Source organism: Streptomyces bullii, from assembly GCF_042657145.1.
GTDB lineage: Bacteria > Actinomycetota > Actinomycetes > Streptomycetales > Streptomycetaceae > Streptomyces > Streptomyces bullii.
This window is the reverse complement of record NZ_JBHSNY010000003.1, coordinates 446,735-503,163: the sequence shown is the minus strand read 5'-3', so window position 1 is coordinate 503,163 and position 56,429 is coordinate 446,735. Positions and strand designations below refer to the sequence as shown.

Genomic DNA, 56,429 nt, shown 5'->3' with positions numbered 1-56,429 from the left:
CCGACCGGGCCGTGCTCAGCTAGCCGGGCCGCGACGGCCATCAGCAGAAAGCTGAGACCGGCTGTGATCAGCGCTCCCGCGAACTTGACAGGTACGTCGACGCGCGGCCCGGCACGCAGCCAGAGCCGGGCGAAGAGCGGGGCGACCAGCAGGACGAAGAGCGGGTGCACGGACTGGAACCAGCTGGCGGGGACCTCGAAGCCGAGCAGGTCCCGGTCGGTGTGACGCTCAGCGAAGAGGGTGAGCGCCGAGCCGCTCTGCGCGAAGATCATCCAGAATGCGGCCGAGGCGGCCATCAGCGCGGTGAATCCGCCGAGCCGACGCTTGTGGCCCACTGCCAGTGCGTGGGTCCGGCGGAGTGAACGCAGGTACCAGAACGGGAGGGTGACCGTGGTCAGGCCGAGAACGGCGAGCACCGCGGGGAGAGGCAGCAGCCCACAGGACGCCGGCACCACCACAAGCGCGCCCACCACCCCCGTGACCCAGGCGGCACGCCGGAGCATCGCAGCGGCCTCGGGGCGCGGCACCGGGCGGGGCGGACGCGCGCCCACGTCCCCGTATCGGCGCAGGCCGAGGGCGAACTGGATCAGCCCCGCCGTCATGCCGAAGGCGGCCGCCGCGAAGCCCAGGTGCCAGGCGACGCGCTCCGCCAGCAGCCCCGTGACGACGGGGGCGACGAGCGCACTGACCTGGATGCACATGTAGAAGAGCCGAAAGGCCGCCTCGCGGCGGCCCTCGCCGTCCCCGCTGACCCCCGCGACCATGGCCGCCATGGCCGGCTTGACCAGGCCTGTTCCCACGACGACCAGCAGCAGCCCGGCACAGAGCGAGCCCGTCACCGGGACCGCGAGCACTGCGTGGCCACAGGTGATGAGCACACCGCCGAGCAGCACAGCCCGGCGCGCACCCAGCACCCGGTCGGCGAGCCAGCCGCCAGGCAGACCGGCCATGAAGGTGAGCGACATGTACGCCGCGAAGATCGCGGTGGCCGACTGCGGTGCCATGCCCAGGCCGCCGCGAGCCTCGGAAGCGGTCAGGTAGAGGACCAGGATCGCCGCCATGCCGAAGAAGCTGAACCGCTCCCACAGGTCGACCGCGAGCAGAGTGCCGAAGCCGGGCCTGCGGCCGTTCCCCGGCCGTACCGCTGCGGCGGGGGCGGTGGCCGGCGACGAGTCCGGTGGGGTGAGAGAAGTGTCCACCGGAGGTCACCGGGCCGGTTTGAGCGCCACTCCGGCCAGCATGGCGAGCTTCGGGTCGGGGGTCTCGGCCGGTTCGGGGCGCCACAGCGGGGCACGGACCACACCGGGTTCCACCAGCTCGAAGCCCTCGAACAGCGCGGCGAGATCCTGGTTGCTGCGCCAGATCACCTGGCTCACCGCGCCCCGGTACTGCTCGGCCGCCGCCGGCGCCGCCCTCGGGACCTCCTCCGCTCCGGCGTGCGAGATCACCAGGGCGCTGCCGGGTGCCAGCCGCTCGGTGTACTGGCGCACCAGGGCGAGCGGATCGTCGCCGTCCGGGACGAAGTGCAGGACGGCGGCGAGGATCAGCGCGACCGGCCGGTCGAAGTCGATCAGGCGGAGGGTGTCCTCGGCGTCCAGGATCTCCCGGGACTTGTACAGGTCGCCCTGGAAGACGGCCGCCCTGGGTTCGTCGGCGAGCAGCGCCCGGCCGTGCGCGACGGCCACCGGGTCGATGTCGACGTAGACGACCTTGCTGTCCGGGTGGGCGGCGAGGGCCACGTCGTGCACGTTGCCCTCGGCCGGGATGCCGGAGCCGATGTCGAGGAACTGCCGTATGCCGAGCGCGGACAGCTCGCGTACGGCGCGGCGCAGGAAGGCGCGGTTGGCCTTGAGGGTGGCGGGCAGGTCCGGGTTGCCTGCCGCGACCTTCCGGGCGAGTTCCCGGTCCACCGGGAAGTTGTGGATGCCGCCGATCCAGTGGTCGTAGACCCGGGCGATGCTCGGGGTGTCGATGTCGACCTCCGGCGGGGCCCAGGCGGGGCGTTCGGTGTCCTGACGTTCCACGGGTGTCTCCTCCAGTAGGGGTGGGGCGGGGTCGGCGGTCACGCCGTGAACACCGGGAGTTCTTCGAGGCCGCGCATCATCAGGCTGCTGCGCCAGCGCAGTTCGTCCGGGTCCACGGCGAGCCGCAGCCCGGGGAAGCGCGCGAGGAGGCGGCTGAGGACGATCTGCCCCTCCAGCCGGGCGAGCGGGGCGCCCAGGCAGTGGTGGATGCCGTGGCCGAAGGCGACCGAGGCGGTGTGGGCGCGGGTGATGTCCAGGCGGTCCGGGTCGGGGTAGCGGGCCGGGTCCCGGCCGGCGGCGCCGAGCGAGATGGTCACGAACTCGCCCTCGGGGATGACCACGGAGCCGACCTCGACGGGCTCGGTGGTGAACCGCCAGGTGGCGTTGGTGACCGGACCGTCGTAGCGCAGGAACTCCTCGACAGCCGCGGGCCACAGCGACTCGTCCGCCGCGAGCTGCTGACGCACCTCGGGGTGGGTGAGCAAGGCCAGGGTGCCGTTGCCGATGAGGTTGACCGTGGTCTCGTGGCCGGCCACCAGCAGCAGGAACGCCATGGAGATCAGCTCGTCGGACGACAACTGGTCGCCGGCGTCCTGGGCGTGCACGAGGTCGGTGAGCATGTCGTCGGCCGGTTCGGCCCGCTTCGCCTCGATCAGCGCTTTCAGGTACGCGATCATCGACGCGCTGGCCTCGCGCACCTCGTCGGTGCCCGCGCCGGAGACGAGCAGGTTGGACCAGCGGCGGAAAGCGGCCCGGTCGTCCGGGGGCACGCCGAGCAGCCAGCAGATGACCGTGAAGGGCACCGGGAAGGCCAGCGCCTCCATGAGGTCCAGCCGCTCGTGCCGGGCCATGGCGTCCAGTAGTTCGTCGGTGAGCTCGGTGATGCGCGGCCGCAGGGACTCCACCCGGCGCGCGGTGAAGGCCCGGCCGACGAGCCGGCGCAGCCGGGTGTGGTCCGGCGGGTCGCTGTCCAGCATGTGCACGCTGAGGACGTGCGGGAACTGGCTGCGCTCCCCCGACTCCGCGAGGAACGCGCGCTGTTTGTCGGGGTCGGCGAAGTTGCGCGGGATGAGGTCCCGGCCGACCCGCATGTCCTTGCTCAACCGGGGGTCGGCGAGCAGCGCCCTGGCGTGCTCGTAGCCGGTGACCAGCCAGGTGCGCAGGCCGTTCGGTGTCGCCACCGGCACGGCGGGCGCGGTTCGCCGCAGGCCGGCCAGCGCCTCGTGCGGGTTCTGGTGGAAGGCGGGGGTGAACAGGTCGGTCGGCGGGGCGGTCTGCGGGGCAGCCTGCCGGGCGTCCGTGCGGGCCATTGTCAGACTCCTTCGGTGACGTCGGCGGAGGGGGCGGCGGCCCGGTCCCCCGCGTAGCTGGCCAGCTCCCGGTAGATCTCGAAGGGCCGGTCCCGGCCGGTGTCGCGCAGCGGCCGCAGCGGGGCGGTCTGGTCCTTGTGGGCGGGGCCGCTTTCCCAGGCGGTGAACGCCTCCCAGTCCGACCAGCGGCTGACCACGACATAGGAGCGCGGGTCGCCGAGGGCGTGCAGCAGCTTGTTGCCGAGCAGGCCGGCGGTGCCCGCCATCCGGCGGCTGGCCTCGTGGTAGGCGGGCAGCACCCGGTCCGGGTCGTCGCTCAGGTGGTAGAGCACCACCTCGATCGCGCTGTGGGCCGCTGCGGAGGTCACGACGTGCCGCCGGCTGCGCCGGGCAGGGCGGCGACGACGTGCATGGTCGTCATGGAGCCACCGCTGCGGTACGGGTGCAGTTTCTGGCGGTGCTGCAGATGCCGGTCGCTGGTCTCGAACTCGCGGAACAGCGGCTCGTTCACCCAGTCGCTGACGATGTAGTAGACGCCGTCCTCCTCGGCGCCGCGGGACAGCCACTGGCCGAGGTTGGCGGGGTGGGTGGTGACCGAGTCGCCGACCTCCAGCCACACCTTCTCGAACTCGGTCTCCATGCCGGGCTTGATCTGCATCCGCAGCATGACCCGGAAGACCTTCTCGGAGCGCTCGGGCATGTCAGATCCCCCCGTCGACGTTGAGGGTCTCGCCGGTGATGTAGGCGGAGGCGTCGGAGAGCAGGAACAGCACCGGGCCCGCGAGTTCCTCGACGGTGCCGAGGCGGGCGAGCGCGGTCTTGCGGGAGTAGGTGGCCCGCAGTCCGTCGGCACGGTCGGCGGGCATGGTGGCGAAGGCCTCGGTCTCGATGACGCCGGGGGCGACCACGTTGACCCGGATCCCCTGCGGGCCGAGTTCCTTGGCGAGGGAGCGGGTCAGCCCGATCATGGCGGCCTTGGCGGCGGTGTAGTGGGCGCGCAGCGGTATGCCCGCGGCGGCGCCGCGCGAGCCGATGTTGACCACCGAGGAGCCGGCGCCGAGCAGCGGCAGCGCCTGCTGGATGACCCGGTAGGCGGCCGTGAGGTTGGTGTCGAGGATGCGCCCCCACTCGTCGGCGGGCAGGTCCGCGAACGGGATGTGGCTGATGACACCCGCGTTGTTGACGACGCCGTCGAGCCGCCCGAAGCGGTCCTTGGCCTCGCCGACGAGGCGGTCGACCTCGGCTGTGTCGCCGACGTCCGCGCGGATCAGGTGGTCGCCGGCGGTCTCCTTCAGCGCGGCGGTCAGGCTGTCGACGGCCTCGCTCTCCTGCCGGTAGCAGGTGAGGACGTCGGCGCCGGCCCGGGCCGCGGCGAGGACGATGCCCCGGCCGATGCCCCGGGTGCCGCCGGTGACGAGCAGTTTCCTGCCGTGCAGTGCGAGTTCCACTGGGTTTCCCTCCATGGCTGGGCCGCGGCTCACACGCAGCCGTCGACGTGGATGTTCTGGCCGGTGACGTAGCCGGCGTGGTCGCTGATGAGGAACAGCACGGCCTGGGCGATGTCCTCGACGGTGCCGAGCCGGCCGAGCGCTGTGAAGGAGGCGAAGGTGGCGCGCTGCCGCTCGGCCTCCTCGGCGGGCAGTTCGTCGAGCGCCTCGGTGGCGATACGGCCCGGGGAGACGGTGTTGACGCGGATGCCGCTCGGCCCGAGTTCCCGGGCCAGCGAGCGGGTCATGCCGACCAGCGCGGACTTGACGGCGGTGTAGTGGACGCCGCCGGCCATGCCGATGAAGGCGACCGTGGAGCCGATGTTGATCACCGAGGAGCCGGCGGAGAGCAGCGGCAGGGTGCGCCGGGTGACCAGGTGGGTGGCGGTGAGGTTGCCCTGGAGGGTGGCGGCCCACTCGGCGGGTCCGAGGTCGGCGTACGGCTGGGGGCGGAACGTGCCGGCGTTGTTGACGACGGCGTCCAGTCCGCCGAGGCTCGCCTCGCAGGCGGCGGCCAGCCGGTCCACGTCCGTCTCGTCGGCGGCGTCGGCCCGCAGCACCTGGTGCTTGCCCGGGGTGCCGGCGAGTTCCTCCTCCAGGGTGGCGACGGCTTCGCCGGGAGTGCGGTAGCAGGTGACGACGTCGGCCCCGGCCCGGGCCGCGGCGAGCACGATGCCCCGCCCGATGCCGCGGCTGCCGCCGGTCACCAGGACGCGTTTGCCCTTGAGTTGCCGGCCGGCCCGGGCCGCGGTCTCCACCTTGGCCTTGATCAGCCGCATCTGGACGGCGGTGTTGCGGTTGAGCCGGGCGGTCATCCCGGCGTCGTCGATCGGGGCGTCGGGCTTCATCGCGAAGTCCTGGATCCAGCGCATCCGTACGCCGCCGGGCACCTCCTCGTACTCCCAGCGGATGTTCATGTACGCGAAGGGACCGGTCTCGACCCGGCGGGCCACGACGGTGCGGGTGGCCGGGTCGGGGGTGCGCTCGGAGACCCAGCTCCAGACCGTGCCGTTCTCGTCCGGGTGCAGGGCGAGGCGGAAGGTGACGGTGTCGCCGTCCTGGCCGAGGATCTCTGCGGAGGCGTACTCGTTGAACAGCCGCGGCCAGGCGGCCACGTCGTTGGTCATCGTCCACACCAGGTCCATCGGTGCCTCGACGACGATCGCGTTGTCGGTGTGTCCTGCCATCAGACGCGGGCCTCCGTGAGCCGGGCGTGGACATAGGAGAGGGCCTCGCGCGGGGTGTTGGTGTGCGCCAGGTCGCCGTCGGGGATCTGGATGCCGTACTCGCGCTCGATGCGGTTGACGAGTTCCAGCAGGGCCAGGGAGTCGTAGCCGAGGTCGGCGAACGCCATGTCGGCGAAATGCTCGCCGTCCAGGTCGGTCTGCTCGTCGACTCCGGCGCTCGCGCGCAGGATCCGCCGGAGGTCGTCGAGGGTGAACTCCGCCATGGGGTGCCGCCTTTCGTACGTCGGTGGTGGTGGGCCGGTCACTTCTTGAGGGCGTCGCGGTCGCCGGCGCCGAGGACCAGTGCTGAGGTGAAGCCGCCGTGGCCACGGGCCACGACCAGGGCGGTGCGCGGGTCGGTCTGGCGGGGGCGGTCGAGGACGAGGTCGATCTCGCAGCCGGGGGCCGGCCGGCCGAGCCCCGCGGTGTGCGGGACGACACCGGCGCTCAGGGCGAGCAGCGCGGTCGCCACGTCCAGCGCGGCGCCGCCCGCGTAGAGGCGCCCGGTGAGGGTCTTCGGCGCGGTCACCGGTACCGCGCCGGGACCGAAGACCTCGGTGATGGCGCGGGCCTCGGCGAGGTCCTCGGCGGGTGTGCCGGAGGCGTCGGCGAAGACCACGTCGATGTCGCCCGGGGCGAGCCCGGCGTCGGCGAGGGCCCGCCGGACGACGGACACCAGCACGGAGCAGCGCGCGGTGGCGCCGTCCGCCGTGGGGTCGAAACCCGCCGCGTAGCCCAGGAGTTCGCCGTACGCCGGGACCCCGCGGGCGCGTGCCGCCTCGGCGTCCTCGACGACGAGCATGGCGCCGCCCTCGCCCGGGACGAAGCCGGAGGCGGCCGCGTCGAAGGGCAGGTAGGCGCGGGCGGGATCGTCCTCGGTGGACAGCCGACCGGTGGACAACTGCGCCACCAGGCCGTACGGGCACAGCGAGGCGTCGGTGCCGCCGCTGAGCACGAGCCGGGAGCCGGTGTCCAGCAGCCGCCGGGACTGGCCGAGGACGTCGAGGCCGCCGGCCTGCTCGCCGCAGATGACCCCGCAGGGGCCGCGCATGCCGTGCCGGATGGAGACCTGGCCGGTGGTGGCCGCGTAGAACCAGGCGATGGACTGGTAGGCGCCGACCCAGGAGGAACCCTTCTGGTAGAGGTTCTCCATCTCGTGCTGTCCGAACTCGGTGCCACCCGAGGAACTGGCGGTCACCACCGCCATCTCGTACTCCGGCAGGGTCGCCGGGTCGGCAGCGGCGTCCGCGAGGGCGTCCTCGGCGGCTGCCAGCGCGAAGTGGGTGAAGCGGTCGGTCTGCGGGACGAGCCGACCCGGCACCTGTTCACCGGCGCGGAATCCGGGGACCTCACCCGCCACTTGGACGGGGTAGCCGGTCGGGTCGAAGCGGGTGATCCGGCCGAGGCCGCTCTTGCCCGCGAGCACCGACTCCCAGTGCCGGGCGGCGCCGATCCCGGTGGGGGCGACCACGCCGAGCCCGGTCACGACGGACCGGCCGCGGCGGCCGGGGAGTATGCCGGAGGCGCTCATGCCGCCTCCCCGTGCGCGGCGGCGGGCCGGCCCAGGACCATCGCCGTCTGGAAGCCGCCGAAGCCACTGCCCACGCTGAGCACCCGGTCCATGCGGTGCTCGCGGGCCGTCACCGGCACGTAGTCGAGGTCGCACTCGGGGTCGGGCGTGGACAGGTTGGCCGTCGGCGGGACGACCTGGTGGCGCAGGGCCAGGGCGCAGGCGGCGATCTCCAGGGAGCCGATGGCGCCGAGGGAGTGCCCGATCATCGACTTGATGGAGCTGACCGGCACCTCGTGGGCCCGCTGTCCGAGACTGCGCTTGAACGCGGCGGTCTCGTGCCGGTCGTTCTGCTTGGTGCCCGAGCCGTGCGCGTTGATGTAGTCGATGTCGCCGGGGTCGAGCCTCGCCCGGTCCAGGGCGACCCGGACGGCCTCGGCCATCTCCCGGCCGTCCGGCTTGAGTCCGGTCATGTGGAAGGCGTTGCTGCGGCCGGCGAAGCCGAGGATCTCGGCGTACACGGTGGCACCGCGGCGCCTGGCCGACTCCAGCTCCTCGATCACCATGACGGCGGAGCCCTCGCCGAGGACGAAGCCGTCGCGCCGTCCGTCGAAGGGCCGGGAGGCGTGGGCGGGGTCGTCGTTGTTGGCGGTGGTGGCCTTGATGGCGTCGAAGCAGGCGGAGGTGATCGGCGACAGCGGGGCGTCGGTGGCACCGGCGAGCACGATGTCGGCCGTGCCCTCCTCGATCAGCTGGACGCCGTGTCCGATGGCGTCCAGACCCGAGGTGCAGCCGGTGGAGATCAGCGCGACCGGCCCCTCGGCGCCGGCCTGCCGGGCCACCTCGACGGCGAGGGTGCTGGGCACCATGTAGCCGTACAGGTGGGGAACGCCGTACCTGTGGTCGACCAGCCAGTCGCGGCCGCCGTCGGACAGGACCGCGTACTCCTCCTCCAGGCCCGTGGTGCAGCCGACGGCGCTGCCGATGCTCACGGCGACCCGTTCCGGGTCGGCGCCGGGCAGTTCGACGCCGCTGTCCGCGACGGCCTCGCGAGCGGCGACGACCACGAACTGGCCGGCCCGGTCCATCCGGCGGGCCTCCTGCGGGGTGAGTCCGGCGGCGAGCGGGTCGAAGTCGCACTCGGCGGCGACCTGGGAGCGGAACCCTGCCGGGTCGAACAGGCTGATGCGGCGGGTGGCGGTGCGGCCGGCGGTGAGCAGGTCCCAGTAGGCGTCCCGCCCGATCCCGCCGGGTGCGACGGCGCCCACCCCGGTGATCACCGCGCGTCGGTGCCGGGCCGTCATCGGGCCGCTCCCACATCGGGGTTGCCCGCGGACGCGTCGAGCGGCTGTTCGGTGTCGACGTGTCCCAGTTCGGGGCGCGGCGCGAGCGGCGAGAGGTGGAAGACCGCCTCGGCCGGCACGGACCCGGTGTTCACCAGGCGGTGGCGCACCCCGATGGGCACCAGCAGCGAGTCGCCGGGGCCGAGTGCGACCGGGGTGCCGCCGTCCAGCGTCATCTCCAGCCGGCCCTGGACGACGTGCAGGAACTCCTCGGAGTACGGGTGGAAATGCTCGGTGACGTGGTGGCCGGGGGCCAGCCGCAGCACTCCGCCGAAGCCCGAGGTGCAGCCCACGGTCTTGGGGCTGAGGGTGACGCGGATGTCGCCACCGCGCTTGGTGTTGGCGGCGACCTCGTTCACGGAGACCCTGGTGGTGGCGGGGGCGCTCATCGGGCACCGCCCAGGTTCGCCGAGCGCGGGGCGCTGATCTGCGGGCCCTGCTGGGGCGTCCAGGAGTAGAAGGGGACGGCCATGGCGTCCTTGGGCTCGCGCCAGTCGGGGTCGTAGGGCGAGATGAACTGGCCGAGCCGGGTGTTGATCTCCTCGTAGAGCGGGTGGCTGCGCGCCTTGTACAGGTTCGGCGCGATGTCCTGGTCGGCCTCCACCAGATGGAAGTACAGGTTGTGGAACGCGAACAGCGTCCGCCTCGACACCCCCACCAGATGCGGCAGTTCGGTGCTGTCCGAATCGGCGAAGACCTGCGCGACGCCCTCGGCGTCGGCGAGGTCCATCCTCGCCACGATCAGCGTTCGGTGCACGATGCCCTCCCGGCTTGTCGGTTCTGTGTTCACCCTGGTCGGCAGGGGTCGAGGCGCTCTCGAAGGCGCCTGGAGAACCGCTGGCGGCCCCGGTGCGGCGGGCGAGACGCAGCACGACGGCCCGCCGCACCTGGGGTGCGGCGGGCCGTCGTGGAGGTCGTGCTACCGGCGGATGTCGGCCTTCACCAGGGTGACGCCGGCACCGCCGGCCCCGGCCGTCCGGGCATTCGGTACGTCACCCGCGGACGCGCCCCGCATCAGCAGGATCAGGGCCTGCCGGGTGAGCCGGGGAACGGAGTACAGGAGCTCGGCGTCCGGTGTCAGGTGCTCCTGGACGAGGTGGACATCGACGAGGTATTCGAGCAGGGTCTCGGCGTCGCCGATGCCGGGACGCAGCCGTGCCACCACCTCCTCGAGGCGCCAGCGGGGGCGCTCCCGCTGGAGCAGCAGGTGCAACAACTCCCGGGAGCGGGCGGGCAGATGCCGGTGACTGGCGGCCACGGTGGTGATCAACGACTGCGTCCCGGCCGGGAGTTCGAGCAGCATCCGGTGGTTGCCGCGCAACCGCAGCGCCAGCCGTGCTGCCGACCAGCCGGGCCGTGCGGTGAGCCGGCCGGCCACCGCCCTGATAGCCAGCGGCAGTCCCTCGCACAGCCCCATCAGCTCCTGCACCGCCGCTGGGTCATCCCGACGGGAACGCTCCCCGGCGACCCGGTCGTAGAGCTTGAGTGACTCCTCGGGGGACAGGGCGGGCAGCACGATCTTGCGGCCGGTGGAGAGGCTGTGCGCGCGGTAGCGGTTGGTGGCGATCACCGCGCAGCCGGAACCACCCGGCAGGACGGCGCGGATCTGGGAGGCGGTGAGCGCGTCGTCGATCACGACCAGCACCCTGCGGTCGGCGGTCCAGGTGCGGAAGAGCCTGCTGAGCTCGTCGAGCCCGGCGGGCTGCTTCTCGCGCTGTATGCCGCAGGCGGTGAGACAGGCCGACAGCACGTCGGCGAGCTGCTGGGAGCCCTCGCCGACGGCGGACAGGTCGATGAAGAGCTGCCCGTCGGGGAAGCGCGGGCGCAGCCGGTGCGCGGCACGCACGGCGAAGGCGCTCTTGCCGACACCGGGCGGGCCGTGCACCTCCACCACCCGCATGCCGGTGCTGGGCCGGTCCGCGCCGAGGAAGGTCTCCAGCTGGTCGAGTTCCCGTTCCCGTCCGACGAAGTCACCGACGTCCGCGGGGAGCTGGGCCGGGCCTGGCCCGAGCCGGCGCCCGCCGGGCGCGGTCTCGGTCTTGGCCGGAGCCGCTCCGCGGAGGTGGCCGCGGTCGGCGAGCACCTCCTGGTGGAGCCGCTGGAGTTGCGCGGAGGGTTCCAGTCCGAGCTCTTCGACGAGGTGGCTGCGCAGCGTGCGGAAGGTGTTGAGGGCGTCCGGGCGGCGGCCGCAGCGGTGCAGGGCCCGCATCAGCTGTCCGGCGAACGCCTCGTGGGTCGGGTGGGCGCGGAAAGCCTCGGACAGCTCGTCCAGCACGGCGTGGTGACGGCCGAGTTCGAGCTCCAAGGAGAAACGTTGCTCCTGGACGCTCTTACGGCGTTCCTCCAGTTGGGTCGACCAGGCCGAAAGCCGGCGTCCGGTCGTGACGTCGACCAGTGCTCCGCCGTGCCACAGGGAAAGGGCCGCCTTGAGGGTGTGGGCCGCCTCCTCCTTCCCCGCACCGGTACGGAGGTGCGCCATGCCCTGCTCGGTGAGCTGGTCGAACCGGTAGGCGTCCACCGACTGCTTGTCGTCCAGTCGCAGTTCGTACCCACCCACTCTGGTCAGGATTGCGGGGCAGCCGTGCGGTGGACGGGATCCGAAAGGCGCGCCGTTCTGGCCGGTGGCCAGCAGCAGCCTGCGGCGCAGTTGATAAATGTAGGTTTGCAAGGTGGTCAGCGCGCTGAGCGGTGGGTGGTCCTCCCACAGCTCTTCGCACAGCTGGTCCACGCTGACCAGCGAGTTTGCATTGAGCACCAGCAAAGCAAGCACCTGCCGCAGCTTGGGGGCCGACGGTGTGACGTCCTCCCCGTTCCTGCGTATTCGCATCGAGCCCAGCAGACCGATCTCTATCACTGCATTCCCCCTGGGTGCGCCGCCTTCGTGGGGTGGCGGCCATCGGCTGTTCACCTTCCTACGCCACTCGATCCCGGGCGAAACACCTCCCGCACCGATGGCTCAAGAAATTGCTTTCCCTTTACTCAGGAAAACGGTTTCACCGAAAAAGAAGTTGAATTCAGCAAAAACCCTGCGACCACCCGGCGATGGAATCCTGAATTCCACTCCGGCCGAATGTCGCATTTCCGGTCCCCATCTCACCGCATCCTATTGCTTGGCGCACATGGATGACAAGGTGCACATTTCTTCGGGGGGTGTGGCGTCCGGCACCCTCACAGGCTCAGCTCGACCCGGTACTCCGCCAGCCAGGTGTTCAGCTGGAGGACCATCTCCATGCTGGCCCGCTCCACCCACGCGAAGGCCCCGCTGGGGGCCGCCGCCGCGCCCAGCGCCACCCGGGTCGCCTCGGCGTCGAGCAGCGGGGCGACCGGCGCCGCCCGGTCCGCGGCCACGTCCCCGAAGCGGTGGCGCACGAACTCGCCGTACGCCGCCTCCTGGACGGTCGGGTAGGCGCTCTTGGGCCGGTTGAGCACCCGCTCCGGCAGCAGATCGGCGACGGCGGCCCGCAGCAGGCTCTTCTCCTGGCCGTTCACCCGCTTCAGCTCGGCCGGCACGTTGTACACGTACTCCACCAGTGCACGGTCGCAGAACGGCGGGCGCAACTGCACCCCGTGCGCCATGCTCATCCGGTCGGCACGGTCCAGATGGGTCGGGGCCCACCGGGTCAGCGCCAGATACGTGACTTCGCGCGCCCGGCGCTCGGCGGGGCCCTCCCCGGCCACCTGCGGGACCTCGGTGAGCGCGTCGCGGTAGTGCTGGTCGGCGTACTCCATGAAGTCCAGCTCCTTGCGGAGCGTACGGTCCACCAGCGAGCAGCCGAGGCCGCCCGCGGCGGCGTCGTGCCCGCGCTCGAAGGAGACCCACGGGAAGGTCGTGGAGTTGCTGTGGGCCGGGTCGTACGCCCAGAAGTAGCCGTTGAACACCTCGTCGGCGGTCTCCCCGGAGAGCACGGCCCTGATCCCGGCGCCACGCAGCGCCTCGAAGAACAGCAGCAGCGAGACGTCCATGTCGCCGAGCGGGGAGGGCGCGTCCTGGCTGTGCAGGGCGGCGGCGTGCGTCCGCGGGTCGGCGAGCGCCGCCGTGTCCAGCAGGATCTCGGTGTGCTCGGTCCCGATGTGCTCGGCCGCGAGGGCCGCGTAGGGGGCGTCGGGGGTGGCGCGCATGGTCGGGTGCGGCTCGAAGTTCTCCGCGTAGCCGGAGAAGTTCACCGAGAACGACCGGAGCCCTCCCCCCTCGGCCCGCCGCTGACGGGCCGCGAGCGCGGTCAGCGCGCTGGAGTCGATCCCTCCGGAGAGCATCGCGCCGACCGGCACGTCCGCACGCAGATGCGTGGCCACCGCCTCCGACAGCAGCCGGCGCACGGTGGCGACGGTGGTCCCCAGGCTGTCGGTGTGCGGGCGGGCGGGCAGCGACCAGTAGCGCCGGTGGCCGGTGCCCGGCGCCCGCACGGTCATCGTGTGGCCGGGCAGCACTTCGCGCGTGCCTCGGAACACCCCGGTGCCCGGCTTGCGGCTGTGCGCGAACAGCTCCCGCAGCCCGTCGGCGTCGACCACCGGCCGTACCGCCGGGTGCGCCAGCAGCGCCTTGGGCTCGGAGCCGAAGACCACCCCGGACGGAGTCAGGAAGTAGCACAGCGGCTTCACCCCCAACCGGTCGCGGACCAGGAGCAGTTCCTGCCGCCGTACGTCCCACACGGCCAGGGCGAAGAGGCCCTCCAGCCGATCCGGGAAGGCGGCGCCCCACTCCAGATAGGCGTGCAGCGCCACCTCCGCGTCGCCGCCTCCGGTGAACCGGTGCCCCCTGGCGGCCAGCTCACGGCGCAGCTCCACGTGGTTGGTGACAGCCCCGTCCAGGGTCAGCACGGCCACCGGGCTCCCGGCCTCCGACTCCACGAGGGCCGGCTGCGCCGCGTGCTCGGGGTCGAGCAGGGCGAGCCGCCGGTGTGCCAGCGCGGCATGCCCCTCGATCCACTCACCGAAGCCGTCGGGGCCGCGATGGGCGAGCGCTGCCGCCATCGCCCGGACGGTGGGCGCCTCCGGTGTCAGGTCCCGCTCGAAGTCCACCCAGCCGGCGATTCCGCTCATCGTGGTGTCCTCTCGTTCTCTGCGTCTGATGTGGGTGCGCTGTTCTCGGCCGGGACATCGGTGACGTGGGTGACCTCCACCAGGGAGAGCCCGTGCCGGGCGACGGCCTCCCGGAACTCGGCGAGCCCGGGCGCCCCTTCGCCGCGCACCGCGATCCCCAGCCGGCGCGGGGCCGCCTCCCCGTAGCGGCGGTACAGCTCCAGATAGCCGCGCGCGGTGCGCTCCGCGTCGTCGACCAGCGCGAACCCCACCGGCCGCCGCTGCCCACGCCAGGTCAGCTCGCCCGCCGTGCCGCCCGCGAAGTTGTGCCGCCAGCCGCTGCCGGTCGCCACCACCAGCGCGCCGCCGAGGGTGTGCACTCCGGCGGGAACCGTGTACGCCCGCCCGCTGCGCCGTCCCGTGAAGTGCAGCAGCGCGAGCCGCTCGGCCACCGGACCGGGCTCGGGGCGGGACAGCAGCTCCCGCATCCGGGCGTCGGCCGCCGCCCGCTCCGCCCCCTCCGGCAGATCGCGTACGACGACGGGGTTCACGACAGCACCACCGCAGCGGCCGTCAGCGCGCAGCCGGCGATCGCGAGGCACGTGCGCACCAGATGCCAGTCGCGCCAGGCCGGGCGGGGGTCCCGCCAGCCGGGTCCCAGGTCCTCGGGCCGGGTCCGCTTGACCGTCCGGTTGATCGGCACGTTCCGGGTCTGCGACACCACGGCCACCCCCGCCATGCAGAGGGCGGCGGCCGCGAACAGCACCCGGGGGCCGCCCGACGCCCGTACCGCGAGCCCCACGTCCACGGCGGTGGAGCCGGTGACGATGAACGGCATAATCCGGTCGTAGCGCCTGCCGAGCAGGATGTGCGTGGACACGTACCGCTCCGGGGTCATCGCGATCAGCGCGGGCATCACGCTCACCGCCACCGCGAAGAGCACCCCCGCCACCAGGCCGGTGCCCGTCAGCACCAGCACACTCAAAGCCTCCACCACCGCTTCCGCCCTCCTTCGAGCCTCGCGCCGCATCTCGGGCCTGGTACGGCTCGAACCTGTCAGCCGCCCCTCGGACGGCACTCGAATCCGCCTGGGAGCGCGCCGCTCCGCACTGGTTCCGTTCGCCCGCGCCGCGAGCCCGGTTCGAGGCCCCGGGTGTTGCATCGGCCCGCCGAAACCGAACGCATTCCCACACCCTTCGAGGAGCCGGTATGGCGGACGAGACGACCGAAGTACTCATCGTGGGCGGCAGCATGGTGGGCCTCGCCCAGGCCCTGTTCCTCGCCCGGCAGGGCATCCGACCGCTGCTGGTGGAGCGGCACGCGGAGATCTCGGCGCACCCCCGGGCGCAGGCCGCGAGCCCGCGGACCATGGAGCTGCTGCGCACGCTCGGCCTGGAGGACGCGGTACGGGCGCGGGAGAACCCGCACGCCCAGTACGGCGACATCCTCCAGGCCGAGTCCCTCACCGGGGCCGAACTCGGGCGGTTCGACGGGCCGTTCCGCCACGACCCGAACGACGTGGGCACCACCGGCTGGACCCTGATCGGGCAGGACCGCCTCGAACCGGTGCTGCGGGAGGGAGCCGAGGAGCTCGGCGCGGACATCCGCTTCGCCACCGAGATGACGGGATTCACCCAGGACGCGGAGGGCGTCACGGCCGTCGTGCGCGACCTGGGCGACGGCTCCGAGCGGACGGTGCGGGCGCGGTACCTGGTCGCGGCCGACGGCTCACGGGCACCGATCCGCACCTCACTCGGCATCGGCCATCACGGACAGGGTGTGTTCGGCCGGCAGATGAACATCGTCTTCCACGCCGACCTCGACCCGTACGTGGCGGGACGCACCTTCTTCCTCTGCTTCGTCAGCAACCCGACCGTCAAGGGTGTGCTCGGCAAGCTCGGCGGCGCGGACTCCGACCGCTGGGTGCTCGCGCCGAGCCTGCCGCCCGGGGCCGACCACCGCGTCTACGGCACCGCGGACTGCGTGGAGCTGGTGCGGGCCGCCGTGGGGGTGCCCGATCTGCCGGTCGCGGTGGAGTCCGCGACGAGCTGGGAGATCGCCGCCTGGGTGGCGGACCGCTTCCGCTCGGGGCGGGTGCTGCTCGCCGGTGACTGCGCGCACGTCATGCCGCCCACCGGAGGGTTCGGCGGCAACATGGGCATCCAGGACGCGCACAACCTGGCCTGGAAGCTCGCGCGGGTGCTGCGCGGGGAAGCGGGCCCCGGTCTGCTGGACACCTACGAGCAGGAGCGGGCGCCGGTCGCCGAGTTCACCGTCGACCAGGGCGTCATCCGTTACCTCCAGCGCAGCGGCCTCGACGAGGCGGCGGCGGCCCGGCACCGTCCCGAGACCACGGTGCTGTTCGGCCACGTGTACCGATCGGACGCCGTCCTCAGCGAGGCGGGCGACGATGACACCGCCGTGGTCGAGGACCCGACGGCCCCCACCGGTCGCCCCGGCACCCGCGCTCCCCACCTCCTCCTGGTCCGCCAGGGCAAGGAGATCCCCCTCCATGACCTCCTCGACGGCGGCTTCTGGCTCCTCACCGGCCCGAACGGCGCGGCCTGGCAGGAGTCCGCGCAGGCGCTGGGCCTCGCCTTCCACCGGGTGGGCACGGAGGAGTCCCCGGAAACCGCCGAGCGGTTCCTCACCCGCTACGGCGTCGAAGACACCGGCGCGGTCCTGCTCCGCCCGGACGGCTTCATCGCGTGGCGCGCCACCGGCGCCGTGGGCGACCCCACCGGATCGCTGACGGCGGTACTCGACACGGTGCTGCAGCGGGACCTTGCGTAAGCACTCGGCTCGGTGCCGCGCGATGCCGCCCGTCGTCGGCGGCATCGCGCGGCTGCTCGCGCAGCTCCCCGCAACGCCCATGAAGCGGCCGCGGTGCCTCTCCTCGGAGCACCGCGGCCGTCCGATGCGCGCGAAGCGCGCCTCCGGCGCCTAGAGCCGGTCCAGAATCCCCCGCAGCGCGGCGATCGCCGCCTGATCAACGGGCCCACTGCGTCCAGCAGTGGTACGCCACCCCACGAACCCGTCAGGCCGCACCAGAACCGCGCCCCCGGCCAGCAGCCCGTACCGCCGCCGGAAGGACCCGTCCTGGTCCCACAACCGCGTCCCCCGTCCGATCCGCACGACCTTCAGCCCGACACCCAGCCGCGCGGCTTCCCCCTCCACCGCCTCGGTCCACCGCCCCGCCATCTCGTCGACGAGCAGCGTGAACCCGTCGCCGTACAGGTCGATGACGGACACCGCTCCGTCGGGCCCGTCGAGCTGAAGGTGCGGTGCCCGCGCCCCGGGCCGCGCCGAGGGGTGCGCGGGGTCTTCCACGATCGCATCCGGCGCCCCCTCCTCCGCGTCGAAGGCCCCGGAGCGGTAGCAGTACCCGAACGTCATGGTCGTCTCGTCCAACAGCTCCGCGGCGACCTCCTGGTACTGCCTGCCCTCCCGGACCGCGAACCGCAGCATCGCCTGCCGGACGGTTTCCTCGGCCACCGGCCGCCGCTCGGCGTCGTAGCTCTCCAGCAGTTTGGGGCCGGCCGTGCCGGACAGCACCAGGGCCAGCTTCCAGGCCAGGTTGTACGCGTCCTGGATGCCGGTGCTGGCACCGAACGCCCCGGTGGGCGGCATCACATGGGCGGCGTCGCCGGCGACGAACACCCTGCGGGTCGCGAAGGTGTCCGCCACGCGCGCGGAGATGTCCCAGGCGGGCATGTCCACCGACTCGATCTTCAACGGCAGGTCGGGCACCCCGACCGCGGCCCGCACCAGGGCGGTGCAGCGCTCCTCGGTGAAGTCCTCGGCGCGCTGGCCCTGTTCGGGGAAGAAGGAGACGTTGATGACCCAGCGGCGGTCGTTGTCGATGGGGATGATCGTGCCGCGCACCTCGGGGTTGTTGACGTACGCCGCGATGATCCGGCGGCCGCGCAGCGCCTCGGTCAGGTCGGCCTCGAAGAAGAAGCTGACGAGGTTGGTGAGGGTGCCCCGGCCGTGCGCCCCGATGCCCAGCATCTCGCGCAACGGGCTGCGGCTGCCGTCCGCCGCGATCACGTACTGGGCGTGGATCTCCGAACTCGCGCCGGTGGCCAGGTCGGTGGTGCGGACCAGCACCCCGGCCCCGTCCTCGTCGTACTCCTCGATCGCGTCGACCCGCGTGGAGAAGCGGACGTCCGCGCCGGCCTCGACGGCCCGCTCCCGCAGGATCGGCTCCAGCTGGTTCTGGTCGATCAGCGTCCACTGGGTGGGGCTGATCCGGCCGATGTCCTCCGGGGAGGCGTTGGGCATCCGCACGCGTTCCGCGCCGGCGAGGCTCTCGACGTGCACCAGGTCGGTGTTGCCGGAGATGGGGGAACGCCCGGCCCGCACCCGCTCCTCCATGCCGACCGCGCGGTACAGCTCCATCGTCCGCGGGTTGATGGCGCGGGCCTTGGGGTGGGTGGAGGTGTCGGGGTGGCGCTCCACCAGGGTGGCGGACACGCCGTGGTGGGCGAGGAAGACGGCCGCGGACAGTCCGGTCAGTCCGCCCCCGACGATGAGAACCGGGGTCCGGTGCGGCTTCATGCTGCCTCCTTGTGGGCGGTGACCAGGGTGTGGGTGCCGAGCAGGGGTTGCGCGTCGCCGTCGCCGAAGCCGGCCCCGCGCAGCCAGGCCTGGCAGTCCGCGACCCGGTATTCGGAGCCGTCGGGGCTGACCAGCCGCATGTGCAGGCTGCTGAGCAGCCGCTCCGGGTCGCTGCGGTCGTCGTCGATCATCCGGTCGTAGACGAGGACTGTGCCGCCGGGCCGCACCGCCTCGAAGACCCGGCCGAGCAGCTCGCGCCGCCGAGCGGTGTCGAAGCCGTGCAGGATGTGTCCGAGGACGACGACGTCGGCCTGCGGGATCGGGTCGGTGAAGAAGTCGCCGCCGGCGAAGGCGACCCGGTCGGTCAGGCCCAGGCCGCCGATGTGCTCGGTGAACAGCGGCCGCGTCCGCTCCAGGTCGAAGCAGGTCGCCTCCAGGTGCGGGTGCGCCCGCACCAGTACGGCCGCGAGGTTGCCGCGCGCGCCGCCGAGGTCGACGAACGAGGAGTGGCGGCCCCAGTCGAGGCGTCGGGCGAGTTCTGCGCCCATCCGGTCGCTGTACGCGTCGAGTCCGGCCAGGAACCGCTTCATCTTGGCGGGGTCCTTGTGCCGGTCCCCGACGAAGCCGCCCTTGTCCGGGTCGAGGTGTTGCGGCTTGCCGGAACGCAGCGCCTCGGTGAGCCGGCCCCACGTGCCGTACAGGGTCTCGTTGGTGAGCTCGACGAAGCCGCCGAGGTAGGAGGAGGAGTCCGGCACCAGATACGCCTGCGCCAGCGGGGAGTTGCGGTAGCGGCCCTCCTCGCGCTCCAGCAGGCCGAGACCGACGAGCGCGTCCAGGAAGTCCGGCACCATCCGGTGGTGGGTCCCGGTCCGCGCGGCGAGCTCGGCCGCGTCGGCGGGGCTGTCGGCGAGTGCGCCGAACACGCCGAGGGTCACGGCGCTGTGCAGCACCTTGGCGGCGCAGTCGGCGATGGTCAGCCGGATCAGCGGTCCGGGGTCGACCGCCGGGGCCGCCTTGGGGTCTTCGGTCGTCGTCACACGAGCCTCCTGGTCTGCCTCTGCCTGTCCTACGGCTATGCAGTGCCGACGATGTCGGCGAGCCGTCGATTCGGGCTCGAAGGGCGCTGAAGGCCTGATGGCGGACGTACGAAAGCCGCCCTCCCGTGCGGGAGGGCGGCTCGCAGGCGGCAGGTGAACAAGGTCAGTTCTCCTCGGCGGCCGCCCCGTGCCCCTGGTGGTCCTCACCGCGCAGCGGGAGGTTCTTCATCGTCATGGCGGCCAGCAGGCCCAGCAGGAGGACCGGCACGGCGGTGAGGAACACGGGGGTGAGCGCGGCGGCGTACGACTGCTCCACGGCGTTGCGCACCGGCTCGGTGAGCCGGTCCAGTGTCTCGGTCGAGGACAGCGCGTCGGGGTCGATGCCGCGCAGCGCGTCCGCGGGCGTCCGGTCGGCGATCTCCTCGGTGAGCCGGTTGTAGAAGATCGAGGCGAACAGGGAGATGCCCACGGTGGTGCCCAACTGCCGGGCGAAGGACACGGTGGCGTGGACCGCGCCGATGTCGTCGCGGGGCGCGGTGTTCTGCGCGGCCATGGTGAGGACCTGCATGTTCAGTCCGGCGGCGACGCCGAAGACCAGCATGTAGGCGATGAGCACGGCACGGGAGGTCCCGGTGTCCATGGTGGCCAGCAGCAGGGCCCCCACGATGCCGATGGCCATGCTGAGCACGGGGTACCACTTGTAGCGCCCCGTCTTGGTGATCGCCGCGCCGCTGACGACGGAGGAGGCGACCAGGCCGAACATCATGGGCAGCAGCACCACACCGGACATGGTCGGGCTGGCGCCGGTCACCACCTGAATGTAGATCGCCAGGAAGTTGACCGAGCCGAGGAAGACGATGCCCGCCGCGACGCTCACCAGCACGCTGACGCTGAAGGTGGAGTCGCGGAACAGGTGCAGCGGGATGACGGGTTCGGCTGCCCGGCGCTCGGCGGCGACGAACCCCACGGCGAGCAGCACCGCTCCTGCGGCGAGCCCGAGGATCCGCCAGTCCAGCCACTCGTACTTCACTCCGCCCCAGCTCGCGGCCAGGGTGAGCGCGACGATCGCGGCGCTGAGCAGGACGAAGCCGGTGTAGTCGATGTGGGCGGGGCGGTCGACGCGGGGCAAGTGCAGACAAGTGGAGACCAGCACCAGGATCACGATGCCCACGGGCAGGTTGATCAGGAAGACCCAGTGCCAGCTCAGCAGGTCGGTGAGAGCACCGCCGACGGCGGGCCCGGCGAGCGCCGCGAGGGCGAAGACGATGCCGAAGAGGTTGAAGTACTTGGCGGCCTCGCGCGGGTTGAACAGTTCACCGATGATGGCGAGCACCGAGACGAAGAGGCCGCCGGCGCCGATCCCCTGCACGGTGCGGAACAGGATGAGCTGGTCCATGGACTGGGCGGCGCCGCTCAGCGTGGAGCCGACGAGGAACACCGCGACGGCGATCAGGAAGATCTTCTTGCGGCCGAAGAGGTCACCGAGCTTGCCGTAGACGGGCGTGGTGACGCTGGCGGCGATGATGTACGCGGTCGTCACCCAGGCGAACACGTCGAGACCGCCGAGGTCCCCGACGATGCGGGGCAGCGCGGTGGCCACGATCTGCGAGTCCAGCATGGCCAGGAAGACGGCCAGCAGGCAGGCGGTGATGACCGGTCGGATCCGGGTCTGGGGCGGGGAGACAGCGGTGAGCGGGCTGTCGGTCCCCGTGGTGCGGGAGGGCACGGTGATTCGCCTTTCGGGCTGGAGTGGGTGCCATCCCCGTCCCGCCGGCCCTGGCCGGCGTCGTCTGCGGTGGGATCCGTCGGGGGATCGCTGTGGTCTGTGGTGGAGTGCGCCGTACGGCACGAGTGCCTCTCGTGCCGTACGGCGGGTGGCCGGCCCCGAGCGGGGGATGATCGCGACCGGTCACGTCGGTCGGAGGCGGCGGGACGCCGGTCCCGTCAGGGGACGAGGACGATCTTGCCGAGCTGGGCCCGGGCCTCCATCAGTTCGTGCGCCTTGACGGCCTCGTCGAGGCCGAGCCGCTCGTGGACGATCGGGCGCACCTTGCCGGTGGCGATCATGTCGAGCAGGTCGCGCTGTCCCGCGGCGATGGCCTCGGGCTTGTTGTAGAGCATGGCGTACAGGGCGAATCCGGCCACGGTCTTCATCCGGCTGAGCATCAGCGGGTGGATGGGCTGGATGTCGCCGCTGGCCGAGCCGTAGAAGACCAGCCGGCCGAACTGGGCGGTGAGGGCGACGCTCTTGGTGAGGATGTCGCCGCCGACGGTCTCCAGGACGACGTCCACGCCCTGGCCGTCGGTCGCGGCCCGGACCTGCTCGTCCCAGTCGTCGTCGGTGTAGTTGACGGTGACGTCGGCACCGAGGTCCCGGACGAAGTCCAGCTTGGCCTGCGTACTGGCGGTGGCGATCACCTTGCCGGCGCCCATCGCCTTGGCGATCTGCACGGCGAGGTGGCCGACGCCCCCGGAGGCGGCGTCGATGAGGATCGACTCGCCGGGCCTGAGCTGACCGGCCTCCTTGATGGCGTGGTACGCCGTCTGGGCCGGGCTGGGCAGCAGGGTCGCCTCGGCGGCGTCCATGGTGTCCGGGATGGTGATGGCCCAGGCGGCGTCGGCGGTCACATAGTCGGCGTAGGCGCTGTGGTCGACGTCGACGACGACACGGTCTCCGACGCTCAGGGTGGTGACGCCCTCGCCGAGCGCCTCCACGACGCCGGCGACATCGCCGCCGGGGGCGCCGGGCAGCGTGGCGTGACCGCCGATCGGGATGCCCTGGCGGCGCTGGACCTCGGCGAACGTGACACCGACGGCCTCGGAGCGGATCAGCACTTCGCCCGGTCCGGGCTGCGGCTTCTCCGCCTCTTCGACACGCAGCACCGAGGGGGCGCCGTGCTCGTAGTGGCGGACGATTCGCATGGTGTTCTCCCAACTAGGAAGTGTTGTCGAGCCGCGGATGGTCGTCGCGCGGCTCCGCCCAGGGACCCGGGTTACATGAGTGGTTGACTGACAGCAACTATATGTTGTTGTGCACGCGTCTGTCTATCTGCACATCGATGATCCGACGCATTGACTGGAAAAGGGTCAGGGGACGAGCACCACGCGGCCGAGCTGGGAGCGCGACTCCATCAGCTCGTGCGCCGCCGCGGCGTCCTTCAGCGGCAGCTCCGCGTGGACCAGGGGACGGACCTTGCCGGAGGTCACCATGTCCAGCAGCTCCCGGGCGCCCTTGGCCATGGCGTCCGGCTTCTCGCCCATCACGCCCCACATGCTGAAGCCCATGACGATGCGGTTGTCGAAGATGTCGGTGACCTCGATGGCCGGCAGCTCGCCGCCCGCCGCGCCGTACACCACCGTGCGCCCGAACGGGGCGGTGACCTTCACGGACTTGGTGAGGATGTCCCCGCCGACGGTCTCCAGGGCGACGTCCACGCCCCGGCCCCCGGTCGCGGCGCGCACCTTCTCGTCCCAGCCGTCCTCGCCGTAGTCGACGGTGACGTCCGCGCCGAGCGAGGCGGCGAAGTCCAGCTTCTCCGCGCCGCGGGCCGCGGCGATGATCTGCCCCGCGCCGAGCGCCTTCGCCATCTGGACCAGCAGATGGCCGATACCGCCCGCGGCGGCGGTGATCAGTACCGACTCACCGGGCTGGAGCTTCGCCGCCGTGACGATCACGTGGTAGGCGGTCTGGCCGGGGATCGGCAGCGAGGTGGCCTGACCGGCGTCGATCCCCTCGGGAACGGCGAACAGCCAGTCGGCCTGGGTGATGACGTACTCGGCGTACCCGTCGGCGGCGACACCGGTGACCACCCGGTCACCGACCTTCACCTGGTCGACACCCTCGCCGAGCGCCTCGACGACGCCCGCCACATCGCCGCCCGGCGAGCCGGGGAGCGTGGCGGGACCGCCGACCGGGATGCCCTGACGGCGCTGGCACTCGGCGAAGTTGACCCCGACCGCCTCGGTGCGGATGAGCACCTGGCCAGGACCGGGGACGGGGGTGTCGGCCTCTTCCAGCACCAGAACCGAAGGGGCGCCGAACTCGTGGTGTCGGACGATGCGCATGGACGTACTCCTCTGTGTATCGCGTGCGTTACGGGGGTTCAGGTACACGGGGGTTCGGATACGGGGTCCAGTCGGATCAGGCCGGTGTGAGCTCGACGAGCGAGCGCACCGGTCCCAGGCCGACCGCCCGGCGCAGGTCGAGCCCGGCCTTGGCCGCCAGCTCGCGCAGCTGCTCGGTGGTGCGCATCCGCCCACCCAGATAGACGAGCATCCGCAGGTCCAGATCGGTCTGGTCGGTCTGGACGTCGAGCAGGCCTTCGAGGACCATGACCCGCCCGCCCGGTCGGACCGCCTCGGCGCAGCGCCGAAGGATCTCGGCCGCCCGGTCGTCGGGCCAGTTGAGCAGGACGTTGGACAGCAGATACACGTCGCCGCCGGCGGGCAGCGGATCGAAGAAGCTGCCGACCACCGCTCGGCAGCGCTCCTGAAGGCCGGCGGCCGCGAAGTCCCGCTCGGCGGCCGCCGCGGGCCCCTCCAGGTCGAGCAGCGTCCCCCGCGCGCCCGGGGTGGCGCCGACCACGGCCGCGAGCAGGTCGCCGCTCCCGCCGCCCACGTCGACGACATGCCGTACGGCCTGCCAGTCGCCCCGGGCCAGCAGCTCGGGGACGACCCAGCGCATGCTCGCCGCCATGCGCCGGGCGAAGGACGTTGCCAGGGCGCTGTCCGACTCGACGTCCGTCCAGAACTCCTGCCCGTACAGCGCGGAGTAGACGGGGGCGCCGGAGCGCACGGCGTCGAGCAGCCGGAACACCGCAGCCTCGCCCCGGCCGGTCGGGCCGTCCAGGCGGAGCCAGTCACGGCCCGACTCCGGGACGTCGTCGCGCAGCAGGGCACCGAGCTCGGTCGGTTCGTAGCCGCCGTCGGGGAGCGGGCGGTAGATCCCGGCGTTCACCAGGTGACCGAGGAGCCGGCCCAGCGAGGCCGCGTCCACGTCCGCCTCGTGGGCCAGCGTCTCGACCGTGGTCGCTCCGGCGGCCATGTGGTCCGAGAGTCCGAGGGTGGCGGCCACTCTGATGGCCATGGGAGTGATCAGGTCGCTCTTCTCCAGTAACTCCTGCGACCAGGGGGGATTGCTCACTTCGTCCTCTCTCACGTGCACAACCGCTGTGGGGGGATGGGGGGAAGGTGGGGCGGATCCGCACAAGGGCGACAGCTCGCCGTCAGACGGTGCCGAACCAGGTGGTGACGGCCGTGGTCAGGGACTCCCGCAGGTCCGCCTGAGGCATGTCGCGGTCCGCGGCCCAGGCGACATAACCGTCGGGGCGGACCAGCAGACCGGCAAGCTGCGGCTCCTCGGCGCACTCCGCCTTGACGTGCTGGAGCCGGCCGGCCCAGGAGACGCCCGCCGCCCACTTCTCGTGGACCTGACCGATCTGCCCGTCGCCGGTCAGGTCGAGCAGCAGACCGGTGCCGCGCTTCAGGTACTTGGGGAGGGGCCTGACACCGTCCTCGGTCTTCAGCTCCAGATCGCGGGCGAAGTCACCGAGCAGCCGGTGCTCGGGCCCGTCGATCGGATAGCGGACGGTGACGCCGCTGAGCATCTCGGCGAGGTACCGGTTCACCTGCTCCTTGCGCATGAGGTCGGTGAACAGCTCGCGCAGCGGGGTGACATACGGGTCCGGGTTCATCAGCGCGATCTGCGCACGGGTGTTGGCCAGCACCTTGCGGGCCGGCGCCTGGCGCTCGCGGTCGTAGCTGTCGAGCAGGCCCTCGGGAGCCCAGCCGTGCACCTCCGCGGCGAGCTTCCAGCCGAGGTTGAAGGCGTCCTGGAGGCCGAGGTTGACGCCCTGGCCGCCGACGGGGAAGTGGGTGTGGGCGGCGTCGCCCGCGATCAGCAGCCGGCCCTCGCGGTAGCGGTCGGCCTGGCACGCGGAGTCGGTGAAGACGGAGAGCCAGCGCGGGGAGTGCGCGCCGAGGTCGCTGCCCCAGATCTCGCGCAGGCTCGCGGTCAGCTCGTCCAGGGTGAGTTCCGCGCCCGGCTCCCGCTCGGCCGCGAAGTCGAACGTGGACACCCGGTGGTAGGTGTCGTCGAGCGGCACGCAGAACAGCAGGCCGCGTTCGGTGCGCTCCATACCCATGGGGGCGTTCTCACGGTCGGCGAGGATGACGTCGCCGAGCCGGGCGGTGACCCTGCCGCCGGTGCCGGGGAAGGCGATGCCGGCCTCCCGGCGGACCAGGCTGCGCCCGCCGTCGCAGCCCACGGCGTACCGGGCGCGCAGGGTGTACGAGCCGTCGGGGCCGGTCACCTCGGCCTCGACGCCGTCGGCGTCCTGGCGTATCGCGGTGACCTCGTGACCGCGCCGGATCTCGGCGCCGAACTCGGCGGCGCGCTCCTCCAGCAGGCGTTCGGTCCTGGTCTGCTCGGAGAGCAGGGCGTAGCCGTGCGCACTGTCGAGGGTGGAGAAGTCGACCCACTCGTCGAGGCCGGCGAAGTGCCCGTTGTTCCAGGAGCGGGCGCCCTCGCGGAACCGTTTGAGCAGACCGCGCCGGTCGAGGGACTCCAGGGAGCGGGCGTGCAGCCCGAAGGCCTTGGAGTGCGGGGTGCGCTCGGGCAGCCGTTCGAGCACGACGGCACGGACGCGGGAGATGCGGAGCTCCGCGGCGAGCAGCATGCCGACGGGGCCGCCGCCGACGATGAGCACGTCGAACTCGACGTCGGTGTCGTAGGTGATCTCGTAGTCACGGTCGGACGTCTCGGTGGACATGGGTCCCCCCTGGGTGTGGGCCTCGATAGATGTTAGGCATCAGGTATATGCTTAATGTCATGCAGTGGATTGAGAGCATACAGATGCTCGTCCGCGGTTATCAACTCGCTTAGAATGCGGACATGGACACTTCGACTCAGCCCCCGCCGCGGGCAGCGGATCTGCTCGACGCTGTCGGCCCCGCCTTCTCCCGGCTGCGGCGCGCGCAGGCGCTGAACGTGGAGAAGCAGGTGTCCCGCAAGGACTTCACCAGGACGCTGGTCCTCAACATCGTCCAGGACGGGCCCGACCAGGAGGGCCAGGAGATCACCGTCGGGGTCGTGGGCGAGCGCCTGGCCGTCGACCCCTCCGTGGCGAGCCGAATGGTCTCCGACTGCATCACGGCCGGCTATCTGATCCGCGCGGCCTCTCAGCGCGACGGGCGCCGTACGATCCTCCAGCTCACCCCGGAGGGGCACGAGACCCTCGCCCGCTTCCGCCGCCACCAGCGCGCGGCCTTCGAGCGCATCACCAAGGACTGGCCGGAGGAGGAGCGCCTGGAGTTCGCCCGCCTGCTCATCAAGTACGTCGACTCCGTGGGCGAGGTGCAGCACGACCCGGGCTCCGCCTGACCGTCCGGCGCACCGCCGGACCGGCACCGGGGCCGCAGCCCGGCCCTGCGCCGAGCCCACGGGAAAGGCCCGCGGCGACGACCGCCACGGACCCCGACCCGCTACCTCGTCCCCGTAGGGGACTCCCGCACGAGAATCCTCCGCAGTACTGCCGACAGCACCGCGGTCTCCTCGCCCCCGGGATCCGCGCCCCTGGACCGCCACGCGACGACACCGTCCGGCCGTACCAGCACCGCGCCTTCGGGGCGCAGACCGCCGTAGCGCTCGGGCCAGGTGCCGTCCGGGTCTGCGAGTGTGCCCGCCCCGCCACCCGTGCCCGGCACCACCCGGCGTGCCCTGAGTCTCAGGCCCAGCTCGGCGGAGGCGGAGACGGCGGCCGACATCCACTCGCGGCCGTGCTCCCCGGTCAGCAGCACGAAGTCCTCCCCGAAGAGGTCGAGCGTGGAGACAGGTTCGCCGTCCCGCGACAGCACCGCGTACGGCGCCCGGGTTCCCGGCGCTCCGCGCAGCTCCCGCGGATCGGAGCAGACCGGAAGGTCCGCGCCGCCGGGCTCCTGGACGACCGCTGCGGAGCGGTACGCCTGGCCCGACGTCACCGTCACCGCGTCCGCGACGGCGGCCCGCTGCTCCTCCGTGGCGGTGCCCGAACGCAGGGCGAGCTGGAGGGAGCCCTGCTCGGCCGTGTAGACCGCCACAGGCCGCCGCTCCGCGTCGTACGTCTCCACGAGGCCGGCCCCCGCAACGCCTCCGACCACCAGGGCGAGCTTCCAGGCGAGGTTGTGGGCGTCGGCGATACCGGTGTTGGCTCCGTAGCCCCCGGTCGGCGGCACCACATGCGCCGCGTCCCCGGCCAGCAGCACCCGCCCGTGCACGAACCCCTCGGCCACCTGCTCCGCCATGTCCCAGGGGAAGCGGGAACGGATCGTCACCTCGACCCCGGGCGCTCCTACGGCGGCCCCCACCAGCTCCGCACAGCGGGCGTCCGTGAAGTCCTTAAGGCTCTCGCCGTCCTCGGGCCGGTACCCGACGATCAGCGTGCCCCCGGTCAGCGTGTCGTCATGCACGAGGATGCCCGTGACCTGGGGGTTCTTCACATGGACCACGCTGTAGCGGCGATCCCCCAGCACCGGGCGCAGATCCGCGCCGAACGCGATGCTCACATGACGGGACAGCACCCCGCGCCCCTGCCGGGGCACCTTCAGAGCCTCCCGCACGGTACTGCGCGGCCCGTCACAGGCCACCAGATAGGAGCTGCGGAAGGTCCGGGTGCCGCCGGCGCCGTCACCGAGGACGGCGGTGACCCCGTCCGGATCCTCCGCGAAGGACAACAGCTCCGTTCCGAACCTGAGGTCGGCGCCGAGCTCCTCGGCACGGTCCCGCAGCAGCGGTTCCAGCCGGTCCTGGGGCAGCAGGAGCAGCCGGGACGGGGTGAGGTCGCCCAGCTCGTCGTCGCCCTCCAGCTCCTCCTTGCTGAAGAGCACCTCACCCGCCAGCGAGGTCACCCCGGCACGGGTGCGGTGCGTGGCGAACCCCGCGGCCTCCCGAACGGCGGCGTCCTCGACGCCGGCCTGGCGCAGCAGCTCACCGGTCCGGGGGTAGTAGCCGACGGCCCTCGGATGGATGGAGGTGCCCGGATGGCGCTCCACGAGGGTGCAGCGGACGCCGTGCCGGGCGAGGAACACAGCGGTGGACAGCCCGACGAGGCTGCCGCCGACTATCAGTACGGGTGCGCTGTCGGAAGCGGAAGTCGTCACAACGTCCCTCTCTCGGTCCTCGGAACGGACATCGGGCCTGCTCACGGCGTCGGCAGTCCGGCCTTGCCCAGCGCCAGGTAGTCCACGACCTCCCAGTGCTCGGCGACCTTTCCGCGCTCGATCCGGAACTGGTCGCAGGTGCGCATCTCCAGAGGCAGCCCGGAGGGGCCGCCCCCGCTCCACGCGCCGGTGAGCGTGCCGGTCCAGGTCACGAAGACCATCACCCGGTCGTCGGCGGCGACGATGTGGTCCACGGTGGTGACCAGGTCGGGAAAGGCGGCGATGTTGTCGGCGAAGAACGCCCTGAACGCGTCGAGCCCGTCCGGCACCGCGTCCGTACGCATGTTGTGGTGCCGGTAGTCCTGGTGGTAGTAGCGCTCGGCCAGATCCAGCCGGTGCTCGCTGAAGACGTCGCGGTACGCGCCCAGCACCAGCTCCGCGTTGGCCCGCTCGGTCTCGCTGTGCGGGCCGTGCAGGCCGGGCGCGGCCGGCTGACCGCCGCGTTCCGGCCCGCCGTCCACGCCGTGCGCGGCGAGCACGTCCCGGTCCACCACATTCCAGTGCTCGGCGACCCTGCCGTCCCGCAGGCGGTACAACTCGGCTGTGTGCAAGCGGAACGCGGCTCCCGAGCGGGTGCGTCCGGTCCAGGTCGCCAAGAGCATCACCCGGTCGTTGTCGGCCACCAGATGGTCGATGTCCGCACGCAGCTCCGGCAACTCACGGTCCGACGACCTCCAGTCCACCGGGTCGTGCTCGACGCAGTCGGCGTGGAGGAAACGGCCCGCCTCCTCGAAGCGGCGCTCGTGGTAGAGCGTCTCGTACAGCTCGCGGACCAGCTCGGCGTTGCCGGTACGCCGCCCAGCGGGTAGCACGGTGGTCATGGGTTCCTCTCGGCTCGGCTCTTGATCAGGGGGAGGGTCACGGTGAGATGAGCGCTCAGGCCTTGAGCGCGTACGTCGACCAGTGGGAGTCAGCCTCGAAGCCGAGCTTCTGGTTGAGCGCGGCCACGGCGGTGTTGGCGGTGTCGTTGAAGACCTGGACCAGCGCGAGACGGCTGTTCTCCCGGGCCGCCCCGAGCAGCAGCTCGGCCTTCAGCCAGGTGGCGAGACCGCGCCGCCGGTGCTCCGGCAGGACCAGCGTCTCGCCGATGTCCGCCATCGGACTGTTCCGCGTGAACAAGGTGGCGTACGCGGCGATCGCGCTGCCGTGCGCGGGCAGCGCCGCGACCACGTGGGGCACGTGCCCGGCCCGCTCCGCCTCGGCCTCCCGTGCCCGTACGTCGTCGGCGGCGGGACGCCGGACCCGGGCCTGGCCGTTGACCCGCTCCTCCAGCGCGCTCCAGGCCCGCGCGTAGGACTCCACCAGGTCGTCAGGGCAGGCCCCCTGCCACGTCACCAGCCGGTACCCGGGCACCGGCCGGGCCACCGCGGCCTCCAGCACCGCACGCGCGGGGCCGGCCAGGCGCAGCCGGTTGCGCACGCTCTCGCCGATCAGCTCCGCACCGAGTTCCGCCGCGAACCGCTCACCGGCAACTCCCCGGGGAGCGTCGGCCAGCAGCAGGTCCCGTCCCCGCTCCCTGAGCGCCGCCAGCCCGGCTTCCGCCAGCGCCCGCCCGGCACCGCGCCGCCGGAAGCCGGGAAACACCCACAGCGAACCGTGGCCGGGACCGCCCGGATCCCCCAGGTCGAGCCCGAGCTTCAGCACACCGGCCGGCGTGCCGCCGTCGAACGCGGCGAGCACGATCCGCTCCGTCCCGTGCCGCCGCTGGAACAGCCGCGCCAGCAGCGCCTCCGTCACCGGCGGATCACCGGGCAGCTCCAGACTCATGGTCTCCCGGAAACCGGGAAGCAGCGCGGCGATGGTCGCCGGCTCATCGCCGTCGAGGCTACGAATTTCCATGGCCCCACTGTGTTCCCCCGTTCTCGAAGCGCCGTCGAGGACAACTCGACGTCGGCACACGAGGGCTGTGGCCTGCGCGCGGAGCCTTACCCAGGCCAGCGGCGCCCGGCCGGCCTCGCGGCGTCCGGTGGGTGCGATCGCAGCGGAGGCTCGCCCTCGTACGGCGCGTACGTGGGACCCCCGGGCCACGCGGCCGGGGGTCCGCTCCCGGGGGAGCGGGATTCACGGGGCAGGCCGGACTTTCGCCACGCGCCCTGGTGCTGTGACCGGGGCCCTGGCCGCCTCCTCCACCGAGGGGTCTTCGAGGCGGCTCCCTCACCACTCGACGGGGAGTTCGGCGACGCCCTGCAGTACGTACGGGGCGTTCAGCGGCAGTTCGTCCGCGCGGACCGGCACCCGCAGATTCGGGACGCGCCGGAAGAGGGTGCGGAACGCGATCTCCATCTCCGCCCGCGCCACGTTCTGGCCGATGCACTGGTGGATCCCGTAACCGAAGGCGACATGGCGCCCGGCGGAGCGCCGGACGTCGAAGGAATCCGGGTCCTCCCATGCCCCCGGGTCCCGGTTCATCAGCATCGTCGACATGGCCACTCCGTCGCCGGCCCTGATGGTGTGCCCCGCGATGTCGATGTCCGCGGCCGCCACCCTCGTCAGCACGTCCCCGATGGAGGTGAAACGCATCAGCTCCTCGACCGCGCCGGGCATCAGGGTTTCGTCCGCCCGCAACGGCGCGAGCTGCTGGGGGTGTTCGAGGAGCGTCACGGTCCCCAGCGCGATCATGTTGGAGGTGGTCTCGTGACCGGAGACAAGCAGCAACGAGCAGATCATCGCCAGCTCCTGACGGTCGACCGATCCCTCCGCGAGCTGATGGGCGATCAGCTCGTCGATCAGCCCGTCGCCCGGCTCCTTCTCCTTCTTCGCGATCAGTTCGAACAGATAAACGAGAATCTCGGTGAAGGCCTTCCGAGCCTGTTCCGCCTCGTCCTCCCCCGATGAGGACAGCACGTGCCGGGAGCGCTCGTCGAAGTATGCGCGGTCCTCGAACGGCACACCGAGCAGGGCGCAGATCACCGCGGAGGGCAGCGGGAGAGCGTACCGGGACAACAGCTCGGCGGGGCTGCCCCGGTCGAGCATCTCGTCGATGAGCCCTTCGGCGATGCGCTCGATCTCCGGCGCAGCGCGGCGACCCGCCGGATGCCGAAGCCCGGGATCACCATGCGCCGCTGACGGCCGTGCTCGGGATCGTCCACGCCGACCAGCGGGGGTGCGGCCCGCTGCTGCGTCTGAGCGGCGATACGCGGTGCCAGGACCGGGAAGCCGGGATGAAGGACGTCGGAGGACAACCGGGGATCGGGGAACAGAGCCCGGCCCACCTCGTTGCCGCTCACCAGCCACACCTGGCGTCCGTCGTCCAGCGTGACCTTCGTCAGCGGGCCGCGCTCGCGCAGTGCTCGTAACCGACGCAACTGGTAGGGGCAGGCCCGGGTCATCGGGTAGGCCGGAGCCCCGGTCAGCTCGGGGCTGGCGGTCTGCGTCATGGTGTGCGCCTCCTGGGTCGGTTCCCGACACAGGTCATTGAGCCCCGCCGCTCTCGCGGACACATCGAGGTTCCCTGGAGAGCGGCGGGGCCCGGTACCGGCGGTGCACCGGTGAGTTCAGGCCCCCCCGGTGACCCGGAGCGTCTCGCCGTTGGTGTTGCCGTTGGCAGCCGACCCGAGGAAGACGACCGCCCGGGCCACGTCCTCGGGCGCGGACATCCGGCCCGACGGCAACGTCCTGCCCTTCTCCTCCAGGAAACCCGGGGGCACGTGCGCCCGCACGGTCTCGGTGCTGGTCTGACCCGGCACCACCATGTTGACCAGGATCCCGTCGGGACCCAGCTCCCAGGCCAGGCTGCGCATCAGCCCGAAGAGCGCGGACTTGCCCGCGCCGTAGGCCCCCGCCCCGGCCTTGCCGGTGTCCGCGAGACCCGCGCCGAGCAGCACGATCCGCCCCCACGGGCGTCCACGCATCGACGGCAGCACCGCCTGAAGCGTGTGGAACACGGCGTCGACGGAATTGCGCAGCACCTCCTGCCACTGCTTCGCCGGTACGTCCTCGAAGCGCGGCACCGGCTGCCCGGGCCGCGGGATCGCCTCGCTCCAGACCACCGCGTTGGCCACCAGCACGTCGATGCCGCCCCACTCCTCGGCGACCCGCCCCACGGCCTCCCGTATGCACCGCTCGTCGGCGAGGTCGTAGCGCACCACCAGTGGCGTGCCGCCCGCCTCGGTCACCAGCCGGGCCGTCTCCCGGGCCCCGTCCTCATTGCTGTGGTACGTGATCGCGACCCTGGCCCCCTCCTCCCCGTACGCCACGGCGGTCGCCCGGCCGATGCCAGAGGAGGCACCGGTGACCAGCACGACCTTGTTCCGCAGATCCGTCCTCATGACTCCACCTCGGTCGTCGGGGCACGGTGGCCGATGCTCTGCGCGTGCCGGAAGAAGTCCTCCGGGTCATAAGCCCGCTTCACCGCGCGCAGCCGGAGACGGTTCGCGCCGAAGTACTCCGTCTCCCAGTCCCCGCCCACCCGCGAGCTGGGGAAGTTGATGTACGAGCCGCAGGAGAGCGGCGTGAGGGCCGCCGCCGCACGGTCGGCCAGCGCGGTCAGCCGCGCCGGTGCCGCCGGATCCTGTGCCACCTCACGGCAGGCGAACTGATAGCCGATCAGGAACCGGGCGTCCCGGTGCGCGTAGGCGGTCGCGGTGCTCGGCACCCGGCTCGCCGCACCGCCCAGCGCGATGCACAGCAGATAGCGTTCCTGACCCACCGCGTCCAGCGCGGGATCCCAGGCGTCCAGCAGCGCCTCCGACTCCGCCCGGGTCGCGGCCCGACCGGTCAGGCGATAGCTCTGCCGGGTGTACGGATGCCGGTGCCCCTCGGCCTCGGGCCCGGTTCCGGTACGACGGCACTGGGCCACCGACTTCGAGCCGCACAGCGCCTCGTGCATCACCTCGGCGTACCCGCCCCGCGCACCGACGGTCCTGCTCAGCGGCTTGCACCCGGCCCGTTCGGCCAGCTCGTCCAGCCCGTCGCGCAGCGCCTCGTCCGTACCCAGGTGCACGCCCCAGACACGGACCACGGGACGCCCGCCGGGCCCGAACATGCCCGGCAGCACCACCAGCGAGGTGCCGAGCTCGTCGGGGCCGTCGACGGCCCACTCCTGCCAGGCCGTCAGCACCTCCAGGGCGTCGTCGTACGCCCACAGCGTCTCGAAGCCGGTCAGCGTGGGCGCCTCGATCGAGCGCACCGCGAACTCCGTTACCACCCCGAAGGTGCCTCCACCGCCACCGCGCAGCGCCCAGTGCAGGTCGGGTTCCTCGGTGGGCGAGCAGCGAACACTCCTGCCGTCCGCGAGCACCACGCGCGCCGCGGTGACCCGGTCGCTGCCCAGCCCGAACCTCCGTGTCTGCCAGCCGATCCCGCCTCCGGTCAGGAATCCGCCCGCGGCGACCGTGGGAAACGTCCCGGTGACGATCTGCCGCCCCTGGGTCCGCAGGGCGTCCAGCGCGTCCAGTGACTGGACGCCCGCCCCGAGCCGCACCACGGACCCCTCGGCGACGGCGTGGTTCATCCGGGACAGGTCGACGACCAGCCCCTCACCGGTCGACCAGCCGTTGAAGCTGTGGCCGCCGCCCCGGACGTGCAGCCGCACCCCCTGCTCCCGGGCATGGCGCACGCACAGCGCGACATCCCGCTCGGAGGCGCAGTACGCGACGGCGTACGGCTCGATCGTGTCGTACTCGGTGTTCTGGAGCTGTCTGGCCAGAGCGAAGCCCGCCTCGTCCGGGGAGACCAGGTCCCCGTCGAGCCGGTCCCGCAGCGCCGCCGCCCGCATCAGTCGTCGATGCCGAACTTGCCGGCGGTCACCTTGGAGCCGGCGTGCCCGCGCAGCTTGGTGCCCTGCGGGTCGAAGAACTCGGCGCCGCCGGTGCCCTGCCACTCGGTGTCCGAGACGAACTCGCCCGACACCCGGACATGCGCCTCCCCCACGTGCTTGCCCTCGGGATCGGCGGCCAGGATGTGGAAGCCGTACTCGAAGGTGTCCGGGCCCGTGGCACGCCAGGTGCCCAGGCCGATGTTCTTCGTGTTGAGCTGGGTGGAGACGACCGTGCCGTCCGCCGAGAAGCAGACCAGCCCGGGAACCGCCTTCCCGTCGTCGTCCAACTGCGTGGTCCAGGTGCCGACCAGCCGTGCGTCGCTCATCACAGATCTCCTCGATTCTCTGGGGGAACTGGGGCAGTGGGATGTCCCGGCCAGGCTTCCGGCCCCCTCTCAAGACCCGCTCGAAACGCCCTGTAGCTGGACGGCTCCTCCTGCGGAGGCCACCACTGGGGCCCGAACTCCGGATGCCAGGGCACCGCCACCTGCGTGGCCCCGAGAGCCACCAGGGCCCGGTACGACGGCAGCAGGAGGTAGCGCACCAGCCCCCGCCACACAGCGCCCGAAGCGGTGCCGCGGGACGGGACGGCGATCTTGTCGGGATGCCCCTCGGGGAGGAACTCCGGGTCGAACGGACGAAGGGACACGGCACTCCTAGGTGTCGATGCGCGAAGTCGTCAAGCAGCGCGTACGGCCATCTCCACACCGCCGTCGATGGGAAGGGGCAGCGACACATAGCCGCTGCCGGAAGACCGGACGTGGGCGAGAAACCCCGCGCACAGCGTCTGCAGGTCCCGCACACCGTGAGCCACCACCATCGCGCCTGGCAGCATCCGGGGCTCCACCAGCTTCAGCAGCGGGAGGAAGGACTCCGGCGGGCCGGCGAGCAGCAGCAGATCGACAGGTCCGGGGACGGTCGCCTGCAACCGCTCGGGACCGCCCACCCGCACCTGCGCGTACTGTCCGAGTCCGGCCTTCTCGACCGCCGCCGCGGCGGCCTCGGCGCGTACCGTGTCCGGTTCGCAGCAGATGACACGGCCGTGCCCGTTCTCGCTCATCGCCGCGGCGAGCCCGGCGGTGAACGACTCGTACGGACAGCCGATCTGAAGCACATTGAGCGGTCCGGCCGCCAGCACCAACTGCCGGAGGAGGATTCCGGTGGCGGCTTCGACGGAAGGCACGGCGGAGCATTCGGTGGAAGAAGCGGCGTTGGGCATGCGGGACTCCCCGTCACGAGGTTCGAGACATCGAGGTCTCTCGGCCCGAGCGTGACAAATACCCGCCCTCACGGGCGATGTCCCTGGATGCCTTCCCGAGCGAGACTTCAGCCGCGCTCCAGACCCGCACCGGCCGGGCAGTGCGCGTGCGTTCGACGACACCGCCTGATCGCACATGCCGGGCTGGTCCCCGCGATCCGGCCGGCCGAGCGGTGCGGGCCGGTCGCTCTGGTGGCCGCGAAGGCGAGGTCGACCGGCGCGAAGAACGGCGCCGGGGCGGCCGCCGAGGCGAAGGTCATGAGCATCGTGGTCGCGATGGCGGCCGGGGCGGACGGCACCGATGACCTGAACATGCTGCGTCATGGTGGGCCGGCCCGGTGATGCGGCGGGGCACGTGCCCCGTCGACGCCGGGCACGTTCCTGCGCGTTCCCCCCTGGGCGCACCTACGCGACTGGAGTCGGCAGCAGGTGCGTTCCCCTGCGATCTCGCCGCACATCCCGACCTGGTCCCACAGGGGACGAGGTCGTGTTCGTCGACATCGACTCGAAGGCCAAGCAGGTCTACGGCCGGCCGAGCAGGGCGTCTCCTTCGGCCACACGAACAGCGTGGCCTGCGCTGCCAGAGGTGCCGTAGCGGAGTCGCCTGCCGGTGGCTGATCCGCCCCGAGCCGCCTCAGTGCGGCGGAGCCGAGGCTGCCGTCAGCATGGAGTGGGCTCGCCCAGTCGCCGACCGCCTCCCGCCGCTCGCTCCACGCACCGAGGGCACCGAGGGCACCGAGGGCACCGAGGGCACCGGAGGTGAACGCATCGGGCTGGGCCGTGTCGCCCATGTGGGCCGCCTGCGGGGCGTTCAGCTCCTGCCCAGCGCGTGAGAGACCTGCCTCACGCTTCGCCGCTTACCGCCGCACCGCCGTCTCTCGTGACACTTCCATGAGTTCGCCGCCACCCGGGACGGCGAGGACACCGAATCCGCGCGTCCTGGCGCCTCCTGGCTGCCAGACCTCACCGGCGTACCAGGCACCGTGCTCCAGTTCCTCGGGCCAGTGGCGGACGACAAACTGGCGCCCAAGGAGCCGGGGTGGTTCAGCAAGACCCTTGAGGGCATCGGGGATGCCCTCAAGCAGGTGGGACAGTTCCTGCTGGACCACGCCGGAACCATCGGGGCCATCGCCGGCCTCCTCGCGCTCTTCCCCACTCCCCTTGCTCCTGCCTTCGCGGCCATAGCGATCGTGGCCAGCGCTGCGGCGTTGAGCAAGAACCTCGCGAGCGAGGACTTCAGGGATTCGCTCATGGGTGAGCACGGGTGGAAAGCGGGTCTGACCGCATGGGGTTCGGTCGTGGGCGACACCCTGGGGGTCGTACCGGGAGTCGGCATCCTGGCCCGGGCGGGAAGCGAGGTGGGACTGGCGGCAGCGGTTGCCCGGGAGGGCGGTGAAGCCATGTCGCTGGGTTCCAAGGTCACTTCCTTCGCCTCCGAAGTGAAGGCCGTCAACTGGGACAGGGCCGTGGATGTCGCCACCAGCCCCAGCAAGGTGCGCGACTGGGCCCTCAACGGTGTGAACGCGACTGCGAACGTGGTCTCCTCGGCCGAGACTGCCGGGTTGCTGCCGGACGACGGCATCGGCCACGACTCCACAGAGGCCACCAAGGCGGGCGTGGCCCTGTCCGGCGCGGCGGGCACGCTCGGGACCTTCGGTACGGACATCGCCGAGCTCGCGGGGAGTATCCGGCTGTGAACACCCGACTCGGCGTCGCGAACACGGACACCGGTCCGAGGCCGCAGTTCTGGTACGGGCTCCCCCGCGGGTATCTGGAACTGGACCTGAACCCGACGGAGGAGGGGGTCGCGGAACTGGCCCGGCAGATCAGCGCACTGCCCGAGGAGGCCCGCGACCGGGCGGACGAGACATTCCGTCTCTACGCCATGACCGTACTGCTCCTGCAGAAGCAGCCGGTGGCGGTGTGCGCGCTCGGCATGCATCCCGATGGCAACGGAAAGGCTTCGCTGTCGGTCCTCACCATCTCAGCCTTCCCGTCCGGTGGTGTGAACCCCAAGCGTGTCCTCGCCGGCATGGTGGGAGGCCATGCGGGAGGGAACGCGAGCAACGGCATGCAGCCCATCGAACTGCCCGTGGGCATCGGGTTCCTGACCGAGCAGGTGCGTAGGACGGTGGCACCCGGCGTGCCGCCCGAAGGTCAGGAGGGCCCCTTGGAGGGTTCGGTCTGGCAGGGAACGGTGGCCGTACCGGAGCCCCGTACGTCGTCGATCATCACCGTGCAGCTGGTGACCTCGTCGGTCGAACTCGCCGACGACTACCGCTCGGTGCTGCTCGGCACTGCCCGCACGCTGACGTTCACGGACCCGACGGCCGAAGCGGATCAGGGGACTGGGCCTGTGACTCCCGGTTCCGCGGCGGAAGCCATGCAGTCCGACTTCGGGTGATCACGGAGAGGCGGGAAGGAGCGCCGTGCAAGAGGAGACCCGCTCGCCCTGCGGGACGGGCGGAACTGATTTCCAGGGTGCTGTGAAGCGTCACCGCACCAGGGCGCTGAAGCGTTTCGCGAAACGTGCAGCAATGTTCGGGCCCATGTGGTTGCAGATCTTCGTGACGCGCACCGACTATCTGCTCCCGATCGCCATCGTAGGGTTCCTCGGCCTTCTCATCTCGGCGATCCGTCTGTCGAGCGCCCTCTCCTGGACCCGGAGATGCTCGCGCCTCTTCCGTACCTACCCGATCGCCTTCCGCGGCCCGGTCCAGCAGATGGGCATCGAAAGGAACAACTGCTTCATCATCAAGCTCGGCAGGGACGGCTCGGGATCTCCCACCATGACGGGCACCAACGTGTCGGGCAAAGGGTGACCGACGAGCGGCGATGCGGGCATCTGGTTCGCCGGCGATGACCTCTTCGGAGGCGCCGCCCTCGTCCCAACCACCGGCGAACTGCTGTTCATGCAACCTCACGACTGGCCACTGACGTCGGAACAGCGAGCGAACGCCCCGGCGGACCGCATCGCCAGGGCGAGACAGGCCGGCATCAAGGGATACGTCTCTCTTCGCTCGTAGCACGTGGACGCATGGACCGCCCCGGCGGGTGTCCCCGCTCCGCTCCGCAGAGAGACCGGGGCGGCCACGGTCGGGCCGCCACCCGTCACGCCGCTTCGCGGAACGGTGACCCGGATCAGCGACAGACCGCGACAGGTCGGGGCCCGCGCATCCGGGCCCCCAGGCCTCCGGCGGTCGGGGCACGCTGGGCCCGGTCGCCCGCTCCATGACGAAGGCCCAGGTCACCGACCTGGGCCTTCGTGTCGCGCGTGGCGGTCAGTGGCTCAGAAGACGCCCTTGTAGCTCTGCCAGCCGTCGGCGATCTTCGTGCGGCCGCCGAAGGAGCCCTTGCCGTTGCCTTTGTTGCGCCACACACTGCCGGAGCTGTCACGGGAGACGAGGTCGGCCCTGCCGTCACCGGTGATGTCGCCCACGCCCACGACGGTGTTGTAGGACGAGCCCCAGTCGTCGAAGACCTTCACGCGGCTTTTGAACCTGCCCGTCGCGGTGCCGTCGTACCGCCACAGTTCGTTCGACTTGTCCTGGGCGAGGAGATCGCCGTGCCCGTCGCCGTTCAGGTCGCCGGCGCCCACGATCTTCTTGTAGCCCGTCCACCCGGAGGCGATCTTCACCCGGGCGGCGAGCGTGCCCGTGCTCGTCGCCTTGTGGAGGTAGACGTCGCCGGTGGAGGACTGGCGGGCGATCAGGTCGGCCCGGCCGTCACCGCTGATGTCTCCCGGTGAGGTCAGCACGTCGTACTGGTTCCAGCCCGTCCCCAGCGAGGTGTACGCGGTGGACGGGGTCGGCGCCGCACCGCAGGCGGGACGGTAGGCGCGCAGCGCCCCGCTGCTGAGCCGGACGAGCACGTCGTTGCAGCGGTCGCCGCTCAGGTCGCCGAAGGGCACCGCCTTCACGGTCGTCGGCCAGCCGGAGCCCGTCTTCTTCGCGGTGAAGGTTCCGGTGCCGGTCCCGTACTGGTAGGTCAGGCCGCCGGAGCCGTTCAGGGTCAGCAGTTCGCCGTGGCCGTCCGACGTGGCGAAGTCCCGCCGGACCGGGGCGGCGCCGGTGATCCCGACCGTGCCGGTCTTCGTCAGGGCCGCGCCCCGGCCGTCCGCCGGGGCGGCGTTCAGCGTCCAGGTGTACGCGCCGTTGGGGACGAGCCTGCCGGCCGCGTCCTTGCCGTTCCACGACGCGCGGAGCACGCCGCGTGCCGTGCCGCCGGACAGGGAACGGACGGTCGTGCCGGTCGCCTTGTGCTTGATCACGAGCTGCCAGGAGGCGGCCGGCTTCGACGGCCACCACCTGGGGCTCCAGAGCGCGGCGCCGCCCTTGACGTCGGCCGACCCGGCGACGGACGCGTCGAGCTGGGTGAGCGGCGAGACGGGGATGCCGCTGGACACCAGGTGGATGTCGTGCTTGCCGTCGACGTACGCGATCAGGCCGGTGTGCGGGTCCACGTCCCAGGCCTGCCAGGACACCTGGGCGGGCACCGTGTGCGACACGGGCGTGCCGGTACGGACGTCGGTCACCTTCAACCCGCCGTCCACGGCGGTCACGACGAATCCGTCCCCGAGTTCCGCGGGCCCCCAGGCACCCTGGGTGAGGGTCAGTGAGGTCTTCGCGACGGTGTCGTAGACGCCCTGCGCCTCGCGCGAGCCCACGCACGACCACAGCAGCCAGCGCCCGACGGCCTGCAGGTTCTCCAGCATGCAGCCGCTGCCGAACCACACCGCCTCGCCCCGCCTGCCCGTGCGGACGTCGACCGGCACGACGCTGTTGGTGTTCTCGCGCACCCACAGGGTGGTGCCCCACAGCGCGTTGCCGTGCTGCGCCGAGGTCAGCACCGTGCCGCCCGTGTCGAGGTCGACGACGCGCGTCTGCGACCCGGCCTCCTCGGTGTACTCGGTGGCCATCGCGGCGTGGCGGCCCTTGGCGTCCCACACGCGGACGTAGGGGTGCGTGGCGTCGACGGGCGTGCCGGGCAGCGAGCCCGTCGGCTGCACGACCCGGGGTACGCGGTCGCCGCCCGAGTCCCACAGGTTCCAGACGACCGTACGGCCGTCGCCGCTGTTCACGATCCACGGGTCGGGCGTGTCGGCGGTGGTGGCGCCGTGGGAGGTACGGGGGCCGACGGTGATGCCGTCGGGGGTGACGTCGACCGGTCGGCTGTGGAGGAGCGTTCGGCCTTCGTCGACGTCCCGTTTGAGCACGGTCAGCCGGCCGCCCTCGAGGGTGATGTCGTTGACGGGCTCGGGCCAGGGCTTGAGTGCCGCGGCGGCGACCCGTTGAACCACGGGCTTGCCGTCGGAGCCCGCCCGGACCAGGTTGACCCCCCAGTCGGCGACGTCGGGGCCGCTGCCGGGCACCAGGAGTCCGCCGTCGGGCGTCGGGACGGCCAGGGCGAGGCTCTCGGACCGGTCCAGCACGGTGCCCGTCGTGGAGCCGTCGGGGGCGACCGCGTCGACCCGCCACACGGGCAGGCTGCCGTCCCTCGCGCCGAGCGAGGAGTCGTACCGGGAGACGAGGAGCGTGTCGCCCACCATGCCCAGCAGATGGGACGCCACGTCGTTCTTCAGCGGCACGGTACGGACGGCGGTGGTCAGGTCGTCGCGGGAGTAGACGGAGACGGTGTCGGTGCCGTTCCAGGACAGCAGGTGGGTGGCGGTCAGGACGGTGCGGGCGGTGGCGGTGACGATCGGGTTGTACGGCAGCTCGACCAGCCGGCCCTCGTCGGCGTCGAGCCAGCCGCTCTTGTTCTCCCCGTCGATCCGGTACTGGACGATCATGCCGTGGGCGTCCGCCACGGGTGAGTCGCCTTCGTTCAGGGAGCTGATGCCGGCCGGGACGTCGGCCACCACGCGGTCGCGCACCGTGCCGTCGTCCTGGCGGTCGAGCAGGTGCCAGGACCAGCCGCCCGTCGAGGCGGTGGTCACCACGGTTCGTCCGAGCGTGCCCCGGTAGGTGTGGCCCTCCGGTACCGCGATCGTCGTGACCGCTCCCGCGTCCGCCATGTCCCGCAGCGTCACGGTCCCCGTGGCTCTGTCGTGACGGGCGACGACGTCCGATCCGGCGCCGAGCTCCGGCATGCCCCAGACCTCGGTGGCCGCGGAGTCGACCACCGTGTCCGCGCCGGTGTAGGTGGTCCACAGGTGGCCGCGTCCGGGTTCGTAGCGCAGGAACCCGGACGGTCCCGCGCTGAACAGGGCGGTCCCCGGCAGGATGTAGGTGTCGGCCGGGATGACCGCCTGCGCGGCCGTCTCCGCGTGCGCGTCGAAGGCCAGCGGTCCGATGGCCAGGGCCAGCGTGAGCGATGTGGCGGCGGCTATGCCGCCACGCAGCAGGGCAGGTCTGCCCACTCGGTTCCTCCACAGGGACAAGGGAGTACGGAAGCTCGTTGGACGGAGGGTGCGGCGGCAGGCCGACGAGTCGTTGATGGCCGAACTTCCGTAGACAGGTGGCCGGATCCTAACAGTGGGCCAGCCAGGTCATGACAAGCGAGGACCGGAGCGGGCCATGACCCGGTGCGGGGCACGGCCGCGACAAGAGCAGGCCCCGCCGCCCGCAGCGGCGGGGCCTTTCAGTCCCTGTGCCCCGATCAGAAATTGACCGTGGTGTAGTGCAGCGTGTAGTGCGCTTCGTCCCGTGTGAACTCACCCGTATGCGCGCCCGGTTGCTGATTCGCGGGAATCAGGATGTCTCCCAGGAAGTCGTCCGGGTCGGGCCAGTCTTCCTCCCACAGCTCGACGCGTATGTCACCGGCCGAGATGACCGGCACCTGCATCCACGCGGACGTGTTCTCCACGATGGTGAAGTCTCCCTCGGCAGGCCAGACTCGTTGGCCGCCGGCCCTCAGCTGGACTTCGTCCTCGGTTGCGTCTTCCATTTTGTGACAGTGCAACCGATTGAATACGGCCAGAAGCATGGGACCCTCCTTGAATTACCCTGTCCCTGTTTCTCCTCTCTTCATGACGCCACCACAGCACCTGCCTCGCAACCTATGCGGAACGGTATCGAGGGATTTATAGTGTGCCTCGATGAGTCACGCGTTCCCGCGAAGTGACGGACGAGTTCCCAACCGGTTGAATTCGGCACCACAGAGCCATCAGCGGGCATCCGTGCCGACCACCGCCCCAGGCGCTATGGGCGCAGCACTTTGCATTTCCGGGGCGAGATCGAAAGTGCGCGGGGAGCTCCGCGGATGAGGTGCGCACCGTGACGGTGAGCTCCTCGTCCGGCGCCTGGAGCGTGACGTCAGACCAGTTCCGGTTGCTGTTCGGGGCGCGGCGCCGGTGCCGCCTTCGGTTCCCAGAGCGCGGTGGTCCGTACGTAGCCCTGGATCACCGAGGCCATCGCCAGGACGAGGAGGGGGCCGTACACCCACGGGTGTCTGGCCATCTCCAGCGGCAGATAGCGATAGGACACCAGGAGGGCGGCGAAGACGGTCGCGCCGTAAGCCACCAACTGGATTCCTGCGCGGTCCCAGCCGCGGTCGATGGAGCGCAGGGCTGCCTCGACGGTGAGCGCGAAGACCACGCCGGCGATGAGATCCGCGCCGTAGTGGTAGCCGAATCCCAGCGTCGCGCAGAGCGTGGCGATCAGCCAGAACGTGCCCGCGTAGCGCAGGACCCGCGGGGCCTTCCGGGAGTGGATGAAGATCGCGGTGGCCCATGCCGTGTGCAGGCTGGGCATGCAGTTGCGTGGGGTGATGTCGTCGTACGAGAACGGGTGCGGGGGCGTGATCGGAGGCAGCGTGTCCGGCCACAGGTCGGCCAGCGCCCAGTGCGCGCCGCCGGTGCCGAAGGCGCCGGTGCCGTAGGCGAAGACCGGGCCGACCACCGGGTAGATCATGTAGATGCCCGGGCCGAGGAGGCCGATGGCCAGGAAGGTGCGCACCAGGTGGTGGCGGGGGAAGCGGCGCTCGACCGCCACGTTGCGCAGCTGGTACAGCGCGACGACGACCGCGGCCACGGCGAGCTGGATGTAGACCCAGTCGAGGAGATGGGTGCCGACCGGACCGGTGGCCCTGACGAGCCGGCCCACCAGCCACGACGGGTTGCCGAGGGCCTGATCGGCGGTTGCCACGTACTGGTCGAGCACGGCGGTGCGGGTCTTGGAGGTGATCAGCAGCCAGGTGTCGCCGGTCTTGCGGCCGGCCACCAGCAGCAGGCCCAGCCCTACGCCCTTCAGCAGCAGGATCCGCTCCTGGCCGGTCCGGCGCGTGAACGCGATGACCGCGCAGCCCAGAATCACCCAGAGCGCGCCGTTGCCGAAGGGGTGGCCGTCGGCCGGCATCGCGCCGGCGACCCACCGCACCAGGAGGAAGACGAGGTCGACGCCGATCGCGGCAGCGGCCGCGATGACCCGTTGCCGCCAGGTGAGCACCACCATCGTCAGCGCCATACTGGCGTACAGCAGGGGGCCGGATCTGGGGGCGAAGATCACCTCTTGGACCTGACAGGTGAGGGGCCCCGGCAGGCCGTAGTGCCGCGCGGCGATTTCCAGCGCAATGAAGAATCCAAGGGCCGCCACACTCGCCGTGGCCCACAGTATTACCCGTGGCTGACGCCACGCGGAGCACTTAATTCCGCACCGTATTCGCGAAAATACCCGCGACGCTATAGATATCACTTATTCGACCGATTTGTGAGATTTTGGCTGCGTAAGTTACTTTTCGCGCTCGATGGCATGGCTTTCCGGGGAACGACGGGCGATGGGGGTGTTCGTCGCGAGTTCGAACATGTTATCGGAGTGCTGCGCATTGGTTTAGAGGGGCGCGCGTGATTCGACCGACAGTCGCGCCGGGATGGCGGGAAGCGACCCCGAGTGCCGATACCGGGGGCCGCTTCGCGGGGATGACGGGGCCGTCGGTACGCGCCGCTGGGCGACTGCCGGGCCGCGGCGCCGTGCCGTGCGACGGCGGGCAGGGTGGGGCAACGCCCAGATGCGACGGCAGGCACGGCCGGGCGGCACCCCAGGACTGGGCGACGCAGGCAGCATCGGGCGGCACCCAGGGGCCAGACGACGGCAGGCAGCATCGGGCGGCACCCAGGGGCCGGGCTACCTGATCACGCCCGTAGCGGGCCGGGTGCCGAGTGGGCCTGGACACACGGGACTCACTCGTCGCGGTGCTCGCCGCGCTCCTCCGGCAGCAGCCGCGCCGGCGCCAAAGTCGGTCTCTCCGTACGCAGCTTCACCGTCGCGGCTGACCGCGTACGCCGGCCGGCCGCCGTACCGCGCGGACCCGCAACTACCTGCCCGGCCTCCGGACACCCCCGCCCCGGCCGCGCCGGATGCCCGCCGCGAGACCCCTGCCCCAGCAACGCTGGATGCCCCACTCGGTTCCCCTATGCGGGAGTCACCGTCGAGATGCTCGCCACGTACGCGGACCACGCGCCCCACGTCCGCGCGGATACACCACGGTCTGCCCGGCCTCCGGACCCCCGCCCCGGCCGCGCGGGACGCCCGAGTCGGTCCCCACACAGAGGAGTCACTCTCGTGGCGCCCCCGCGCTTTCCCGCCCCGGCCCCGCCCGACGCGAACTCGGTCTCAACTCACAGGAGTTCACCGTCGGCATCGATGCGCACGGCCGAGGGGAGCCGCCGGGCAGGTGCCGTGCCGGTGTCAGGTGGGCTGAGGGGTCTTTGTCGCCTGCCGGGCGGCGGGGAAGCTGCGTCGCCAGGCGAGCGAGACGTAGACGAGGGCGACCAGGACCGGGACCTCGATCAGGGGGCCGACGACTCCGGACAGGGCCTGGCCGGAGGTGACGCCGAACGTGGCGATCGCCACCGCGATGGCCAGTTCGAAGTTGTTGCCGGCCGCCGTGAAGGCGAGGGTGGCGGTGCGGTCGTAGGCCAGGCCGACGGCCTTGCCGAGGGCGAAGGTGCCGAACCACATCACGGCGAAGTACACCAGCAGCGGCAGCGCGATGCGGGCCACGTCCAGGGGCTGGGAGGTGATCGTCTTCCCCTGGAGGGCGAAGAGGATGACGATCGTGAAGAGCAGGCCGTACAGCGCCCACGGGCCGATCTTCGGGAGGAAGGTGGACTCGTAGTCGGCGCGGCCGAGCTTCTGCTCGCCGATGCGGCGGGTGAGGAAGCCGGCGAGCAGCGGGATGCCGAGGAAGATGACGACGTTCAGGGCGATCTTCCCCATGGAGATGTCGAGGTGTTCGCCCTCGCCCAGGTTCAGCCAGCCGGGCAGCAGGTCGAGGTAGAACCAGCCGAGGAGGCCGAAGGCGAGGACCTGGAAGACGGAGTTGAGGGCGACCAGGACGGCGGCGGCTTCGCGGTCGCCGCAGGCGAGGTCGTTCCAGATGATGACCATGGCGATGCAGCGGGCCAGGCCGACGATGATCAGGCCGGTGCGGTACTCGGGCAGGTCCGGCAGGAAGATCCAGGCCAGTGCGAACATCACGGCCGGGCCGATCAGCCAGTTGATGACCAGCGAGGAGATCATCAGCCTCTTGTCGCCGGTGACCGCGTCGAGCCGGTCGTAGCGGACCTTGGCCAGCACCGGGTACATCATGATCAGCAGGCCGAGCGCGATCGGGAGCGAGATGCCGCCGATCTCGACCTTCGCCAGGGCGTCGTCGAGGCCGGGGACGACCCTGCCGAGGCCGAGGCCGAGGGCCATGGCGAGCAGGATCCAGACGGCGAGGAAACGGTCGAGCGTCGACAGCTTCGCGACGACCGAGGACTCCTCGGCGGTCGCGGCGGTTTCGGTGCGGGTCACGGGCAGGCCCTCTTGTTGTCGGCGGCGGACCGGGCGGACTCGGCGAGGTCGGCGAACCGGCCGGCGAGAGAGGCGATGACGTCCGGGCGGAGCCTGTAGTACGTGTACCGGCCGCACGGCTCCGTCTCGACGACTCCGGCCTCGCGCAGCACTCTCAGATGGTTGGAGAGGTTGGTCTGCTTCGCGCCGGTCTCCTCCACCAGGTGGGTGGTGCACAGCGTCTCTTTGGCCAGCAGGGTCACGATCCGCAGCCTGAGCGGGTCGGCCAGCACCCGGATCAGGTCAGTGTCGACTGACGTCATCATGGGCTGATATTGTCACATCACTCGGACCTGATACCAGTCGGGCCTGACCTGTTCACGAAGGAAGAACCGATGTCCTCCTCCAGCCCGCTCGCCTCCGTGCTGTTCGTGTGCGTCCACAACGCCGGGCGCTCCCAGATGGCCGCCGGATTCCTCACGCACCTCGCGGGCGACCGGATCGAGGTCCGCTCGGCCGGCTCCCTCCCCGGCGACCAGGTCAACCCCGCCGCCGTCGAGGCCATGAAGGAGGTCGGCATCGACATCTCCGGGGCCAGGCCGAAGATCCTGACCACCGAGGCCGTCCAGGCGTCCGACTACGTCATCACGATGGGCTGCGGCGACGCCTGCCCGATCTTCCCCGGCAAGAGGTACCTGGACTGGGCCCTGGAGGACCCGGCCGGCAAGGGCGTCGAGGCCGTCCGCCCCATCCGCGACGAGATCAGGACCCGCATCGAGGCCCTGATCGCCGAGATCGACATCGCGCGGGAGGCGTGACGTCCAGGCCGGACACGGCCGCCAGGGCCGCCCCCACCTCCACGCCGGGCACGGCCGCCAGGACCTGTGCGGAGCCCGTACCGCCCATCACGAACCCCCAGGCCCGTGACCTGGGGGTTCGCCGTTTCCCGCGAGGTGTCCTTACGCCTCCTGCGGGTGCAGTACGACCTTGGTGTAGCCCTCCACTCGCTTGTCGAACTTCTCGTACGCTGACGGCGCCTGGTCGAGGGGCAGTTCGTGCGAGACGACGAAGCTGGGCTGCGCACGGCCCTCGATGATCAGGTCACGCAGCTGACGGTTGTAGCGCTTGACGTTGCACTGGCCCGTGCCCATGCGCAGCCCCTTCTCGAAGAGGCGCCCGATGGCGACCATGAGCATGCCCTGCTTGGCCTGCTCGTCCGGTCCGCCCGGGTCGCGCGGGACGTACAGACCCGGCACACCGAGCGCACCCGTCGGCCGGACCGTATCCACCAGCGAGTTCAGCACCGTCGCCGGCTCCTCACGGTCCTCTCCACGCGCCTGGGCCTGGTAGCCGACGGCGTCGATGCCCTTGTCCGTCCCCTCACCCGCGGTCTGCTCCTGGATCTGCTCGACCGGGTTGCCCGCGCTGAAGTCGATCGGTACGGCGCCGATCTCCTCGGCCTTCTGCAGCCGCTCGGCCACCCGGTCGACCACGAACACCTTGCTGGCCCCGCGCAGCATCGCCGAGTAGGCGGCCATCAGCCCGACCGGACCACCGCCGTAGACGGCGACGCTCTCGCCGGGACGCACATCGGCCAGCTCGTTGCCGTGGTAGCCGGTGGGGAAGATGTCGGCGAGCAGGACGAAGTCGGTCTCCTTCTCGGTGCCCTCGGGGAGCTTCAGACAGTTGAAGTCCGCGTAGGGCACCCGTACGTACTCCGCCTGGCCGCCCACATAGGGCCCCATCGCCACATAGCCGTAGGCGCCGCCGGCGAAGCCCGGGTTCACGGTGACGCAGAAGCCGGTGAAGCCCGCCGTGCAGTTCTTGCAGAAGCCGCACGCGACGTTGAACGGCATGACGACCCGGTCCCCACGGCTGAGTGTGGTGACCCCCTCGCCGGCCTCCTCGATGATCCCCAGGTTCTCGTGACCGAAGACGATCCCCGGCTCGGCCGCGGTGCGGCCCTCGTACATGTGCAGGTCGGAGCCGCAGATGGCGGTCGAGGTGACACGTACGATCACGTCGTTCGGGTGCTGGATCCGGGGATCCTCCACTTGCTCGACCGCTACCTCGAACGGTCCCTTGTACACGACAGCCCTCATCGTCGAGCACCTCCGCAATTCGACCGGCCTTTTGTGCTTTTCCTCATATTCCAGACTGGTGCATGATGAGACGATTTGCATCCAAGGACTGCCAAGTCCTGTTTCCGTACGGTTCGGAGAGGATCAAGAACCTTGTCACGACGTCTCGGCGTGCTGCTCGTCCCGGTGTCAGGGCTGTCCGGCACCAGCTATCCGGCGGGGACCCAGGTGGCCATCCGGGGCACCGGAGGATCCGTCGACGGCTTCGTCGGCGGTGACTGGCTGCCGCTCGCCTGGTGGGAGTTCGCGGACACCCAGCCGGCGGAGGACACACCCCACACCTGACCCGCCACCCCACACCTGACCCGGCCCACGGAGCGGGCGTCCCGTAGCACGGCACGCCCGCTCCCGTGTGTGTCAGGCCGCCGTCCTGGCCGCCTGACCGGCCAGGGCCGGTTCCCGCACCACACGGCGGCGGCGGGTCGGCAGCAGCAGCGGGTGGGCGACGCCCCAGGCCGCGCCCTTGCAGATCAGTTCCTTGTAGACGGCGGCGAGGCGTCCGGTCAGGGCCGCCCGGACGGCGCGGTCGTCGGCGGTGACGTACTGGATCAGCCCTTCACGGCGGCCCAGCGAGACGCACTGGTTGAAGTAGCGCAGCGGCGCGTTCGGGAGCTTGCCGCCGGTCAGGCGCGCCGCGATGGCGTCCGCGGCCTGCCAGGCGGTGGGGACGCCCGAGGCGCAGGACATCCGCAGCGGCTTGTCGCCGGGGCCCATCGCCAGGGCCGCGTCGCCGATGGCGTACACGTCCGGGTGGGAGACCGAGCGCATGGTCCGGTCGACCACGATCCGGCCGGTGTCGGTGACCTCCAGCGTGGTGGCCCGCGCGATCGGGTGGACGGCGAAACCGGTGGTCCACAGGGTGACCGCCGCCGGGAGGGACGTGCCGTCGGCGGTCGTGACGTGGTCGGCCTCGACGGCGGTGACCTCGGTGTGCTCATGGACGGTGATGCCGAGCCTGTCGAAGACCTTCCGCAGGTGCCGGCCGCCCTTGGGCGAGAGCCAGTCGCCGAGGCCGCCGCGGGCGGCGAGGGCGACGTCGAGGTCCGGGCGGGCCTCGGCGATCTCGGCCGCGGCCTCCAGGCCGGTCAGGCCGCCGCCGACCACGACCACCGGCTGTCCGGCGTCCAGGCGGGCCAGGCGCTCGCGCAGCCGGAGCGCTCCGGGGCGACTGGCGATCTCGTGGGCGTGCTCGGCGGTGCCGGGGACGCCCTGGTCGTTCCAGCCGCTGCCGAGGGCATACACGAGGGTGTCGTACTCCAGCTTCTCGGCCTCCCCGGCGCCGCTCGGGCCGGTGACGGTGACCGTCCTGCGGTCGACGTCGATGCCGGTGACCTTCGCATGCCTCAGCTCGACGCCGGTGCCCGCGAGCATCTCGCTCAGGGGCCGGGGCCGGAGGTCCTGGCCGACCGCGAGCTGGTGCATCCGGACGCGCTCGACGAAGTCGGGCTCGGCGTTGACGAGGGTGATGGTGACGTCGTCGCGGTACAGCCGCCCGGCGAGGCGTCCGGCGGCGGTCGCTCCGGTGTATCCGGCTCCGAGGACGATGATGCGGTGCTGCATGTCCCTGCTCCTGTCGTCGGCGGGTTCGCCCCTTGAACCGGGCGGCCCGCCGTTTCCTGACAGGAGCAGGATGTGAAGCACCTCACACGGGCGTCAGAAGGCCGCGCGCAGCAGGGGTTCGCCGTGGCCGGTGGCCGCCCATCGCCGGGTCGCGCGTTCGAGCTTGTCGGGGTTGACCTGGCTGCGGACGGCGGCGATGCCCTCGGCCGTCACCTCCAGGCACATGACGCCGACGATGCGGCCGTCGAGGACGGCCACGACGGCGGGCCCGCCGTTGGCGGTCGTGGCGTAGACCTCGGGCGAGCCGCCGAGCAGGGCGCGCTTGGCCTTGCCGGGTGTGAACAGGCCCCGCATGAACTTCGCGACCGCGGCAGCGCCCTGGAACGCCTTGGCGCGGGCCGGGACCTTCCCGCCGCCGTCGCCGATCGAGACGGCGTCCTGGGTGAGCAGCCGTACGAGCGGCTCGGTCCGGCCGCTCGTGGCGGCCGCGAGGAACTCCTCGACGATCCGCCGGGCGGCGGCCTCGTCGATCTCGGTGCGGGCCTTGCCGTCCGCCAGGTGCTTCTTGGCGCGGTGGAAGATCTGCTGGCAGGCGGCCTCGGTGAGGTCGAGGATCCGGGCGATCTCCCGGTGCGGGTAGTCGAAGGCCTCCCGCAGCACGTACACCGCCCGCTCATTGGGGGACAGGCGCTCCAGCAGGGCGAGTACGGCGTACGAGACGGACTCGCGCTGTTCGGCGGTGTCGGCCGGGCCGAGCATCGGGTCTCCGGCGAGCAGCGGCTCGGGCAGCCACTGGCCCACGTAGGTCTCGCGCCGCGCGCGGGCCGAGGTGAGCTGGTTGAGGCAGAGGTTGGTGAGCACCTTGGTCAGCCAGGCCTCGGGGACCTCGATGCGGTCGACGTCGGCGGCCTGCCAGCGCAGGAACGTCTCCTGCACGGCGTCCTCGGCCTCGCTCGCGGAACCGAGGAGGCGGTAGGCGATGGCCTCCAGGCGTGGCCTGGACGCCTCGAACCGCTCCACGTCGTTCATGGTCAGGGCCATGGCCGGGATCCTAGCCCCCGCGCCCGGCCGCGCCCGCCGTCCGGGGCCGTCGCTTGGCGCGCGGACCGCCGGAAGGCTTCGGCGGACGGCGAGGCCCCCGGCACCTCCAGGTCCGCGACCTGCGGGTGCCGGGGGCCTGCGTGGCGCCGGGGCGTGCGTGCCGGGTACGGCTCAGCTGGTGAAGGTCATGTACTTCCAGGACCCGTGGGTCGTGGAGTTGACCGAGTCGCCCGAGGAGCCGTTGATGTAGGAGGAACGCATGCGGGCGCGGATGCCGGACTCGCCCGGCGCGTCCAGGCTCACGACCGACTTGCCGTTGGTGGCCAGGGCGAAGTACTCGGTGCCGGAGTCGTACCAGGCGCCCTGGTGGTAGACCTGGAGCTGGAACCGCTGCTTGCGGCCCTCGTAGTAGTTCATGGTCGTGGTGAACACCGGGTCGGTGCTCTTGCGGAAGTAGTAGTACGTGGTGTTGCCGATCTTGCCGGTCTTGTAGTGCTTGGCGACGGTCGTGGAGATTTTCGCCTTCGCGTACGCGGTGGACTTCACGGTCTTGGGCGCGTAGCGGGCGTCGCCGGCGAAGACGGCCGTGACGGTGGTGTCACGGGTCATGTCGACGGTCGCCGAGAGGTTGCCGCTGGAGTTGACCTTGGCCGTCTTCAGCAGCTTCTTCGGCTTGTCGGAGCCGAAGGGGTCCGCGTAGATCGACACGGTGCGGTTCTTGTACGTGGTGCCGAGGTGCGCCGTGAACGTGACGTCCTTGCCGTACGCGTACAGCTTGCCGTTGTTGTTCACGGTCAGGGTGGTCGCCTTGCGGGAGACCTCGACCGCGTCGGAGCCGGAGGCGGCGGCGTGCGTGGCGTCGCCCGCGAAGGAGACCTTGTACGTGACCTTGCCGCCGGCGGGCGGGGTGTCGGTGAAGGAGAAGGTGCCGTCGGCCTTCGTCGTGACGGCGGGCAGCGCCTTGCCGTTCGGGGAGTCGAGGTCCGTACGGGTCACCTGCAGGGCGGTGCCCGCGGGAATCCGCGTCCTGGAGGTCAGCTTGCCGGTGACGGTGAGCTTCTTGGCCCGTTCCGCCTTCGCGGGTGCGGACACCGTGAGGGTGGGCAGCTCCTTGGTGGGGTCGGTCAGGGCGCGCAGGGTGTACGTGCCGTGGCTGTTCACGGAGACGGCGAAGACCCGGCTCGCGTCCGGCGCCCACGCCAGCGCTCCGTCCACCAGGGTGTCGCCGCCGCTGCTGTCGCCGGTGTTGGGGAACTCGTACTCCCGCACGGGCCGCGGGTCACCGGGCCGGTGGATGTGGACGTCGGGGTCGTACCAGGAGAAGCTGCCGCCCGCGATGCTGCCGTCGGGCCCGACGGCCACGGCGTTCGGGTAGGCGGCGATCGGGTAACTCGCCACCTCGGTCAGGTCGGTGGTGGAGTAGGCGGGCAGGCCGTAGCCGGAGCCGGAGCCGTCCCAGGAGGTGATGACCTGCGTGCCGTCGGGCGTCAGGTCCAGCTGCTTGACCGCGGTGTCCATGCTGCCCTTGACGCGCGGCACGGCCCCGTCGGCGGTGACGTCGTACACGGCGAGCGTGCCGGCCGCCCCGGCCACCAGGACGCCCGGCACGGCCGGGTCGGCGGCGAGGTGCAGCGGGCCGGTCCAGAAGCCGGCGCCGGCCTCCTGGTCGAGCCGTACGACGGGCTCGGCGCCGGACAGGTCGAGCGATCCGAGGTCCGAGCCGTAGCCGAACCAGATGCGGCCGTCCACGACCTCCAGGTCGGCCGGGGCGTCCGCGCCCGCCAGCGCGTAGTCGGCCGTCCGCGTGTACGTCCGCGTCTCCACCGAGACGATCCGGTCGCTGTCCTTGACGGCCGCGTACACCTGAGCGGAGTCGGCGGACAGCGCCAGGCCGGTGACACCGGGCAGTCCGGTGACCGTCGCCTGCACGGCGCCGGAGTAGTCGGTCACGACGATCTTGCCGCTGGCCGGGTCGGAGACGTAGACACGCCGGTGGGCGCCGTCCACGACGAGGTCGCCGACCGACTTCACCGGAAGGATCTTCGCGGAGTCGGCCGCTGCCTGCCCCGCCGAACCCACGGCGAGAGCCGCGGAGCTGAAGACGACCGCGAGCGTCGTCGCTGCCGAGATGCTGCGCCTGCGCACAGTGATGTGAACCCCCACAGAGAAAGCCCGGTGGTCGCCGGGCGGACAGGAAAGAGGCCGCGCGTCCCCCCTGACACCGACGAACGGGTGTGCGGACGCTGCCTGAGGGAGCAGCGTATGGCATGGAAGTGACAAGCGAGACGGCAATATCCCGCCGGGGCGGGCCTGTTGGCGGCTTGTCGGGGCCCCGGGGGGAGCGGTCGGCAGGAGTACGTGACGGGGCCGGCCCGGGGTCGAAACCTCGGGACTCGGGTCCGGCCCACGGATACCTGTCGCCCCGCGTGAAGAACGCCAGGTCGTCGAGCCGGTCGGCGCACCTCACCCAGGGGCTTCAGTGGCGAACCGGGCCCGTTCCAGCACGGCCGCCGGCACCTTTAGCGGTCCGCGCGGTCCTGGTGGGTGGTGCCGTTGGCACGACCTCCGAGCCGGAACCGGCTGCGGGGGGACCGCCCGACACCTGCCGCCGTCCCTCCGGGTGGCCAGGCGGTGATGGCGTTCGATCACCCGATCAGTCCCCTCTGCTACGCTCTGCAACGCTGCAAAAGCGTTCGCATCAGCAGTTGCCGCCGCGCTGCAAGAGGCAGGCACCCCGAGCACCAGGTGGAAACATGGCAAAGGGCGTCACGCTCCGCGACGTCGCGGCGCTCGCCGGCGTCTCCAGCCGGACCGTGTCCAACGTGGTCAACGGCTACGCGCCGGTCTCCGAGGCCACCCGGGCCCGGGTGCAGCGGGCCGTCGACGAACTCGGCTACCGGCCCAACGTGCTGGCCCGCAACCTCGCCGCCGGGCGCTCGGGCCAGATCGCGGTCGTCGTGCCGTACCTGGACACGCCCTACTTCGCCGAGCTGCTGCAGGGCATCATCCGCGCGGCCCGGGTGCAGGGGTACAACGTCCTGATCGACCAGACGGACGGCGACGCGGAGCACGAGAGGCTGTTCCTCAGCCGCGGTTCCCAGTCCCTGCTGTTCGACGGCGTCATCTTCAGCCCGCTGGGCCTGGCCCAGTCCGACCTGTCCGAGCGCGACGCGAGCCTGCCGCTCGTCGTGCTCGGCGAGCGGGTCAGCGACGGCACTTTCGACCACGTCGGCATCGACGACGTCACCGCCTCCCGGGAGGCCACCGAGCACCTCCTCGACCTCGGCCGACGCCGCGTCGCCGCGATCGGCGACCAGCCCTACCGCACCGGTGAGGCCGCCCAACTGCGCACCCGGGGTTACCGGTCGGCCCACGAGCGGGCCGGCGTACCCGTCCGCGAGGAGCTCATCATCTCCACGCCGCGCTTCAACCGCGCCGACGGCGCCCGCGCCATGACCCACCTGCTCGACCTCGAAGAACCCCCCGACGCGGTCTTCTGCTACAGCGACCTGGTCGCCCTCGGCGCCCTGCACACGCTGGCCGAACGCGGGCTGCGCGTCCCGGAGGACGTCGCCGTCGTCGGCTACGACGACATCGAGGACGCCCGGTACTCCAACCCGCCCGTCACCACGATCTCCCCGGACAAGCAACTGATCGCCGAAACAGCGGTGGACCGCCTGCTCAAGCGCATCACGGCATCGACGCCGGTACCCGGCATGGAGATCCGCGCCCCCCACCGCCTCATCCCCCGGGCCAGCACCCTGGGTCGACAGACGTCTGTGCCGGACTGACGTCCCGGAGAGCACCGCGCCCGCACCCGCCTCGCGGCCTCGGCGCCCGCGCCGCTTGCGGACTCCAGGACCTCGCACGTCGGCCCCTGGCGTCCGCCCCTGTGACCAGGACATGCGAGTCCGCTCGGCCGCTGAGCCGCCCCTCGCGCGGCGAGCGTGCCACAGCTCGGGGAAACGAGTGGTACGGCCGTGTCGTGGGGGTACCCGGTGTGCGCACTCGGGGACCTTTCACCTCGGAGGTGACAGGAATGACAACCTCTCCCCACTCGTCCATGGAAACCCACCCGGACATCCTCGACATGCGCGCCCGGCACGAGATGGCCGAACGCGCGGCGACCACGCCCCAGGCGCAGGCCGTGGAGACCCTGGCCTTCCTCACGGGTCTCTACCTGGCGGCATCGCCGTGGATCGCGGGGTTCAACAACCTCACGACGCTGGCGATCACCAACCTGGTCGTCGGCATCGCCTACGCCCTGCTGATGAGCGGTGGGTTCGGCCGTGCCTACGAACGCACCCACAGCATGGCGTGGGCGGCCTGCGCCCTGGGTGCGTGGACGATCGTCTCGCCCTGGGTCGTCTCGGGTGACGTCAGCACCACGAGGAGCGTCGTCAACAACGTCATCGTCGGTGCCCTCGCCCTGCTGCTGGGCCTGGTGGCCAGCGCCGCCGCCCGCCGGACCGACACGGGCCGGTCCAGGGGCCGTACCCCGGGCGGGACCCCTGGTGGGACGCGAGGCATGCCGACTCCCTGATGGGTGCTCAGCGGCCGAGCAGACACAGCAGGGTGCTCATGCCGCCGGCGCAGGCCAGTACGGCGCAGGCTCCGGCGGCATGACGTCTGAGCAGATCACGCCGCAGGGCGGCGTAACGGCTCTCGTACTCCTGGCGGAGCTCGTCGGCACGCCGGACCGTGTCGAGCAGCATCCGGCGGGTGAGTTCCCGGCGCCGGTCGACGTAGTGCCGGGTGAGGTCCTCGGCCTGGGCGGTGGTCAGCCAGGGCAGCAGGACGCAGAGGTCCTCGGCCTCACGGAGCGCGCGATCGTGGTGGAGGCGGGCGAGCAGGTACCCCTCGGCCTCGGCGGCCAGAGCGCTCTCGCGGTCGCCGTGCGGCCCGTCTGCGTGCCGACCGCCGTCACCCAGTCCCTCACCGCCGCGCGGTCCCCCGCCGCGCAGCCCCTCACCGTCGTACGGTCCGCCCCGCGCCCCCGCCCTCACGGCCGCTCGGACTCGTGGCCGCGGGCGTCGAGGATGTCGCGTTTGCCGGTGTTCTCCTTCTCGTCGAGTTCGGCCACGTCCGGGTGGTGGAGGTCGAAGGCGGGCGACTCGGAGCGGATCTTGGGCAGCGTCAGGAAGTTGTGGCGGGGCGGCGGGCAGGACGTGGCCCACTCCAGGGAACGGCCATATCCCCAGGGGTCGTCGACCTCGACGCGCTTGCCCTGCTGGGAGGTCTTCCA

Annotated in this window: 52 protein-coding genes and 2 pseudogenes (2 of these 54 running past the window's edge); 10 read left to right on the top strand and 44 right to left on the bottom strand. The window is 71.6% G+C overall.

The genetic code is table 11. The features are described from left to right. The 17 genes and pseudogenes from ACFPZJ_RS10250 to ACFPZJ_RS10170 form a co-directional block, all read right to left on the bottom strand. On the bottom strand, positions 1-1,199 hold the 5' portion of the coding sequence (locus ACFPZJ_RS10250; RefSeq protein ID WP_381019751.1) for a peptide MFS transporter. The gene continues 313 nt to the left of window position 1, outside the view; only the first 1,199 of its 1,512 coding nucleotides appear in the window; the start codon lies at positions 1,197-1,199; the stop codon falls past the left edge of the window. A 6-nt stretch (positions 1,200-1,205) separates the two neighbouring features. Next, positions 1,206-2,024 carry an SAM-dependent methyltransferase gene (locus tag ACFPZJ_RS10245; RefSeq protein ID WP_381019749.1) on the bottom strand — a complete coding sequence of 273 codons (819 nt, stop codon included), beginning with the start codon at positions 2,022-2,024 and terminating at the stop codon, positions 1,206-1,208. A gap of 38 nt (positions 2,025-2,062) precedes the next feature. After that, complete coding sequence (locus ACFPZJ_RS10240) at positions 2,063-3,334, bottom strand: cytochrome P450 family protein (protein ID WP_381019747.1); 1,272 nt, start codon at positions 3,332-3,334, stop codon at positions 2,063-2,065. A gap of 2 nt (positions 3,335-3,336) precedes the next feature. Then, on the bottom strand, positions 3,337-3,702 hold the full coding sequence (locus ACFPZJ_RS10235) for an antibiotic biosynthesis monooxygenase family protein (RefSeq protein WP_381019745.1): 366 nt from the start codon (positions 3,700-3,702) through the stop codon (positions 3,337-3,339). Next, positions 3,699-4,034, bottom strand: coding sequence for an antibiotic biosynthesis monooxygenase family protein (locus tag ACFPZJ_RS10230; RefSeq protein WP_381019743.1), 336 nt, complete (start codon positions 4,032-4,034; stop codon positions 3,699-3,701). Before ACFPZJ_RS10230 ends, ACFPZJ_RS10235 begins: the two co-directional genes overlap by 4 nt. Before the next feature lies 1 nt (position 4,035). After that, positions 4,036-4,782, bottom strand: a complete 747-nt coding sequence (locus tag ACFPZJ_RS10225) for an SDR family NAD(P)-dependent oxidoreductase (protein WP_381019742.1) — start codon at positions 4,780-4,782, stop codon at positions 4,036-4,038. Between the two features lie 29 nt (positions 4,783-4,811). Beyond that, positions 4,812-5,528: an SDR family NAD(P)-dependent oxidoreductase gene (locus ACFPZJ_RS10220; RefSeq protein WP_461096156.1), complete on the bottom strand. Its 717-nt coding sequence runs from the start codon at positions 5,526-5,528 to the stop codon at positions 4,812-4,814. A 24-nt stretch (positions 5,529-5,552) separates the two neighbouring features. Then, a pseudogene (locus ACFPZJ_RS10215) lies at positions 5,553-6,008 on the bottom strand (SRPBCC family protein); the annotation flags it as partial. Then, positions 6,008-6,271 carry an acyl carrier protein gene (locus ACFPZJ_RS10210; protein ID WP_381019740.1) on the bottom strand — a complete coding sequence of 88 codons (264 nt, stop codon included), beginning with the start codon at positions 6,269-6,271 and terminating at the stop codon, positions 6,008-6,010. The pseudogene ACFPZJ_RS10215 and the gene ACFPZJ_RS10210, both read right to left, overlap by 1 nt. A gap of 38 nt (positions 6,272-6,309) precedes the next feature. Further along, the gene (locus tag ACFPZJ_RS10205) at positions 6,310-7,578 is read right to left on the bottom strand and encodes a ketosynthase chain-length factor (protein ID WP_381019738.1); all 1,269 of its coding nucleotides are present in this window, start codon (positions 7,576-7,578) and stop codon (positions 6,310-6,312) included. Beyond that, positions 7,575-8,861, bottom strand: coding sequence for a beta-ketoacyl-[acyl-carrier-protein] synthase family protein (locus ACFPZJ_RS10200; protein WP_381019736.1), 1,287 nt, complete (start codon positions 8,859-8,861; stop codon positions 7,575-7,577). The genes ACFPZJ_RS10205 and ACFPZJ_RS10200 overlap by 4 nt, the downstream gene beginning before the upstream one ends. After that, positions 8,858-9,289, bottom strand: a complete 432-nt coding sequence (locus ACFPZJ_RS10195) for a cupin domain-containing protein (RefSeq protein WP_381019734.1) — start codon at positions 9,287-9,289, stop codon at positions 8,858-8,860. The genes ACFPZJ_RS10200 and ACFPZJ_RS10195 overlap by 4 nt, the downstream gene beginning before the upstream one ends. Beyond that, positions 9,286-9,657, bottom strand: coding sequence for a TcmI family type II polyketide cyclase (locus tag ACFPZJ_RS10190; RefSeq protein WP_381019733.1), 372 nt, complete (start codon positions 9,655-9,657; stop codon positions 9,286-9,288). Before ACFPZJ_RS10190 ends, ACFPZJ_RS10195 begins: the two co-directional genes overlap by 4 nt. 162 nt (positions 9,658-9,819) lie before the next feature. After that, a complete protein-coding gene (locus ACFPZJ_RS10185) occupies positions 9,820-11,754 on the bottom strand; it encodes an AfsR/SARP family transcriptional regulator (protein WP_381019731.1) in 1,935 nt (644 codons plus the stop codon). A gap of 314 nt (positions 11,755-12,068) precedes the next feature. After that, the gene (asnB, locus tag ACFPZJ_RS10180) at positions 12,069-13,940 is read right to left on the bottom strand and encodes an asparagine synthase (glutamine-hydrolyzing) (protein WP_381019729.1); all 1,872 of its coding nucleotides are present in this window, start codon (positions 13,938-13,940) and stop codon (positions 12,069-12,071) included. Beyond that, the gene (locus ACFPZJ_RS10175) at positions 13,937-14,470 is read right to left on the bottom strand and encodes a PNPOx family protein (protein ID WP_381019728.1); all 534 of its coding nucleotides are present in this window, start codon (positions 14,468-14,470) and stop codon (positions 13,937-13,939) included. The genes asnB and ACFPZJ_RS10175 overlap by 4 nt, the downstream gene beginning before the upstream one ends. Further along, positions 14,467-14,916: an anthrone oxygenase family protein gene (locus tag ACFPZJ_RS10170; protein WP_381019726.1), complete on the bottom strand. Its 450-nt coding sequence runs from the start codon at positions 14,914-14,916 to the stop codon at positions 14,467-14,469. Before ACFPZJ_RS10170 ends, ACFPZJ_RS10175 begins: the two co-directional genes overlap by 4 nt. 212 nt (positions 14,917-15,128) lie before the next feature. On the opposite strand from ACFPZJ_RS10170, the gene ACFPZJ_RS10165 reads away from it, so the two are divergent. Continuing rightward, positions 15,129-16,712 carry an FAD-dependent monooxygenase gene (locus ACFPZJ_RS10165; RefSeq protein ID WP_381019724.1) on the top strand — a complete coding sequence of 528 codons (1,584 nt, stop codon included), beginning with the start codon at positions 15,129-15,131 and terminating at the stop codon, positions 16,710-16,712. 150 nt (positions 16,713-16,862) lie between these two features. On the opposite strand, the gene ACFPZJ_RS10160 is transcribed toward ACFPZJ_RS10165, so the two are convergent. The 7 genes from ACFPZJ_RS10160 to ACFPZJ_RS10130 all read right to left on the bottom strand — a co-directional run bounded on the left by ACFPZJ_RS10160 (position 16,863) and on the right by ACFPZJ_RS10130 (position 26,286). Then, the gene (locus tag ACFPZJ_RS10160; RefSeq protein ID WP_381020169.1) at positions 16,863-18,566 is read right to left on the bottom strand and encodes an FAD-dependent oxidoreductase; all 1,704 of its coding nucleotides are present in this window, start codon (positions 18,564-18,566) and stop codon (positions 16,863-16,865) included. Next, positions 18,476-19,516 (bottom strand): methyltransferase, encoded by a 1,041-nt coding sequence (locus ACFPZJ_RS10155; RefSeq protein WP_381019722.1) that lies wholly within the window; start codon positions 19,514-19,516, stop codon positions 18,476-18,478. The genes ACFPZJ_RS10160 and ACFPZJ_RS10155 overlap by 91 nt, the downstream gene beginning before the upstream one ends. Before the next feature lie 163 nt (positions 19,517-19,679). After that, the gene (locus ACFPZJ_RS10150) at positions 19,680-21,242 is read right to left on the bottom strand and encodes an MDR family MFS transporter (protein WP_381019720.1); all 1,563 of its coding nucleotides are present in this window, start codon (positions 21,240-21,242) and stop codon (positions 19,680-19,682) included. Positions 21,243-21,460: 218 nt separating this feature from the next. Then, positions 21,461-22,438 carry a quinone oxidoreductase family protein gene (locus ACFPZJ_RS10145; protein ID WP_381019718.1) on the bottom strand — a complete coding sequence of 326 codons (978 nt, stop codon included), beginning with the start codon at positions 22,436-22,438 and terminating at the stop codon, positions 21,461-21,463. Between the two features lie 165 nt (positions 22,439-22,603). Beyond that, the gene (locus ACFPZJ_RS10140; protein ID WP_381019716.1) at positions 22,604-23,581 is read right to left on the bottom strand and encodes a quinone oxidoreductase family protein; all 978 of its coding nucleotides are present in this window, start codon (positions 23,579-23,581) and stop codon (positions 22,604-22,606) included. A 76-nt stretch (positions 23,582-23,657) separates the two neighbouring features. Then, positions 23,658-24,659 (bottom strand): methyltransferase, encoded by a 1,002-nt coding sequence (locus ACFPZJ_RS10135; protein WP_381019714.1) that lies wholly within the window; start codon positions 24,657-24,659, stop codon positions 23,658-23,660. Positions 24,660-24,741: 82 nt separating this feature from the next. Continuing rightward, complete coding sequence (locus tag ACFPZJ_RS10130; protein ID WP_381019712.1) at positions 24,742-26,286, bottom strand: FAD-dependent monooxygenase; 1,545 nt, start codon at positions 26,284-26,286, stop codon at positions 24,742-24,744. Positions 26,287-26,408: 122 nt separating this feature from the next. On the opposite strand from ACFPZJ_RS10130, the gene ACFPZJ_RS10125 reads away from it, so the two are divergent. Beyond that, complete coding sequence (locus ACFPZJ_RS10125; RefSeq protein WP_381019711.1) at positions 26,409-26,897, top strand: MarR family winged helix-turn-helix transcriptional regulator; 489 nt, start codon at positions 26,409-26,411, stop codon at positions 26,895-26,897. A gap of 101 nt (positions 26,898-26,998) precedes the next feature. Here the strand turns inward: ACFPZJ_RS10125 and ACFPZJ_RS10120 are convergent, their stop codons facing one another. The 9 genes and pseudogenes from ACFPZJ_RS10120 to ACFPZJ_RS10080 all read right to left on the bottom strand — a co-directional run bounded on the left by ACFPZJ_RS10120 (position 26,999) and on the right by ACFPZJ_RS10080 (position 36,041). Further along, entirely contained in the window at positions 26,999-28,651 is a 1,653-nt protein-coding gene (locus ACFPZJ_RS10120; protein ID WP_381019710.1) for an FAD-dependent oxidoreductase, read from the bottom strand. A gap of 41 nt (positions 28,652-28,692) precedes the next feature. Continuing rightward, on the bottom strand, positions 28,693-29,532 hold the full coding sequence (locus tag ACFPZJ_RS10115) for an ester cyclase family protein (RefSeq protein WP_381019708.1): 840 nt from the start codon (positions 29,530-29,532) through the stop codon (positions 28,693-28,695). Positions 29,533-29,587: 55 nt separating this feature from the next. Next, positions 29,588-30,550 (bottom strand): GNAT family N-acetyltransferase, encoded by a 963-nt coding sequence (locus tag ACFPZJ_RS10110; RefSeq protein WP_381019707.1) that lies wholly within the window; start codon positions 30,548-30,550, stop codon positions 29,588-29,590. A gap of 315 nt (positions 30,551-30,865) precedes the next feature. Beyond that, a pseudogene (locus ACFPZJ_RS10105) lies at positions 30,866-32,088 on the bottom strand (cytochrome P450). A gap of 117 nt (positions 32,089-32,205) precedes the next feature. Continuing rightward, complete coding sequence (locus tag ACFPZJ_RS10100) at positions 32,206-32,979, bottom strand: SDR family NAD(P)-dependent oxidoreductase (RefSeq protein ID WP_381019705.1); 774 nt, start codon at positions 32,977-32,979, stop codon at positions 32,206-32,208. Further along, on the bottom strand, positions 32,976-34,427 hold the full coding sequence (locus ACFPZJ_RS10095) for an FAD-binding oxidoreductase (RefSeq protein WP_381019704.1): 1,452 nt from the start codon (positions 34,425-34,427) through the stop codon (positions 32,976-32,978). The genes ACFPZJ_RS10100 and ACFPZJ_RS10095 overlap by 4 nt, the downstream gene beginning before the upstream one ends. Continuing rightward, positions 34,427-34,795, bottom strand: coding sequence for a hypothetical protein (locus ACFPZJ_RS10090; RefSeq protein ID WP_381019702.1), 369 nt, complete (start codon positions 34,793-34,795; stop codon positions 34,427-34,429). The genes ACFPZJ_RS10095 and ACFPZJ_RS10090 overlap by 1 nt, the downstream gene beginning before the upstream one ends. A gap of 353 nt (positions 34,796-35,148) precedes the next feature. Further along, the gene (locus ACFPZJ_RS10085; protein ID WP_381019700.1) at positions 35,149-35,688 is read right to left on the bottom strand and encodes an O-methyltransferase; all 540 of its coding nucleotides are present in this window, start codon (positions 35,686-35,688) and stop codon (positions 35,149-35,151) included. Positions 35,689-35,795: 107 nt separating this feature from the next. Further along, a complete protein-coding gene (locus tag ACFPZJ_RS10080; RefSeq protein ID WP_381019698.1) occupies positions 35,796-36,041 on the bottom strand; it encodes a hypothetical protein in 246 nt (81 codons plus the stop codon). Between the two features lie 351 nt (positions 36,042-36,392). Between ACFPZJ_RS10080 and ACFPZJ_RS10075 the strand changes: the two genes are divergently transcribed. The 4 genes from ACFPZJ_RS10075 to ACFPZJ_RS10060 all read left to right on the top strand — a co-directional run bounded on the left by ACFPZJ_RS10075 (position 36,393) and on the right by ACFPZJ_RS10060 (position 38,549). Next, a complete protein-coding gene (locus ACFPZJ_RS10075; RefSeq protein WP_381019697.1) occupies positions 36,393-36,560 on the top strand; it encodes a hypothetical protein in 168 nt (55 codons plus the stop codon). A 171-nt stretch (positions 36,561-36,731) separates the two neighbouring features. Beyond that, on the top strand, positions 36,732-37,424 hold the full coding sequence (locus tag ACFPZJ_RS10070; protein WP_381019695.1) for a hypothetical protein: 693 nt from the start codon (positions 36,732-36,734) through the stop codon (positions 37,422-37,424). Then, the gene (locus ACFPZJ_RS10065; RefSeq protein WP_381019693.1) at positions 37,421-38,131 is read left to right on the top strand and encodes a hypothetical protein; all 711 of its coding nucleotides are present in this window, start codon (positions 37,421-37,423) and stop codon (positions 38,129-38,131) included. Before ACFPZJ_RS10070 ends, ACFPZJ_RS10065 begins: the two co-directional genes overlap by 4 nt. Positions 38,132-38,156: 25 nt before the next feature. Then, positions 38,157-38,549, top strand: a complete 393-nt coding sequence (locus tag ACFPZJ_RS10060; RefSeq protein WP_381019692.1) for a hypothetical protein — start codon at positions 38,157-38,159, stop codon at positions 38,547-38,549. A 467-nt stretch (positions 38,550-39,016) separates the two neighbouring features. On the opposite strand, the gene ACFPZJ_RS10055 is transcribed toward ACFPZJ_RS10060, so the two are convergent. From ACFPZJ_RS10055 to ACFPZJ_RS10035, 5 genes are all read right to left on the bottom strand, one after another. Beyond that, positions 39,017-42,088 carry an FG-GAP-like repeat-containing protein gene (locus ACFPZJ_RS10055; protein ID WP_381019691.1) on the bottom strand — a complete coding sequence of 1,024 codons (3,072 nt, stop codon included), beginning with the start codon at positions 42,086-42,088 and terminating at the stop codon, positions 39,017-39,019. A 239-nt stretch (positions 42,089-42,327) separates the two neighbouring features. Further along, a complete protein-coding gene (locus tag ACFPZJ_RS10050; protein ID WP_381019689.1) occupies positions 42,328-42,654 on the bottom strand; it encodes a C2 domain-containing protein in 327 nt (108 codons plus the stop codon). Between the two features lie 329 nt (positions 42,655-42,983). Further along, a complete protein-coding gene (locus ACFPZJ_RS10045; protein ID WP_381020168.1) occupies positions 42,984-44,315 on the bottom strand; it encodes a phosphatase PAP2 family protein in 1,332 nt (443 codons plus the stop codon). Positions 44,316-45,353: 1,038 nt separating this feature from the next. Beyond that, on the bottom strand, positions 45,354-46,463 hold the full coding sequence (gene arsB, locus ACFPZJ_RS10040) for an ACR3 family arsenite efflux transporter (protein WP_381019688.1): 1,110 nt from the start codon (positions 46,461-46,463) through the stop codon (positions 45,354-45,356). Beyond that, positions 46,460-46,768: an ArsR/SmtB family transcription factor gene (locus tag ACFPZJ_RS10035; protein WP_381019686.1), complete on the bottom strand. Its 309-nt coding sequence runs from the start codon at positions 46,766-46,768 to the stop codon at positions 46,460-46,462. Before ACFPZJ_RS10035 ends, arsB begins: the two co-directional genes overlap by 4 nt. Positions 46,769-46,837: 69 nt before the next feature. On the opposite strand from ACFPZJ_RS10035, the gene ACFPZJ_RS10030 reads away from it, so the two are divergent. Beyond that, entirely contained in the window at positions 46,838-47,260 is a 423-nt protein-coding gene (locus ACFPZJ_RS10030; protein WP_381019685.1) for an arsenate reductase ArsC, read from the top strand. A 141-nt stretch (positions 47,261-47,401) separates the two neighbouring features. On the opposite strand, the gene ACFPZJ_RS10025 is transcribed toward ACFPZJ_RS10030, so the two are convergent. Next, positions 47,402-48,544 carry a glutathione-independent formaldehyde dehydrogenase gene (locus ACFPZJ_RS10025; protein WP_381019683.1) on the bottom strand — a complete coding sequence of 381 codons (1,143 nt, stop codon included), beginning with the start codon at positions 48,542-48,544 and terminating at the stop codon, positions 47,402-47,404. A gap of 132 nt (positions 48,545-48,676) precedes the next feature. Between ACFPZJ_RS10025 and ACFPZJ_RS10020 the strand changes: the two genes are divergently transcribed. Beyond that, positions 48,677-48,868: a hypothetical protein gene (locus tag ACFPZJ_RS10020; RefSeq protein WP_381019681.1), complete on the top strand. Its 192-nt coding sequence runs from the start codon at positions 48,677-48,679 to the stop codon at positions 48,866-48,868. A 72-nt stretch (positions 48,869-48,940) separates the two neighbouring features. Here the strand turns inward: ACFPZJ_RS10020 and ACFPZJ_RS10015 are convergent, their stop codons facing one another. From ACFPZJ_RS10015 to ACFPZJ_RS10005, 3 genes are all read right to left on the bottom strand, one after another. Further along, positions 48,941-50,143, bottom strand: a complete 1,203-nt coding sequence (locus ACFPZJ_RS10015; RefSeq protein WP_381019679.1) for an NAD(P)/FAD-dependent oxidoreductase — start codon at positions 50,141-50,143, stop codon at positions 48,941-48,943. Between the two features lie 93 nt (positions 50,144-50,236). After that, positions 50,237-51,184 carry an RNA polymerase sigma-70 factor gene (locus ACFPZJ_RS10010; RefSeq protein ID WP_381019677.1) on the bottom strand — a complete coding sequence of 316 codons (948 nt, stop codon included), beginning with the start codon at positions 51,182-51,184 and terminating at the stop codon, positions 50,237-50,239. Positions 51,185-51,355: 171 nt separating this feature from the next. After that, complete coding sequence (locus ACFPZJ_RS10005) at positions 51,356-53,329, bottom strand: Ig-like domain repeat protein (RefSeq protein WP_381019675.1); 1,974 nt, start codon at positions 53,327-53,329, stop codon at positions 51,356-51,358. 608 nt (positions 53,330-53,937) lie between these two features. Between ACFPZJ_RS10005 and ACFPZJ_RS10000 the strand changes: the two genes are divergently transcribed. Together ACFPZJ_RS10000 and ACFPZJ_RS09995 are read left to right on the top strand one after the other, a co-directional pair. Further along, a complete protein-coding gene (locus tag ACFPZJ_RS10000; RefSeq protein ID WP_381019673.1) occupies positions 53,938-54,975 on the top strand; it encodes a LacI family DNA-binding transcriptional regulator in 1,038 nt (345 codons plus the stop codon). Between the two features lie 248 nt (positions 54,976-55,223). Next, positions 55,224-55,727, top strand: a complete 504-nt coding sequence (locus ACFPZJ_RS09995; protein ID WP_381019671.1) for an SPW repeat protein — start codon at positions 55,224-55,226, stop codon at positions 55,725-55,727. 7 nt (positions 55,728-55,734) lie between these two features. Here the strand turns inward: ACFPZJ_RS09995 and ACFPZJ_RS09990 are convergent, their stop codons facing one another. Together ACFPZJ_RS09990 and ctaD are read right to left on the bottom strand one after the other, a co-directional pair. Beyond that, complete coding sequence (locus ACFPZJ_RS09990; protein ID WP_381019669.1) at positions 55,735-56,190, bottom strand: hypothetical protein; 456 nt, start codon at positions 56,188-56,190, stop codon at positions 55,735-55,737. Continuing rightward, on the bottom strand, positions 56,187-56,429 hold the 3' portion of the coding sequence (ctaD, locus tag ACFPZJ_RS09985) for an aa3-type cytochrome oxidase subunit I (protein WP_381019667.1). Its footprint extends 1,470 nt past the window's final position; only the last 243 of its 1,713 coding nucleotides appear in the window; the start codon falls outside the window, past its right edge; it ends in the stop codon at positions 56,187-56,189. Before ctaD ends, ACFPZJ_RS09990 begins: the two co-directional genes overlap by 4 nt.

Bases quoted from the DNA above. Each gene is read 5' to 3' on its own strand.
- ACFPZJ_RS10240 (WP_381019747.1), bottom strand. From the start codon at position 3,334: ATGGCCCGCACGGACGCCCGGCAGGCTGCCCCGCAGACCGCCCCGCCG.
- ACFPZJ_RS10230 (WP_381019743.1), bottom strand. From the start codon at position 4,034: ATGCCCGAGCGCTCCGAGAAGGTCTTCCGGGTCATGCTGCGGATGCAG.
- ACFPZJ_RS10210 (WP_381019740.1), bottom strand. From the start codon at position 6,271: ATGGCGGAGTTCACCCTCGACGACCTCCGGCGGATCCTGCGCGCGAGC.
- ACFPZJ_RS10205 (WP_381019738.1), bottom strand. From the start codon at position 7,578: ATGAGCGCCTCCGGCATACTCCCCGGCCGCCGCGGCCGGTCCGTCGTG.
- ACFPZJ_RS10200 (WP_381019736.1), bottom strand. From the start codon at position 8,861: ATGACGGCCCGGCACCGACGCGCGGTGATCACCGGGGTGGGCGCCGTC.
- ACFPZJ_RS10195 (WP_381019734.1), bottom strand. From the start codon at position 9,289: ATGAGCGCCCCCGCCACCACCAGGGTCTCCGTGAACGAGGTCGCCGCC.
- asnB (WP_381019729.1), bottom strand. From the start codon at position 13,940: ATGAGCGGAATCGCCGGCTGGGTGGACTTCGAGCGGGACCTGACACCG.
- ACFPZJ_RS10165 (WP_381019724.1), top strand. From the start codon at position 15,129: ATGGCGGACGAGACGACCGAAGTACTCATCGTGGGCGGCAGCATGGTG.
- ACFPZJ_RS10145 (WP_381019718.1), bottom strand. From the start codon at position 22,438: ATGCGAATCGTCCGCCACTACGAGCACGGCGCCCCCTCGGTGCTGCGT.
- ACFPZJ_RS10140 (WP_381019716.1), bottom strand. From the start codon at position 23,581: ATGCGCATCGTCCGACACCACGAGTTCGGCGCCCCTTCGGTTCTGGTG.
- ACFPZJ_RS10130 (WP_381019712.1), bottom strand. From the start codon at position 26,286: ATGTCCACCGAGACGTCCGACCGTGACTACGAGATCACCTACGACACC.
- ACFPZJ_RS10125 (WP_381019711.1), top strand. From the start codon at position 26,409: ATGGACACTTCGACTCAGCCCCCGCCGCGGGCAGCGGATCTGCTCGAC.
- ACFPZJ_RS10115 (WP_381019708.1), bottom strand. From the start codon at position 29,532: ATGACCACCGTGCTACCCGCTGGGCGGCGTACCGGCAACGCCGAGCTG.
- ACFPZJ_RS10110 (WP_381019707.1), bottom strand. From the start codon at position 30,550: ATGGAAATTCGTAGCCTCGACGGCGATGAGCCGGCGACCATCGCCGCG.
- ACFPZJ_RS10100 (WP_381019705.1), bottom strand. From the start codon at position 32,979: ATGAGGACGGATCTGCGGAACAAGGTCGTGCTGGTCACCGGTGCCTCC.
- ACFPZJ_RS10095 (WP_381019704.1), bottom strand. From the start codon at position 34,427: ATGCGGGCGGCGGCGCTGCGGGACCGGCTCGACGGGGACCTGGTCTCC.
- ACFPZJ_RS10090 (WP_381019702.1), bottom strand. From the start codon at position 34,795: ATGAGCGACGCACGGCTGGTCGGCACCTGGACCACGCAGTTGGACGAC.
- ACFPZJ_RS10085 (WP_381019700.1), bottom strand. From the start codon at position 35,688: ATGCCCAACGCCGCTTCTTCCACCGAATGCTCCGCCGTGCCTTCCGTC.
- ACFPZJ_RS10080 (WP_381019698.1), bottom strand. From the start codon at position 36,041: ATGTTCAGGTCATCGGTGCCGTCCGCCCCGGCCGCCATCGCGACCACG.
- ACFPZJ_RS10075 (WP_381019697.1), top strand. From the start codon at position 36,393: ATGGAGTGGGCTCGCCCAGTCGCCGACCGCCTCCCGCCGCTCGCTCCA.
- ACFPZJ_RS10050 (WP_381019689.1), bottom strand. From the start codon at position 42,654: ATGCTTCTGGCCGTATTCAATCGGTTGCACTGTCACAAAATGGAAGAC.
- ACFPZJ_RS10035 (WP_381019686.1), bottom strand. From the start codon at position 46,768: ATGATGACGTCAGTCGACACTGACCTGATCCGGGTGCTGGCCGACCCG.
- ACFPZJ_RS10030 (WP_381019685.1), top strand. From the start codon at position 46,838: ATGTCCTCCTCCAGCCCGCTCGCCTCCGTGCTGTTCGTGTGCGTCCAC.
- ACFPZJ_RS10025 (WP_381019683.1), bottom strand. From the start codon at position 48,544: ATGAGGGCTGTCGTGTACAAGGGACCGTTCGAGGTAGCGGTCGAGCAA.
- ACFPZJ_RS10015 (WP_381019679.1), bottom strand. From the start codon at position 50,143: ATGCAGCACCGCATCATCGTCCTCGGAGCCGGATACACCGGAGCGACC.
- ACFPZJ_RS10010 (WP_381019677.1), bottom strand. From the start codon at position 51,184: ATGGCCCTGACCATGAACGACGTGGAGCGGTTCGAGGCGTCCAGGCCA.
- ACFPZJ_RS10000 (WP_381019673.1), top strand. From the start codon at position 53,938: ATGGCAAAGGGCGTCACGCTCCGCGACGTCGCGGCGCTCGCCGGCGTC.
- ACFPZJ_RS09995 (WP_381019671.1), top strand. From the start codon at position 55,224: ATGACAACCTCTCCCCACTCGTCCATGGAAACCCACCCGGACATCCTC.